At 58.9% G+C, this 56,330-nt stretch carries 57 protein-coding genes (1 of these 57 running past the window's edge); 38 read left to right on the top strand and 19 right to left on the bottom strand.

Annotation, left to right across the window (positions count from 1 at the left end):
• Positions 1–261 carry the start of a multidrug effflux MFS transporter gene (locus tag BS300_RS18610; protein ID WP_071914550.1) on the bottom strand. The gene continues 867 nt to the left of window position 1, outside the view, so 261 of the gene's 1,128 nt are visible here — the first part of the coding sequence; it begins with the start codon at positions 259–261; the stop codon falls past the left edge of the window.
• A gap of 92 nt (positions 262–353) precedes the next feature.
• Between BS300_RS18610 and BS300_RS18605 the strand changes: the two genes are divergently transcribed.
• Positions 354–1,178 (top strand): helix-turn-helix transcriptional regulator, encoded by an 825-nt coding sequence (locus BS300_RS18605; protein WP_071914548.1) that lies wholly within the window; start codon positions 354–356, stop codon positions 1,176–1,178.
• Here BS300_RS18605 and BS300_RS18600 read toward each other — a convergent pair.
• The gene (locus BS300_RS18600) at positions 1,108–1,341 is read right to left on the bottom strand and encodes a hypothetical protein (RefSeq protein ID WP_058056555.1); all 234 of its coding nucleotides are present in this window, start codon (positions 1,339–1,341) and stop codon (positions 1,108–1,110) included. The two genes, BS300_RS18605 and BS300_RS18600, sit on opposite strands and share 71 nt — an antisense overlap.
• Before the next feature lie 293 nt (positions 1,342–1,634).
• On the opposite strand from BS300_RS18600, the gene BS300_RS18595 reads away from it, so the two are divergent.
• Positions 1,635–2,885: a valine--pyruvate transaminase gene (locus tag BS300_RS18595; protein ID WP_071914546.1), complete on the top strand. Its 1,251-nt coding sequence runs from the start codon at positions 1,635–1,637 to the stop codon at positions 2,883–2,885.
• A gap of 72 nt (positions 2,886–2,957) precedes the next feature.
• On the opposite strand, the gene BS300_RS18590 is transcribed toward BS300_RS18595, so the two are convergent.
• Positions 2,958–3,398: an Hsp20 family protein gene (locus BS300_RS18590; RefSeq protein ID WP_071914544.1), complete on the bottom strand. Its 441-nt coding sequence runs from the start codon at positions 3,396–3,398 to the stop codon at positions 2,958–2,960.
• A gap of 92 nt (positions 3,399–3,490) precedes the next feature.
• Positions 3,491–3,904, bottom strand: coding sequence for an Hsp20 family protein (locus BS300_RS18585; protein ID WP_005339298.1), 414 nt, complete (start codon positions 3,902–3,904; stop codon positions 3,491–3,493).
• A 280-nt stretch (positions 3,905–4,184) separates the two neighbouring features.
• On the opposite strand from BS300_RS18585, the gene BS300_RS18580 reads away from it, so the two are divergent.
• The 5 genes from BS300_RS18580 to BS300_RS18560 all read left to right on the top strand — a co-directional run bounded on the left by BS300_RS18580 (position 4,185) and on the right by BS300_RS18560 (position 8,066).
• Positions 4,185–4,955, top strand: a complete 771-nt coding sequence (locus BS300_RS18580; protein ID WP_071914542.1) for an MBL fold metallo-hydrolase — start codon at positions 4,185–4,187, stop codon at positions 4,953–4,955.
• A 91-nt stretch (positions 4,956–5,046) separates the two neighbouring features.
• Positions 5,047–6,006, top strand: coding sequence for a helix-turn-helix domain-containing protein (locus BS300_RS18575; RefSeq protein ID WP_071914539.1), 960 nt, complete (start codon positions 5,047–5,049; stop codon positions 6,004–6,006).
• Between the two features lie 65 nt (positions 6,007–6,071).
• Positions 6,072–6,776 carry a YafY family protein gene (locus BS300_RS18570; RefSeq protein WP_071914536.1) on the top strand — a complete coding sequence of 235 codons (705 nt, stop codon included), beginning with the start codon at positions 6,072–6,074 and terminating at the stop codon, positions 6,774–6,776.
• 66 nt (positions 6,777–6,842) lie between these two features.
• Positions 6,843–7,220, top strand: coding sequence for a VOC family protein (locus tag BS300_RS18565; protein ID WP_071914534.1), 378 nt, complete (start codon positions 6,843–6,845; stop codon positions 7,218–7,220).
• 81 nt (positions 7,221–7,301) lie between these two features.
• Entirely contained in the window at positions 7,302–8,066 is a 765-nt protein-coding gene (locus BS300_RS18560; RefSeq protein WP_071914530.1) for a GNAT family N-acetyltransferase, read from the top strand.
• A 68-nt stretch (positions 8,067–8,134) separates the two neighbouring features.
• Here the strand turns inward: BS300_RS18560 and gyrB are convergent, their stop codons facing one another.
• From gyrB to dnaA, 4 genes are read right to left on the bottom strand one after another with little or no spacing between them, the layout of a single operon-like run.
• Entirely contained in the window at positions 8,135–10,546 is a 2,412-nt protein-coding gene (gene gyrB, locus BS300_RS18555) for a DNA topoisomerase (ATP-hydrolyzing) subunit B (RefSeq protein ID WP_042031093.1), read from the bottom strand.
• Positions 10,543–11,646 (bottom strand): DNA replication/repair protein RecF, encoded by a 1,104-nt coding sequence (recF, locus tag BS300_RS18550; RefSeq protein WP_033115255.1) that lies wholly within the window; start codon positions 11,644–11,646, stop codon positions 10,543–10,545. Before recF ends, gyrB begins: the two co-directional genes overlap by 4 nt.
• Before the next feature lie 2 nt (positions 11,647–11,648).
• Positions 11,649–12,752, bottom strand: coding sequence for a DNA polymerase III subunit beta (dnaN, locus tag BS300_RS18545; RefSeq protein WP_071914528.1), 1,104 nt, complete (start codon positions 12,750–12,752; stop codon positions 11,649–11,651).
• Positions 12,753–12,767: 15 nt separating this feature from the next.
• On the bottom strand, positions 12,768–14,144 hold the full coding sequence (gene dnaA / locus BS300_RS18540) for a chromosomal replication initiator protein DnaA (RefSeq protein WP_033115253.1): 1,377 nt from the start codon (positions 14,142–14,144) through the stop codon (positions 12,768–12,770).
• A gap of 311 nt (positions 14,145–14,455) precedes the next feature.
• On the opposite strand from dnaA, the gene BS300_RS18535 reads away from it, so the two are divergent.
• The 8 genes from BS300_RS18535 to mnmE all read left to right on the top strand — a co-directional run bounded on the left by BS300_RS18535 (position 14,456) and on the right by mnmE (position 20,733).
• Complete coding sequence (locus BS300_RS18535; RefSeq protein WP_071914526.1) at positions 14,456–15,214, top strand: amino acid ABC transporter substrate-binding protein; 759 nt, start codon at positions 14,456–14,458, stop codon at positions 15,212–15,214.
• Positions 15,215–15,883, top strand: coding sequence for an amino acid ABC transporter permease (locus tag BS300_RS18530; RefSeq protein ID WP_124242552.1), 669 nt, complete (start codon positions 15,215–15,217; stop codon positions 15,881–15,883).
• Positions 15,884–15,895: 12 nt separating this feature from the next.
• Positions 15,896–16,630 (top strand): amino acid ABC transporter ATP-binding protein, encoded by a 735-nt coding sequence (locus BS300_RS18525; protein WP_071914524.1) that lies wholly within the window; start codon positions 15,896–15,898, stop codon positions 16,628–16,630.
• Between the two features lie 270 nt (positions 16,631–16,900).
• The gene (gene rpmH, locus BS300_RS18520) at positions 16,901–17,035 is read left to right on the top strand and encodes a 50S ribosomal protein L34 (RefSeq protein WP_005307156.1); all 135 of its coding nucleotides are present in this window, start codon (positions 16,901–16,903) and stop codon (positions 17,033–17,035) included.
• On the top strand, positions 17,035–17,394 hold the full coding sequence (gene rnpA / locus BS300_RS18515) for a ribonuclease P protein component (RefSeq protein WP_005342318.1): 360 nt from the start codon (positions 17,035–17,037) through the stop codon (positions 17,392–17,394). Before rpmH ends, rnpA begins: the two co-directional genes overlap by 1 nt.
• Positions 17,361–17,609, top strand: coding sequence for a membrane protein insertion efficiency factor YidD (gene yidD / locus BS300_RS18510; protein WP_010672280.1), 249 nt, complete (start codon positions 17,361–17,363; stop codon positions 17,607–17,609). The genes rnpA and yidD overlap by 34 nt, the downstream gene beginning before the upstream one ends.
• Positions 17,610–17,614: 5 nt before the next feature.
• Positions 17,615–19,261, top strand: coding sequence for a membrane protein insertase YidC (gene yidC, locus BS300_RS18505; RefSeq protein WP_041210478.1), 1,647 nt, complete (start codon positions 17,615–17,617; stop codon positions 19,259–19,261).
• A gap of 110 nt (positions 19,262–19,371) precedes the next feature.
• A complete protein-coding gene (mnmE, locus tag BS300_RS18500; protein ID WP_071914522.1) occupies positions 19,372–20,733 on the top strand; it encodes a tRNA uridine-5-carboxymethylaminomethyl(34) synthesis GTPase MnmE in 1,362 nt (453 codons plus the stop codon).
• A 68-nt stretch (positions 20,734–20,801) separates the two neighbouring features.
• Here the strand turns inward: mnmE and fhuB are convergent, their stop codons facing one another.
• The 5 genes from fhuB to BS300_RS18475 form a co-directional block, all read right to left on the bottom strand.
• The gene (gene fhuB, locus BS300_RS18495; RefSeq protein ID WP_071914520.1) at positions 20,802–22,784 is read right to left on the bottom strand and encodes a Fe(3+)-hydroxamate ABC transporter permease FhuB; all 1,983 of its coding nucleotides are present in this window, start codon (positions 22,782–22,784) and stop codon (positions 20,802–20,804) included.
• Positions 22,781–23,665 carry an ABC transporter substrate-binding protein gene (locus BS300_RS18490; protein ID WP_071914603.1) on the bottom strand — a complete coding sequence of 295 codons (885 nt, stop codon included), beginning with the start codon at positions 23,663–23,665 and terminating at the stop codon, positions 22,781–22,783. Before BS300_RS18490 ends, fhuB begins: the two co-directional genes overlap by 4 nt.
• Before the next feature lie 30 nt (positions 23,666–23,695).
• The gene (locus BS300_RS18485) at positions 23,696–24,460 is read right to left on the bottom strand and encodes an ATP-binding cassette domain-containing protein (protein ID WP_071914518.1); all 765 of its coding nucleotides are present in this window, start codon (positions 24,458–24,460) and stop codon (positions 23,696–23,698) included.
• Positions 24,461–24,506: 46 nt separating this feature from the next.
• Entirely contained in the window at positions 24,507–26,153 is a 1,647-nt protein-coding gene (locus BS300_RS18480; protein ID WP_071914516.1) for a multidrug ABC transporter permease/ATP-binding protein, read from the bottom strand.
• A gap of 79 nt (positions 26,154–26,232) precedes the next feature.
• On the bottom strand, positions 26,233–28,329 hold the full coding sequence (locus BS300_RS18475; protein ID WP_071914513.1) for a TonB-dependent siderophore receptor: 2,097 nt from the start codon (positions 28,327–28,329) through the stop codon (positions 26,233–26,235).
• Positions 28,330–28,723: 394 nt separating this feature from the next.
• On the opposite strand from BS300_RS18475, the gene mioC reads away from it, so the two are divergent.
• The 15 genes from mioC to glmU all read left to right on the top strand — a co-directional run bounded on the left by mioC (position 28,724) and on the right by glmU (position 42,511).
• Positions 28,724–29,173, top strand: coding sequence for an FMN-binding protein MioC (mioC, locus tag BS300_RS18470; protein WP_071914511.1), 450 nt, complete (start codon positions 28,724–28,726; stop codon positions 29,171–29,173).
• Between the two features lie 508 nt (positions 29,174–29,681).
• Positions 29,682–31,571, top strand: coding sequence for a tRNA uridine-5-carboxymethylaminomethyl(34) synthesis enzyme MnmG (gene mnmG, locus BS300_RS18465; protein WP_071914509.1), 1,890 nt, complete (start codon positions 29,682–29,684; stop codon positions 31,569–31,571).
• Between the two features lie 21 nt (positions 31,572–31,592).
• Entirely contained in the window at positions 31,593–32,219 is a 627-nt protein-coding gene (gene rsmG, locus BS300_RS18460; protein ID WP_033115246.1) for a 16S rRNA (guanine(527)-N(7))-methyltransferase RsmG, read from the top strand.
• A 26-nt stretch (positions 32,220–32,245) separates the two neighbouring features.
• Positions 32,246–33,049: a ParA family protein gene (locus tag BS300_RS18455; protein WP_033115245.1), complete on the top strand. Its 804-nt coding sequence runs from the start codon at positions 32,246–32,248 to the stop codon at positions 33,047–33,049.
• Positions 33,046–33,954 carry a ParB/RepB/Spo0J family partition protein gene (locus tag BS300_RS18450; protein WP_042031087.1) on the top strand — a complete coding sequence of 303 codons (909 nt, stop codon included), beginning with the start codon at positions 33,046–33,048 and terminating at the stop codon, positions 33,952–33,954. Before BS300_RS18455 ends, BS300_RS18450 begins: the two co-directional genes overlap by 4 nt.
• Positions 33,955–34,144: 190 nt before the next feature.
• Positions 34,145–34,555, top strand: coding sequence for an ATP synthase subunit I (locus BS300_RS18445; RefSeq protein WP_033115243.1), 411 nt, complete (start codon positions 34,145–34,147; stop codon positions 34,553–34,555).
• Between the two features lie 8 nt (positions 34,556–34,563).
• Positions 34,564–35,343: a F0F1 ATP synthase subunit A gene (atpB, locus tag BS300_RS18440; RefSeq protein WP_033115242.1), complete on the top strand. Its 780-nt coding sequence runs from the start codon at positions 34,564–34,566 to the stop codon at positions 35,341–35,343.
• Positions 35,344–35,404: 61 nt separating this feature from the next.
• Positions 35,405–35,647 carry a F0F1 ATP synthase subunit C gene (gene atpE, locus BS300_RS18435; RefSeq protein WP_005307205.1) on the top strand — a complete coding sequence of 81 codons (243 nt, stop codon included), beginning with the start codon at positions 35,405–35,407 and terminating at the stop codon, positions 35,645–35,647.
• Positions 35,648–35,702: 55 nt separating this feature from the next.
• On the top strand, positions 35,703–36,173 hold the full coding sequence (gene atpF, locus BS300_RS18430; RefSeq protein WP_005342350.1) for a F0F1 ATP synthase subunit B: 471 nt from the start codon (positions 35,703–35,705) through the stop codon (positions 36,171–36,173).
• A gap of 13 nt (positions 36,174–36,186) precedes the next feature.
• Positions 36,187–36,720 carry a F0F1 ATP synthase subunit delta gene (gene atpH / locus BS300_RS21220; protein ID WP_124242563.1) on the top strand — a complete coding sequence of 178 codons (534 nt, stop codon included), beginning with the start codon at positions 36,187–36,189 and terminating at the stop codon, positions 36,718–36,720.
• Between the two features lie 15 nt (positions 36,721–36,735).
• On the top strand, positions 36,736–38,277 hold the full coding sequence (gene atpA, locus BS300_RS18425) for a F0F1 ATP synthase subunit alpha (protein WP_042031086.1): 1,542 nt from the start codon (positions 36,736–36,738) through the stop codon (positions 38,275–38,277).
• 42 nt (positions 38,278–38,319) lie between these two features.
• Entirely contained in the window at positions 38,320–39,186 is an 867-nt protein-coding gene (gene atpG, locus BS300_RS18420) for a F0F1 ATP synthase subunit gamma (RefSeq protein ID WP_041210471.1), read from the top strand.
• 33 nt (positions 39,187–39,219) lie between these two features.
• On the top strand, positions 39,220–40,608 hold the full coding sequence (atpD, locus tag BS300_RS18415) for a F0F1 ATP synthase subunit beta (protein ID WP_026455856.1): 1,389 nt from the start codon (positions 39,220–39,222) through the stop codon (positions 40,606–40,608).
• Between the two features lie 18 nt (positions 40,609–40,626).
• Positions 40,627–41,055, top strand: a complete 429-nt coding sequence (locus tag BS300_RS18410) for a F0F1 ATP synthase subunit epsilon (protein ID WP_033115239.1) — start codon at positions 40,627–40,629, stop codon at positions 41,053–41,055.
• 94 nt (positions 41,056–41,149) lie between these two features.
• Positions 41,150–42,511, top strand: a complete 1,362-nt coding sequence (gene glmU, locus BS300_RS18405) for a bifunctional UDP-N-acetylglucosamine diphosphorylase/glucosamine-1-phosphate N-acetyltransferase GlmU (protein ID WP_071914507.1) — start codon at positions 41,150–41,152, stop codon at positions 42,509–42,511.
• 50 nt (positions 42,512–42,561) lie between these two features.
• Here the strand turns inward: glmU and creD are convergent, their stop codons facing one another.
• The 5 genes from creD to blrA form a co-directional block, all read right to left on the bottom strand.
• Complete coding sequence (creD, locus tag BS300_RS18400; RefSeq protein WP_071914504.1) at positions 42,562–43,902, bottom strand: cell envelope integrity protein CreD; 1,341 nt, start codon at positions 43,900–43,902, stop codon at positions 42,562–42,564.
• A 116-nt stretch (positions 43,903–44,018) separates the two neighbouring features.
• Positions 44,019–44,492, bottom strand: a complete 474-nt coding sequence (locus tag BS300_RS18395) for a DUF1566 domain-containing protein (RefSeq protein ID WP_071914502.1) — start codon at positions 44,490–44,492, stop codon at positions 44,019–44,021.
• 111 nt (positions 44,493–44,603) lie between these two features.
• Positions 44,604–45,398 carry an OXA-12 family class D beta-lactamase gene (blaOXA, locus tag BS300_RS18390; protein ID WP_043851663.1) on the bottom strand — a complete coding sequence of 265 codons (795 nt, stop codon included), beginning with the start codon at positions 45,396–45,398 and terminating at the stop codon, positions 44,604–44,606.
• Positions 45,399–45,476: 78 nt separating this feature from the next.
• Positions 45,477–46,898 (bottom strand): beta-lactam sensor histidine kinase BlrB, encoded by a 1,422-nt coding sequence (blrB, locus tag BS300_RS18385; protein WP_071914500.1) that lies wholly within the window; start codon positions 46,896–46,898, stop codon positions 45,477–45,479.
• Positions 46,895–47,566: a beta-lactam response regulator transcription factor BlrA gene (blrA, locus tag BS300_RS18380; protein WP_071914498.1), complete on the bottom strand. Its 672-nt coding sequence runs from the start codon at positions 47,564–47,566 to the stop codon at positions 46,895–46,897. Before blrA ends, blrB begins: the two co-directional genes overlap by 4 nt.
• 122 nt (positions 47,567–47,688) lie before the next feature.
• On the opposite strand from blrA, the gene BS300_RS18375 reads away from it, so the two are divergent.
• A complete protein-coding gene (locus tag BS300_RS18375) occupies positions 47,689–48,462 on the top strand; it encodes a DeoR/GlpR family DNA-binding transcription regulator (protein WP_071914496.1) in 774 nt (257 codons plus the stop codon).
• Between the two features lie 56 nt (positions 48,463–48,518).
• A complete protein-coding gene (glmS, locus tag BS300_RS18370; protein WP_071914494.1) occupies positions 48,519–50,351 on the top strand; it encodes a glutamine--fructose-6-phosphate transaminase (isomerizing) in 1,833 nt (610 codons plus the stop codon).
• 60 nt (positions 50,352–50,411) lie between these two features.
• Here glmS and BS300_RS18365 read toward each other — a convergent pair whose 3' ends face one another.
• Positions 50,412–51,188: a LuxR family transcriptional regulator gene (locus tag BS300_RS18365; RefSeq protein WP_033115220.1), complete on the bottom strand. Its 777-nt coding sequence runs from the start codon at positions 51,186–51,188 to the stop codon at positions 50,412–50,414.
• Positions 51,189–51,398: 210 nt separating this feature from the next.
• On the opposite strand from BS300_RS18365, the gene BS300_RS18360 reads away from it, so the two are divergent.
• The 6 genes from BS300_RS18360 to BS300_RS18335 are packed head-to-tail and all read left to right on the top strand — an operon-like array spanning position 51,399 to position 56,226.
• Positions 51,399–52,160, top strand: coding sequence for a DUF3450 domain-containing protein (locus tag BS300_RS18360; RefSeq protein ID WP_041210458.1), 762 nt, complete (start codon positions 51,399–51,401; stop codon positions 52,158–52,160).
• On the top strand, positions 52,157–53,461 hold the full coding sequence (locus BS300_RS18355) for a MotA/TolQ/ExbB proton channel family protein (RefSeq protein ID WP_071914493.1): 1,305 nt from the start codon (positions 52,157–52,159) through the stop codon (positions 53,459–53,461). The genes BS300_RS18360 and BS300_RS18355 overlap by 4 nt, the downstream gene beginning before the upstream one ends.
• On the top strand, positions 53,458–53,988 hold the full coding sequence (locus BS300_RS18350; protein ID WP_042037184.1) for a MotA/TolQ/ExbB proton channel family protein: 531 nt from the start codon (positions 53,458–53,460) through the stop codon (positions 53,986–53,988). Before BS300_RS18355 ends, BS300_RS18350 begins: the two co-directional genes overlap by 4 nt.
• Entirely contained in the window at positions 53,985–54,386 is a 402-nt protein-coding gene (locus BS300_RS18345; protein WP_005339369.1) for a biopolymer transporter ExbD, read from the top strand. The genes BS300_RS18350 and BS300_RS18345 overlap by 4 nt, the downstream gene beginning before the upstream one ends.
• Positions 54,383–55,045 carry an energy transducer TonB gene (locus BS300_RS18340; protein ID WP_071914492.1) on the top strand — a complete coding sequence of 221 codons (663 nt, stop codon included), beginning with the start codon at positions 54,383–54,385 and terminating at the stop codon, positions 55,043–55,045. The genes BS300_RS18345 and BS300_RS18340 overlap by 4 nt, the downstream gene beginning before the upstream one ends.
• A gap of 2 nt (positions 55,046–55,047) precedes the next feature.
• Positions 55,048–56,226, top strand: a complete 1,179-nt coding sequence (locus BS300_RS18335; protein ID WP_071914491.1) for a hypothetical protein — start codon at positions 55,048–55,050, stop codon at positions 56,224–56,226.
• The last annotated feature ends 104 nt before the right edge of the window (positions 56,227–56,330 follow it).

Raw genomic sequence — 56,330 nt, 5'->3', positions numbered from 1 at the left:
CAGCAGGGTGCCGACGCCATAGGTGAGCAGACCCGCCAGCATGGCGGGACGCCGCCCAATCAGATCGCAGAGCCGTCCCCAGCAGACCACGCCCACCGCAAACGCCAGAAAATAGACCGACAGGGTCTGGGATGCCTGCCCTTCGCTCACCTGAAACTGGCTGGCGATGTGGGTCAGGACCGGGCTGTAGATGGTCTCCACAATTTGGGGAAACATCATCAATCCGACCACCAGCCAGAGCGGTGGCAACTTGTTGTTCATGACAAACCTCCTTCACAAGAGGTCGCCATTCTAGAGAGATGCCAATTGTCTAATTACAATAAGCAGGACTATAAACATCAAAAATCGGACATATGGCCTTTATTCTTCCCGATCACCCTTTTGACCCTGACCAGCTGACCGGCAGTGTGATCGGCATTGCCTCCGCCCTCGGCTGGCACGACTCGGGTCTGCATCAACATCAACGCCATCAACTGCTGTTCGCCCAATCCGGCTGCATGACCATGGAGCTGGAAGGTCGGGTCTGCCTGCTGCCACCTACCCGCGCAGCCTGGCTGCCAGCAGGCACCGCACACAGGATCTTGATGCGCGGTGTCGTTGCCTACCGCTCCCTCTACTTCCAGCCGCACCCCGAGTTGCCCGGCACGGTGGAGGTACTGGCAGTCAATCCGCTGCTGCACGAACTGATCGAACGGATGGCGCTCTGGCCGTGGAACAAACCGCAAGAGCAGCAACAACGGACGGTGGCACTGTTTATGGAGGAGTTGGGGCAGGCGCCACGGGAGTCGTGGCAGTTGCCGCTGCCGACGGATCCCAGACTGGGCGACTGGCTACAGCAGTTGAAACGGGGGAATGCCCTGCCCGATCGGCTCAACCGGCTGGCCGAACGGGTGGGTGCCAGTGACAAGACCATTGGCCGCATCTTTATGCGAGAGACCGGCATGAGCTATCAGGCGTGGCGTCAGCAGTGGCGGCTGTTGCGTGCCATGGAGCTGCTGGCAGAAAGCGAGTCCATCAGCCGGATTGCCGCTGCGCTGGAGTTCTCCAGCGACAGCGCCTTTATCAGCTTCTTCAAACAACATACGGGACAGACCCCCCTGCGCTACCTCAGCTCTCGGGGTGAGTCGCCACAGCCTGGCTCGCCTCCACCACCAGGGTATCCAGCGCCAGCGGTTTGAGGTTGTGCAGCGCATCCTGCACCACGGCATGGGATGCCTGTTGCAACTCGCTCTGCACATCCAGCTCCAGCTGGGCACTCTCCAGCTCGGGCCGCGGGTTTTCGTTGGCCATCACGTTCAGGCTCAGGGCACTCACAATCAGGGTAGCGATCAGGCTTTTCATCTGGTTTTCTCCGGTATGGTTGAGATGACCAGATAGCTATTCCAATAGTTGTGCCAATCCTCATACAATTCATAACATGATGATTTTGTTTAAATTAACTATCTTGCGATACCAAATTGAGTCGCAAAATGCATCCCGCCCAGTCATTTTTAAACCAACAGTTGGTGATTTTAACCACGCTTGATTTTTGCACCATGTTCCACGTGGAACGTCCCATCATTTTGATCGACACCCGCTTTTAAACTGAGCTATGGTGCTACATCCCCGTAACTCAAATCTGGATCTGTCACTGAATGGAATTTTCCTTGTTCGGCGAGAAGTTCACTCGCCACGCCGGCATTACCCAACTCATGGATGACCTCAATCAGGGGCTGACCAATCCGGACGCCATCATGCTGGGTGGCGGCAATCCGGCCCCCATCCCCGCCATGCTGGAGCGCTTTCAGGCCGAGGCCAAAACCCTGCTCGACAACGGCGAGCTGGTCAAAGCGATGGCCAACTACGATGGCCCGCAAGGCAAAGACAGGTTCACCAGGGCGCTGGCAGCCCTGCTCAGCAAGGAGCTGGGCTGGGATATCTCGGCCCGCAATATCGCCCTGACCAACGGCAGCCAGAATGCCTTCTTCTACCTGTTCAACCTGCTGGCTGGTGAATTTGCCGATGGCAGCAAGAAGAAGGTGCTGTTCCCGCTCGCCCCCGAATACATCGGCTATGCCGACTCGGCGCTGGCCGACGACTACTTCGTGGCTTACAAGCCCACCATCGAGAAGCTGCCCGATGGCCAGTTCAAGTACCACGTGGATTTCGAGAGCCTGCAGGTGGGTGACGATATCGGGGTGATCTGCGTCTCTCGCCCCACCAACCCCACCGGCAATGTACTGACCGACGAAGAGATCGAACACCTCGATCAGATCGCCCGCGACAAGGGGATCCCGCTGCTGATCGACAACGCCTACGGCGTCCCCTTCCCGGGCATCATCTTCAGCGAAGCCAAGCCATTCTGGAACACCAACACCATCCTCTGCATGAGCCTCTCCAAGCTGGGCTTGCCGGGCACCCGCTGCGGCATCGTCATCGCCGACGAGAAGATCATCCAGGCCATCACCAACCTGAGCGGCATCATCAATCTGGCGCCGGGCAGTCTGGGACCCGCCATCACCATCCCGATGATCGAGAGCGGCGAGATCATCGCCCTCAGCGAACAGGTGGTGAAGCCCTTCTATCAGCAGAAGGCGGAGCTGGCGGTGCAGCTGCTGCGCGAAGCGATCCCCGACCCGCGCTTCCACATCCACAAGCCGGAAGGCGCCCTCTTCCTCTGGCTCTGGTTCGAGGGTTTACCGATCCACTGTCAGGAGCTGTACGAGCGATTGAAGGCGAAGAACCTGCTGATCGTGCCGGGGCACTACTTCTTCCCCGGCATTGATGACCCCGAGTGGCGCCACAGCCAGGAGTGCATCCGCCTCAACTACTCCCAAAGCGAGGAGCTGGTTCGCCGCGGCATCGCCATTCTGGCCGATGAAATAAACGCCCTCTACGCCGGCTAAGTCAGTCCGGCCAGCCAAAAACAGAAAGGCCTGCAGATGCAGGCCTTTGTTGTCTGTCGCGATCCGGTTTACTTAGCCGGGCAGCGCCAGCTGCTCGGGTTTGCCGATCGGGATGGCGCGGGGCTTGAGCGCCTCCGGCAGTTCGCGTGCCAGATCGATGGTCAGCAGACCATGCTCCAGCTTGGCGCCCTGCACTTCCACGTGCTGGCTCAGCTTGAAGGCGAGCTCGAAGTCACGCTCGGCAATCCCCTGATGGAGGAACTGACGCTCACCGGCCGCAGCCCCTTTGCGCCCCTTCACCTTGAGGGTGCCGTTTTCGGTCTCCAGCTCCAGCTCTTCGCGCTCGAAGCCAGCCACGGCGACCGTGATGCGATAGCCATCCTGATCGCGCTTCTCAATGTTGTACGGGGGGTAAGCGGCGGTCTTCTGCTCAAACAGACCTTCCAGCTCACGGGCCATCCGCTCGAAGCCGATGGCGTTGGAATAGAGATGAGAAAAATCGAGGTTACGCATAATCCTATCCTTCTAATAAGCAACAGGTTCAACTCTCCACAGGCCCGTCATCGGCACCCGGGAAATTTTAAAATTTCAGTGAATTCAGGCTATCAGCCGTTGATCTCGATCTTGCGCGGCTTCATCGCCTCAGGCACTTCACGTACCAGCTCGATGTGCAGCAAGCCGTTTTTCAGGTCGGCCCCTTTCACCCGCACATAGTCGGCCAGCTGGAAGCGGCGCTCGAAACCACGTTCGGCAATTCCCTGATAGAGATAGTTGCGCCCGGTGTCGGCCTGCTTGTTGCCCTTCACCGTCAGCAGATTTTCCTGGAAGCTCAGCTCCAGCTCTTCCTGGGTAAAGCCCGCCACCGCCATGCTGATGCGGTAGTCGTTGTCACCCAACTGCTCGATGTTGTAGGGGGGATAACCGGCATTGCCATTGCTGGCCGCAGATTCGATGAGATTGGCCAGACGATCGAAACCGATGGCAGAACGATAGAGCGGAGAAAAGTCGATAGAACGCATAGTATTACCCTCTTGTGAGCGATAACGGATTTTTTGCCCTCCTTATGGACGGGCGCCTGGTCGAAACCTCTGTCGAGCGTTCCGGCCTTGTTACCTATATAGGGGCTCACTTTTTCCTTTCAAGGGGATTTTTTCAAATTTTTTAAATGGCCGCGCCGACCTGTAGAACATCAACCTGTTGGCCCGATAGTGATGATAATCGACCCGTGGGCCACTGATGGCAACTCGCTCCGTCTCCCATAATTGGTTGCATATCCACCAGCCAACATGGAGCCATCCCATGAAGATTACCCAGGTTCGCAACGCTACCTTGCTGCTCGACTATGGCGGCACCCGCTTTCTGATCGACCCCATGCTCTCGGCCAAAGGGGTCTTCCCCGGCTTTGAGGGCACCGCCAACAGCCAGCTGCGCAATCCGCTGGTCGAGCTGCCGCTACCGATAGATGAGCTGGTCGATGTGGATGCCGTTATCATCACCCACAACCATCCCGACCACTGGGATGACGCCGCCAGAGCCCTGATCCCCAAGCATCTGCCGCTCTTGGTGCAACATCAGAAAGATGCCGATGCCATTCGTGCCAGTGGCTTTGAGGATGTACGCCTGCTGAGCGACCAGCCCGAGTTTGCCGGCATTCGCCTGCAGCAGACCGGTGGCCAGCACGGCAGCGACCAGTTGATGGCGGTACTGGGCGAGCGCATGGGAGAAGTGTGCGGTGTGGTCTTCTCCCACCCCGATGAACAGTGCCTCTATCTGGCCGGTGATACCATCTGGCATCCCCGGGTCGAGCAAGCCCTGCAACAGCATCAACCCGAGGTCATCATCCTCAACTGTGGCGATGCACAGGTGCCCGGGCTCGGTTCCATCATCATGGGCAAGGAAGATGTCGCCGCCGTTTATCAGGCCGCACCGCAGGCCACGCTGATCGCCAGCCATATGGAGGCGGTCAACCACGCCGTGCTGTCGCGCCAGGAGCTGCGCGACTATCTGGCGGAACGGGGCATGATGGATCGGGTACGGGTGCCGCAAGATGGCGAGGCGATATCGCTGTGACCCGCAGGAGGGCCATGCCAGAGATGGCCCTTCGGCTTTCACTACCGAACGCTTATGATGAGTGGTCTGCGCGCAGAGAGGAGCCAACACCATGACCACCCCGATCGTTGCCGTGGTGACCTTCGATCACTTCAGCCCTTTTCACTGCGCCGTCCCCTGCCTCATCTTCGGCGATATTCTGCCGGGCCAACCGCTGTTCGAGCTCAAGATCTGCTGCGGCGATGGCAACCCTCATTCACGCTCGGCGCAAGGCTTCACTATTCAGGCTCCCCATGGGCTGGAGGTGCTGGCCGAGGTGGAGATCATCGTTATTCCCTTCTGGCACGACCCGGCTGCACGGCCACCCGCAGCGCTGCTCGATGCCCTGATTGCCGCCAGAGCCAGAGGTGCCCGACTGGTCGGGCTCTGTCTCGGCACCTATGTGCTCGCCTACGCCGGGCTGCTCAATGGTCGCAAGGCATCGACCCACTGGGAGTACGAACAGGATTTCTGCCACCGCTTTCCCTGCGTGCAGCTCGATACCAACGCCCTCTATGTGGATGACGAGGGGCTGGTCACCTCGGCTGGCACTGCCGCCGGGTTGGACTGCTGCCTCTATCTGGTACGCCAGTACCACGGCTCGGCCATCGCCAACAAGGTGGCGCGGCGGCTGGTGATCCCGCCTCACCGAGAAGGGGGCCAAGCCCAGTTTATCGAGCAGCCGGTGCCCGCCTCCACCCGCGATGTCCGGATGAACCAGTTGCTCGATCACCTGCGTGCCCATCTGGCCGAGCCTCACACCCTGGACTCTCTGGCAGATCTCACCCTGATGAGTCGACGCACCTTTACCCGCCGTTTTCATCAGGCAACCGGCCTCTCGGTGGGTGAATGGCTGCTGGCGGAGCGGCTCAGGCGCAGTCAGGAGCTGCTGGAGGTAAGCGGCCATTCCATTGATCGCATTGCCGAGATTGTCGGCTTCAAAAGTGCCACCTCCCTGCGTAATCACTTCCGCGCCCGCTTTGCCATCTCTCCAAGCGAGTGGCGACGATCTTTTCGCGGCAACAATGTCTGATGACATCCTCTATACCCGTTCACTCCGCTATGGCAGGCTAACCAGAGATCCCGAGGAGTCATCCCATGTCCCGTTCCGAACGCCTGCTGGCCCTGCTCCAGCTGCTGCGCGGCCACCGTTACGCCATCACAGGCGCGGAACTGGCCAGCAAGCTTGGCATCAGCCTGCGCACCCTCTATCGGGATATCGCCACCCTGCAGGCGCAAGGTGCCCATATCGAGGGTGAACCAGGGATCGGCTATGTGCTGCGTCCCGGCTTCATACTGCCGCCATTGATGTTCAATGAAGAGGAGCTGGATGCACTGGTGCTGGGGTCACGTTGGGTCGTCGCCCACGGTGACGGATCCTTGAGTGCATCGGCCAGCAGTGCGCTGGCCAAGATAGAAGCCGTGCTGCCCGCCGACTATCGCCAGCAGCTCCAGAGCAATGCCCTGCTGATCGGCACCTCCCGCAGCAACAGCCTCACCGATGAAGCCCCGCTGCGCAGTGCCATCCGCCAGCAACGCAAGGTGATCCTGGGCTATCGCGACCTCAAGGATGAGGCCTCTGAGCGCACCGTCTGGCCCTTTGCCCTCGGCTACTTCGAACAGGTACGGGTACTGGTGGCCTGGTGCGAACTGCGTCAGGGCTTTCGCCACTTTCGGGTTGATCGCATCACCCGGATGCAACCGCAAGATTGCCGCTATCCCAAAAGCAGAGAGAGCCTGCTGAAGGAGTGGCGCGCCACCCAGCAGATCCCGCAGCCGAAATTCATTGCTGACAGAAACTGACAGCAGGTAGCGCCATGCTGACGGGGTCGGCGCCGATGTGCCATCTCATCAGCAAGGAGCATCACCATGTTAGTCCCCCAGTTCACCATCCTCTACGTTGCCAATCCGACCCGCAGCGCGCTCTTCTACCGCGAGTTGTTCGGTCGCCAGCCGGTGGAGGAGTCACCTACCTTTGCCATGTTCGTGTTCGAATCGGGCGCCAGACTGGCACTCTGGTCCAGCGCCACAGTCGAGCCCGCAGTAACCCAAACGGCCGGAGCGATGGAGCTGGCCTTCACCCTCCCCGATGATGATGCCGTCGATCGCCTGTCTGCCGAGTGGCTGGCGCGCGGGCTCACCCTGATCCAGGCGCCGACCAAGATGGAGTTTGGCTACACCTGCATGGCCCTCGATCCGGATGGCCATCGTCTGCGCCTCTACTGCCCGGCACCTGAGCTGGGGTAAATCCGGTTCAATGTTCCACGTGGAACGTGCCCATCCCATTGGCTGTGTTATCATCTGCGCGCATCATTTTATGGATAAACAATGACCACTCGACATAATCCACTCAAACTGTATCAGCCAGAGAACTGCACAGCCGATGAACTGAGCGAGAAGCAGTTGGCACTTTTTGCCCTGCTGCAACTGCGTGAGCAGGAGTTTGGCTTCAACCCCAACGTCATCGTCCACTACCCGGAAGCCAGCTTTCTCGGTACTCCGCTCGATTATCTGGATCAGCTGATCGATGAACAACGGCAGCAGGGCCACCTCATCAATGAGGTGGTGATACTCACCACGTATCAGGAGCTCTATTCCCCTCTCACTCAAAGCGGTTATCAGACCGAAGCCGTTCATATGCCCGCAGGCCCGGATCACACTGCAATCTTCAGAGCGCATTGCGGTTCTCAGCCAGCAGGCAAAACCCTCTACATCGAAGCCGTCAATGAGCAGGATCCCAAAATCCGGCCGACCTTTGTTTTGATGCTGCATGATGAGAATGGTGAACTGCAGGGAGGCATGTCCGGGTCTATCTACTCCACAGACAATCGGCGATTCGCCTATATCGGCACTGTGGTGGTGCAACCGGGGCAACCCGCAGGAACCGGCACCCTGCTCGCCAATACCGTGCTGGAGTACCTGACGCAGCAAGGGGTTTACGAGGTCAATCTCGGTACCCAGACCGCCGAGCCTTTCTATACCAAGCTGGGGTTCAGGGTCATCCACCACATAGTGCCAGCGTTGCGTCACCGCACGGCTAGCGATGGTGCCGAGCTCCCACACAATCTGGTCATCATGAGCAAAATGCTCTGATAAAGCAGACTGCAGATGTAAAAAAGCCGCTCTTGTGAGCGGCTTTTTACTGCAACCAGCGAGTCTGATTAGACGTCGAGGTTGGCTACGCGCAGGGCGTTGGTCTCGATAAAGTCGCGACGCGGCTCTACTGCATCACCCATCAGGGTGGAGAAGAGCTGGTCGGCACCGACGGCATCATCGATGGTGACGCGCAGCATGCGACGGGCTTCCGGATCCATGGTGGTTTCCCACAACTGGTCCGGGTTCATCTCGCCCAGCCCTTTATAGCGCTGGATGTAGATGCCACGTTTGCCTTCGCCCATCAGCCACTCGACCGCTTCGACGAAGCTGGAGACCGGCTTCACCTTCTCGCCACGCTTGATGTAACCGCCTTCCTCGATCAGGTTGGCGATCTCCTTGCCCAGCGAGACCAACTGACGGTACTCGGAGGATTGCAGGAAGTCGTAGCTGATCGGATATTCGCGGTCGACACCGTGCTGACGTACCACGGCATGCGGCACGAAGAGGCGGCGCTCTTCATCGCGGCGAACCTGCATCTGGTACTGGATGCCCTGGTTGCTCTCGTTGAGCACGGCTTCCATACCCTGACACCAGGCCAGCAGATCGCTCTCGCTGTTCAGCAGCGCTTCGTTCAGCTCCGGCTGATAGATCAGCTGGGTCAGAACCGCTTCCGGTGCACGGCGAGACATGCGGGTGATCAGGTGAGTCACCGAGCGGTGCTGGTTGACCAGACGCTCCAGAGCCTCGCCACCAATGGCCGGGGCAGACTCATTGACGTGCAGGGTCGCACCATCCAGCGCCATGGCGGTCTGGTACTGCAGCAGCGCATCTTCGTCTTTCAGATACTGTTCCTGCTTGCCCTTCTTCACCTTGTAGAGCGGCGGCTGGGCAATATAGACGTAGCCACGCTCGATGATTTCCGGCATCTGACGATAGAAGAAGGTCAGCAGCAGGGTTCGGATGTGCGCACCATCGACGTCCGCATCGGTCATGATGATGATGTTGTGATAACGCAGCTTGTCCGGGTTGTACTCGTCGCGACCGATACCGCAACCCAGTGCGGTGATCAGGGTGCCTACCTCTTGTGAGGAGATCATCTTGTCGAAACGGGCCTTCTCTACGTTCAGGATCTTGCCCTTGAGCGGCAGGATGGCCTGGTTCTTCCGGTTGCGACCCTGCTTGGCGGAACCGCCAGCAGAGTCCCCTTCCACTATGTAGAGTTCGGAGAGTGCCGGGTCTTTTTCCTGACAGTCAGCCAGCTTGCCGGGCAGACCGGCGATATCCAGCGCGCCTTTGCGGCGGGTCAGCTCGCGGGCCTTGCGGGCCGCTTCACGGGCACGGGCCGCATCGATGATCTTGTTGACCACGATCTTGGCATCGCCCGGGTTTTCCAGCAGGAAGTCGGCCAGCTTCTCACCCATCGCCTGCTCGACAGCAGTCTTCACTTCGGAAGAGACCAGCTTGTCCTTGGTCTGGGAGGAGAACTTGGGATCCGGCACCTTGACGGAGATAACGGCAATCAGACCTTCACGCACGTCATCACCGCTGGCGGCAGATTTGGCCTTCTTGCTGTAGTCCTCTTTCTCCATGTAGGAGTTGAGGGTACGGGTCAGCGCGGTACGGAAACCAACGAGGTGAGTACCACCATCGCGCTGCGGAATGTTGTTGGTGAAGCAGTAGACCCCTTCCTGATAGGCGTCGTTCCACTGCATGGCGACTTCCACACCGATGCCATCCTGTTCGGTGGTGAAGTGGAACACCTTCGGATGGATCGGGGTTTTGTTCTGGTTCAGGTACTCAACGAACGCCTTGATACCGCCTTCGTAGCAGAAGTGCGCCTCGCGGCCATCACGCTCATCCATCAGACGGATGGAAACACCGGAGTTGAGGAAGGAGAGTTCGCGCAGACGCTTGGCCAGGATCTCGTAGTGAAACAGGGTGTCGCTGAAGATGGTCGGGCTCGGCCAGAAGCGAACTTCGGTCCCGGTGCCAGTGCTGTCACCGATCTGCTTGAGCGGAGCCTGCGGCTCACCCAGATGATAGGTCTGTTCGTAGACGTGGCCGTTACGACGAATGGTCAGCAGCAGCTTGTCAGAGAGCGCGTTAACAACGGAGACGCCGACGCCGTGCAGACCACCGGAAACCTTGTAGGAGTTGTCATCGAACTTACCGCCAGCGTGCAGTACGGTCATGATGACTTCGGCAGCGGAGCGGCCCTCTTCCGGGTGAATATCGACCGGAATACCACGGCCGTTATCGCGCACGGAGACGGAGCCATCGGAATGGATCTTGACCTGAATATCGGAGCAGTAGCCAGCGAGCGCCTCGTCAATGGAGTTATCGACGACTTCGAACACCATGTGGTGCAGACCCGAGCCATCATCCGTATCGCCGATATACATCCCCGGGCGCTTGCGGACCGCATCCAGGCCCTTCAGCACCTTGATATTCGAGGAGTCGTAAGTATTTTCACTCATAGCTTACTCTCTGCCTTCTCTAACGTTTCGGAGATCTTGCCTTGTTCCACGTGGAACAACTTGCAGTCATTCGCATCCATCATGTCTGCGAGCTGACCGGTATCGATGGCGGTGATAAACACCTGGGACGCGCACTGCTTCAGCCTTGCGGCCAGGAGGCGACGCTTCTCGACATCCAGTTCAGAGGCAAAATCGTCAATTAAAAAAATACAGCCACGGCTGCTATGTTGATTCAAATAGAGCCCTTGGGCCAAGCGCATGGCACAAACCAGCAGCTTGAGCTGACCCCGGGACAAAATATCCTGAGCAGGCACCCCGTTCGCCTTGAGGCGCACATCGGCTTTCTGCGGACCGACACCGGTGTAGCCCAGCGCCCGATCCCGCTCAAACCCCGCCTCCAGCAGTTCGTTGAGGGGGGTATCTTTCTCCCAGCCCCGGTAAAAACCAAGACTGATATCGAATTCCGGCAGAAAATCCGCCGTCATCTCCTTGATCAGGGGCGTAATGGCCTGACAATAACTGGCGCGAAAGCCTGCCAGTTCACCACCCAGCCGCACCAACTCCTGATCCCAGAACGCCAGCTGACGATATTGGGTGCTCTGGCGCAGCAGAGCATTGCGCTGTTTCAGCAGCCGCCGCACCCGCCCCCACAGGGCAAAGAAGGTGGGCTCCTGATGAAATACCCCCCAATCGAGCCAGGCCCGACGAGCCTGCGGCCCCCCGGTCAACAGATTGAAGCCATCCGGATGGATGAGTTGCACCGGCAGCAGTTCGGCCAGATCGGCCAATCGCTGCGCCTGTGCTCCGGCAATCTTGAGCTGGGTCTCGCCACTCTTGTCCTTGGCAAGACCGATAGGCACCTGACGCCCATCCAGTTCGCACTGGGCAAACAGGGTAAACGCCCTCTCCCCCTGACGGATAACCCGCCCGGTCAGATGAGTGCGAAAGGAGCGCCCCAGACCAAGGTAGTGAATGGCTTCCAGCACGCTGGTCTTGCCGCTGCCATTGCACCCGACCAGAATATTGAGGCCGGGTGACAACGCGAGACTGGCTTGCTGGATATTGCGAAAGTCGCTGAGCTGGAGTTTGACCAGAGACACGACTAGATCCGCATCGGCATTACCACGTACTGAGCATCCTGATTTTCAAAATCCTCAATAATGGCGCTGCTGACGGAATCGCTCAGGCTAACCCGGATTTGCTCACATTTTAACGTATTCAGCACGTCCAGCACATAAGAGACGTTGAATCCGATCTCCATCTCGCCAGCAGCGTATTGTACGTCAAGCAGCTCTTCCGCTTCTTCCTGTTCCGGGTTGTTGGCGGTGATGCGCAGCAGGTTTTCCTGCAGATTGAGACGCACCCCACGGAATTTTTCGTTGGAGAGGATCGCTGCGCGGGCAAACGCCTGACGCAGATCCTCGCGACCAGCGATCAGGGCCTTGTCGCTGTTGCGCGGAATGACCCGGCGCCAGTCCGGGAAACGGCCATCCACCAGCTTGGAGGTAAAGATGAAGCCGTCGAGAGCGGCGCGCAGGTTGCTGCGACCGATCTGCAGCCGTACCGGCTTGTCTTCCGCTTCCAGCAGACGCACCAGCTCCAGCACCCCTTTGCGCGGCAGGATAACCTGATGATCGGGCAGCGATTCCCCCACAACCTCGCGGCGGCAGGTGGCCAGACGGTGACCGTCGGTCGCCACGGTACGCAGACCGTGACCTTCGCTTTCGAACAGCATGCCGTTCAGGTAGTAACGCACATCCTGGCTGGCCATGGAGAACTGGGTCGCATCGATCAGCTTCTTCAGCTCCAGCTGGCTGATATCGAACTCGAGCACGGATTCCCAATCCTCGATGTTCGGATACTCGGTCGCCGGCAGGGTCGACAGATTGAAACGGGAACGGCCGGAACGGATGATCAGGCGATCGCCTTCGGTATTGAGGCGGATTTCAGCGCTTTCCGGCAGACCACGGCAGATATCCAGCAACTTGCGCGCCGGCACAGTGGTGCGGCCATCTTCACTGGTACCATTCAGATAGACCTGACCGATCATCTCTACTTCGAGATCGGTGCCGGTCAGCGACAGCAGACCGTTGCTGACATCAAGCAGCACGTTGCCGAGGATCGGCAGGGTCGGTCGGCCACCCAGGGCACCGGACACCAGTTGCAGAGGACGTAACAGGGCCTCACGGCTAATTTCGAGCTGCATCTGTGCTCTCCGTTATCAGGAAGAAAGGGTACGGATCAGGTTGGAGTAGTCCTCCTTGATGTCGTGACTCTCCTCCTTCAGCTGCTCGATCTTGCGGCAGGCATGAAGAACGGTGGTATGGTCACGGCCACCAAAGGCATCACCTATCTCCGGCAAACTGTGATTGGTCAGCTCCTTGGCCAGAGCCATCGCCAGCTGGCGCGGGCGGGCCACGGAGCGGGAACGACGCTTGGAGAGCAGATCCGCAAGCTTGATCTTGTAGTACTCCGCCACCGTCTTCTGGATATTGTCGATGGTGACCAGCTTCTCCTGCAACGCCAGCAGATCGCGCAGCGCTTCGCGTACGAAGTCGATGTTGATGGCGCGACCGGTAAAGTTGGCGTTGGCGATCACCCGGTTGAGGGCCCCTTCCAGTTCACGGACGTTGGAACGCAGCCGTTTGGCAATGAAGAAGGCCACTTCGTCCGGCAGGTGGATCTGGTTCTCGTCCGCCTTGCGCATCAGGATGGCGACGCGGGTCTCCAGCTCAGGCGGCTCGATCGCCACGGTCAGGCCCCAGCCAAAGCGGGACTTGAGGCGATCCTCGACACCGTTGATCTCTTTCGGATAGCGATCCGAGGTGAGGATGATCTGCTGGTTGCCTTCGAGCAAAGCGTTGAAGGTATGGAAGAACTCCTCCTGGGAGCGCTCCTTGTTGGCGAAGAACTGAATGTCATCGATGAGCAGGGCATCGACGCTGCGGTAGTAACGCTTGAACTCTTCAATAGCGTTGTTTTGCAGCGCTTTCACCATGTCCTGCACGAACCGCTCGGAGTGCATATAGATGACTTTCGCATCTTTTTTGCTCTCCTTGATGGCATTGCCAACGGCGTGCAGCAGGTGGGTTTTACCCAAACCGGTACCGCCATAGAGGAACAGCGGGTTGTAAGCGCCACCCGGATTGTCCGCCACCTGACGGGCCGCAGCACGAGCCAACTGGTTGGACTTACCCTCGACGAAATTCTCGAAGGTATAGTTCACGTTGGTGTTGCTCTTGTGGTTCGGCTCGGGTTTGGTTTCGGGCTTGCTTTCCCAGCTCTTCTGCAAGTTATTCACAGGAGCAGCACCCTGCGCCGGCGCTCTGCTTGCAGCGACGGTGACGGGGTGGGGGCGATTGCCAATATCAAAACGCAGGGCGGGGCCATCGACCCCGCAAAGTTCGTTAATGATGCCGTTCACCCGGATGAGGTACTTGTCTCGTACCCAGTCCAGAACGAAGCGATTCGGTGCATACAGGGTCAGAGTATTGTCACTCAACTCCGCTTGAAGCGGCCGGATCCACATGCTGAATTCTGCCGAGGGCAACTCATCTTGCAGCCGGTTAAGGCACTGCTGCCATAGCGAAGCAGTCACTCTAAACTCCTGTCGATTGATTAACTAAAGACCGGCTATTCTACGTTTTTAGCCGCCGGATCTCCAGCCGTGACCCCGCGGATCCAGCAAATAAGATCCTTGACTTTCAAGGATCCAGCGCCTCCGGATCATCTTTCATCCCCAAAGTTACCCACAGCTTGATCCACTGCTGCAACTGGCGGATCTCATGCTGCACTCCTGTTATTTCATATAACCAAATGTCATTTATTTTTTAAATTTTATTCCAATAACATCAGCGCCAAAGCAGTTATTACAACTACAAATACAAGACATTTAGAGAGAGAAACCCCATGAAAACTTCCATCAAGCTTATTTCCGGCGCAGCCATCCTGTTGGCTACCCTGTCTGGTCAGGCCATCGCCCAGGAGACCATCAAGGTCGGTATGTCCGGAAAGTACTTCCCGTTCACTTTCGTCAAGCAGGACAAGCTGCAGGGCTTTGAAGTGGATATGTGGAACCAGATCGGCGAGCGCACCGGCTACAAGGTCGAGTTCGTGACCGCCAGCTTCTCCGGCCTGTTCGGCATGCTGGAAACCGGCCGTGTCGATACCATCTCCAACCAGATCACCATCACTGACGAGCGCAAGGCGAAGTACGACTTCTCCCAGCCCTACGTCTATGACGGCGCCCAGATCGTGGTCCGTCAGGGCAACAACACCATCCACGGCATCAAGGATCTGGAAGGCAAGAAGGTCGCGGTCAATCTGGGCTCCAACTTTGAAGAGCTGCTGCGCAAGAACGATCCGAACCACAAGATCGATATCCGCACCTATGACTCCGCCTTCGAGCAGGATGTCGCGCTGGGCCGCATCGACGCCTTCGTGATGGACCGCGTCTCCACCGCCCAGCTGATCAAGGAGTCCAAGCTGCCGCTGCAACAGGCTGGCGCACCGTTCGAAACCATCGAGAACGCCCTGCCCTTCCTGAAGACCCCGGAGAAGCAGGCGCTGCTGAAGAAGGTCGATGAGGCTCTGGCCGCCATGCGCAAGGATGGCTCCCTGCGTCAAATCTCCGAGAAATGGTTCGCGTCCGACATCACCGACAAATAAATGATGCACTTCGATATCGAGTACACCCTGGGGCTGTTTCCCATCCTGCTCAAATATCTGGGCACCACGATGGAGATGGCCCTGTGGGGATTCGCGTTGGCACTCGTACTGTCGCTGGCCCTGGCGATAGTACGGGTCTTTCGCATCCCCGTGATCCACTGGTTGGCGATGCTATATATCTCGTTCTTTCGGGGTACACCGCTGCTCGTCCAGCTGTTTCTGCTCTATTACGGGCTGCCACAACTGTTCCACGTATTTTCCGGGATGGATGCCTTTACCGCCGCCATCATAGGTCTGACCCTCCACTTTGCCGCCTACATGGCCGAGTCGATCAGAGCGTCGATCCTGGGTATCCACAAAAGCCAGATGGAGGCGGCGCTCAGCATCGGCATGAGCCGGCTGCAGGCGATGCAGCGGATCATTCTGCCGCAGGCAGCACGCATCGCCACTCCGTCGCTGATGAACTACTTCATCGACATGATCAAGAGCACCTCGCTGGCCTTTACCCTCGGTGTGGCCGAGATCATGGGCAAGGCGCAGATGGAAGCCTCCTCCTCCTTCAAGTTCTTCGAGAGCTTTATGGCGGTGGCGCTTATCTACTGGGTGGTGGTCATCTTCTTCACCCGCTTGCAGCATCTGCTGGAAGTACACCTCAACCGTGCCTATTAAAGGAGGGCTCTCATGATCAAGCTAACCGGCCTCTCCAAGGCATATCACGGCAATCAGGTGCTCAACGGCATCGATCTGGAGGTAAAGAAGGGGGAGATAGTGGTCATTATCGGCCCCTCCGGCACCGGCAAGTCGACTCTGCTGCGCTGCCTGAACCTGCTGGAGACCCCGGATGCGGGTTCGCTTGCCATCGACGATCTGCAGCTCAATCTGGCAAATGCCAGCGAGCAGCAGGCCATCGAGCTGCGCAAGCGCGCCTCCTTCGTGTTCCAGAACTACGCCCTGTTTGCCAACAAGACGGCACAAGACAACATCGCCGAAGGGCTGATCACCGTCTGGAAACAACCAAAGGCGGAAGCCCGTGCTACCGCCCTCGGCATCCTTGAGGATATAGGTCTTGCCGACAAGAAGGACGCCTATCCGGCCTCCCTCTCCGGCGGCCAGCAGCAGCGGGTCGGCATCGGTCGGGCTATGGCGGCCCACTCCAAGGTGATCCTGTTTGACGAACCCACCTCGGCGCTCGATCCGGAGTGGGTCGATGAAGTGCTCGGGCTGATGAAAAAGCTGGCTAGCCAGCACCAGACCATGGTGGTGGTGACCCACGAGATTGAATTCGCAAGGGATGTGGCCGATCGGGTGATCTTCATGGAAGGTGGCCGGATCGTGGAGCAGGGCCCGCCGGATCAGATATTGGTCGATCCCAAGGATCCCCGTACCCGGGAGTTCTTGCGGAAAGTGCTGAAATAGCTCTCTCTTTGGCGGCCTGGCCGCCTTTTTTATTGAGGGATCCCTTGTTTAACACCGGGTTGCCAGTATAATCCGGAGCCCTCGATCCTCTGGATCCTCACGCTCGGCAGTGGCCTTTTCAAGACCACCGTTGGATGAGAGGGAACGGCGGATTGACTAAAAGCCGAACTCTGTTTAGAATTCGGCCTCTTTTGCTAGTCGTCACACGCTATAGCTGGCGCGTCGGCTAAGTGTGACAATCAAAACTGTACAGTAATACGGAATCGAATCATGAAACGTACTTTTCAACCGTCCAACCTGAAGCGCAAGCGCTCTCACGGTTTCCGCGCCCGCATGGCAACTGCCAACGGTCGTAAAGTTCTGGCCGCTCGTCGTGCCAAGGGTCGTGCCCGCCTGGTAGTCTAATGCCTACCCAGCACACCTTCTCTCGGGAGTTACGTCTGTTAACTCCCGAACACTTCAAACGCGTTTTCGCCGAGCCTGTCCGGGCTGCCTCTCCGCAGATTACTCTTCTCGCCTCTCCCAATTCGCTCGAACACCCTCGTCTTGGTCTCGCTGTGCCCAAAAAAGCACTCAAGCGTGCCGTTTGGCGTAACCGTGTCAAACGGGTGGTTCGGGAAAGTTTCCGCCTCAAACAACATCAGCTGCCCGCTATCGACATCGTGGTGATCGCCAAGGCCGGTGTGAAAGAGATGGATAACGAGGAACTGTTCAAGTTACTGGAAAAGCTATGGCGCACTCTGTCACGCCGTTGCAATGGGTAGCTATCAAACTGATACGTCTGTATCAGCTAATCATTAGTCCCCTGCTGGGGCCGCGCTGCCGTTTTACCCCGACTTGTTCCCAATTTGCGATAGAAGCAATCCGACTTCACGGTTTCATAAAAGGCGTTTGGTTAGCCAGCAAACGTCTATTAAAATGCCATCCCTTATCCGAGGGTGGTTATGACCCGGTTCCGCAACCAAAGCGAAGAAACTGAAGACTATGGAATCACAACGCAATCTACTCCTGATCGGTTTGCTGTTCGTGAGCTTTTTGCTCTGGCAACAGTGGGAGTCCGACAAGGCTCCCAAGCCGGCCCCGACTACCGTGGCCCAAACCGAACATTTCGTACCTGAAGCCGGTCAATCCGGTGATATTCCTCAGGTTTCCGAGCAAGCCAATGCGACTGCCGCACGCAAGCTGATCACCGTCTCCTCCGACGTGCTCAAGCTGACTCTGGATACCCAGGGTGGCGACATCGTCTCTGCTGAACTGCTGGCCCACAAGCTGGAAGAAGGCAAGGATCAACCGTTCGTACTGCTGACCAGCCAGCCTGAGCATCTTTATGTTGCCCAGAGCGGTCTGGTTGGTCGCGATGGTCCTGACAGCCAGGCCCAGGGTCGTCCCACCTATGAAGCCGCCCAGACAAGCTACCAGCTGGCTGATGGTCAGGATCAAGTCGTCGTACCGATGACCTGGACCGACAGCAAGGGCGTTGTCTTCACCAAGGAGTTCATCCTCAAGCGTGGTGACTATGCCGTTGGCGTCGACTACAAGATCGACAACAAATCCGCCGAGCCGGTACAGGTGCAGTTCTACGGTCAGCTGAAGCAGACCGTGGCGACTCCGAAAGACCAGCAAGGCCATGCCATGGTAGCCAGTGCTTACCGCGGCGGTGCCTTCTCCACTGAAGATACCCGCTACAAGAAGTACACCTTCGACGAGATGAAGGATGCCGACCTGAGCAAGACCACCAAGGGTGGTTGGGTCGCCATGCTGCAACACTACTTCGTCTCTGCTTGGGCTCCGAACGCAAACGATACCAACAGCTTCTACAGCCGTGTGATCCCGGGCAAAGGCCAGGCAATCATCGGTTACAAGGCGCCGATGGTTGACGTGGCTGCCGGTCAACAGGCCGAAGTGACCAGCAAACTGTGGGTTGGCCCCAAGCTGCAAGACCAGATGGCCAAGGTGGCAAACCACCTCGACCTGACCGTCGATTACGGCTGGCTGTGGTTCATCGCCCAACCGCTGCACTGGCTGCTGACCGTGTTCCACGGCTTCGTCCAGAACTGGGGTGTGGCCATCATCATGCTGACCCTGCTGGTGCGCGGCATCATGTTCCCGCTGACCAAGGCCCAGTACACCTCCATGGCCAAGATGCGCATGCTGCAACCCAAGATTGCGGCCCTGCGCGAGCGCTTCGGCGACGATCGCCAGAAGATGTCTCAGGGCATGATGGAGCTGTACAAGAAGGAGAAGGTCAACCCGCTGGGTGGCTGTCTGCCGATCCTGGTTCAGATGCCCATCTTCATTGCTCTCTACTGGGCACTGATGGAGTCTGTTGAGCTGCGCCACGCGCCGTTCGCCCTGTGGATCACCGACCTGTCAGTGAAGGACCCCTTCTTCGTGCTGCCAATCCTCATGGGTGCCTCCATGTGGTATCTGCAGAAGATGAGCCCGACCACCGTGACCGACCCGATGCAGCAGAAAGTGATGCAGTTCATGCCGATCATCTTCACTTTCATGTTCCTCTGGTTCCCGGCTGGTCTGACTCTCTACTGGCTGGTAAGCAACGTTATCTCCATCACCCAGCAGACCATCATCTATCGTCAGCTGGAGAAGAAAGGCCTGCACACTCGTAACTGATGCGCAGCTAATCTTCCCGTGATGACAAAAGAGGCGGCCTTCGGGCCGCCTTTTTTATTACAATGTCTCCCACTACGTTTTCCTATCAGCGAACAAACGAGCCAAGCAAGATGACTACAGATACGATCGTGGCCCAGGCCACCGCCCCCGGCCGTGGTGGCGTCGGCATAGTCCGGGTATCCGGCCCCGCCGCCGAACAGGTTGCCGAGATAGTGCTCGGTAAGTGCCCGCGGGTACGCTACGCCGAATATCTGCCGTTCAGGGATGAGCAAGGCGAAGTACTGGATCAGGGCATAGCCCTGCTGTTCAAGGCCCCCAACAGCTTCACCGGCGAAGATGTGCTGGAGCTGCAGGGCCACGGTGGCCCCGTCATCATGGACATGCTGATCCGCCGGATTCTGCAAATTGAAGGGATCCGCCCTGCTCGCCCCGGCGAGTTCAGCGAGCGCGCCTTCATCAACGACAAGCTGGATCTGGCCCAAGCCGAGGCGATAGCCGACCTTATTGAAGCCTCCAGCGAACAGGCTGCCCGCAGCGCCATGCACTCCCTGCAGGGGCAGTTCTCCAGCAAGATCCAGCAGCTGGTGGAAAACCTGACCCGGCTGCGTATCTATGTGGAAGCGGCCATCGACTTCCCAGACGAGGAGATCGATTTCCTCTCCGATGGCAAGGTGGCGGGCGACCTCTACGCCATCATGTCCGAGCTGGACGACGTGCGTGGTGAAGCCAAGCAGGGCGCCCTGCTGCGGGAAGGGATGAAGGTGGTGATCGCCGGTCGTCCCAACGCCGGCAAATCGAGTCTGCTCAACGCTCTGGCAGGCCGTGAGTCTGCCATCGTTACCGAGATTGCCGGTACCACCCGCGACGTGTTGCGCGAGCACATCCATCTCGATGGCATGCCGTTGCATATCATCGACACCGCCGGCCTGCGCGATACCCAGGACAAGGTGGAGCAGATCGGTATCGAGCGCGCCTGGGCCGAGATCGAGCAGGCCGATCGGGTGCTGTTTATGGTAGATGGCACCACCACAGACGCAGTCGACCCGCGCGAAATCTGGCCGGAATTTGTTGATCGGTTGCCAAAAAACATCGGTCTCACCGTCATTCGCAACAAAGCTGACCTGACTGGCGAAGATCTGGCACCGAGTCAGGAGCAGGGCCACGCAGTCTACCGCATCTCCGCCAAGACCGAGCTGGGGCTGCCCGCCCTGCGCGAGCACCTGAAGGCTTGCATGGGCTTCCAGGGCAACACCGAAGGGGGCTTTATGGCCCGCCGCCGCCATCTGGATGCACTGGAGCGCGCCGCTGAGCGCCTGCTGGTGGCCAAGGAGCAGCTGGAAGTGTTCGTGGCTGGCGAGCTGGTGGCCGAAGAGTTGCGCCTGGCGCAGGAGTCCCTCTCCGAGATCACCGGTGAATTCAGCTCCGACGATCTGCTGGGCCGCATCTTCTCCAGCTTCTGCATCGGCAAATAAGCTTGTACCGCAGACAAAAAAAGCCCGGGTTCGTCCCGGGCTTTTTTGTCTGTTTTTTGTCCACAAACCTAGAGGCGGCGAAGACACCACATGAAGTAAGCGCCCCCCAATAGGGTGGAGACCAGCCCGACCGACACCTCCTGCGGGAAGAGGATCTGCTGACCGACCCAGTCCGCCGATACCATCAACAAGGCGCCGGAAGCGGCGGCCCCAAGCAGGTGCCAGCGAGCCCGCACCAACCCCATCAACTTGGCCATATGTGGCGCCAGAAGACCAACGAACGAGAGCGGCCCGACCACCAGGGTGGCACTGGCGGTGAGCACGCCCACCAGCAGCAGGATGGCAAGCTGGGCACGGTTGAGGCGAATGCCAAGCGCGGTCGCTACAGCACTCCCCATCGGCAGCAGATCGAGCCAGCGGCTGACAAGCAGGCAGGCGGCCAGCATCAACAGCGCCAGCCCCACCAGCCCATAGGCCACCGACAGGGTGACGTAATAGGTGGAACCAGACATCCAGGCGAGCAGTTGCTGCACCCGCATGTCGCCGTTGGCCAGCGCGATAGCCTGCAGCGGCTCAAACAGTGCCGTGATGGCGATCCCTGAGAGCAGGATCCGCTCCGGCTGGAAGCCGTGCTTGCGATTGACCAGCACCAGCAGCAAGAGACAAGCGAAGGCACCGAGCAGGCCACCGGCCAGCATCAACGGCAGGGGCAATGCAGGCAGCAACAGCATCGTGGCTATCACCCCCATAAAGGTGCCGCCGCTCACCCCCAGCAGCTCCGGGCTCGCCATCGAGTTGTTGCTGACCCGCTGCAACAGAGTGCCCGCCAGCGCCAGCAGTACGCCAGCCGCCCCCGCAGCCAGAGTGCGCGGCAGTCGCCACTCCAGCTGGGCCTGCCAGCGCAGCCAACTTGGCCAACTCCAGCCCGTCATTCCCTGCCCAGCCAGCAGGGAGGCGACCACGGCCAGCAGCAGCCCGACCAGCAACAGGCCGATAAGGCGAGCCGGTGCCGAATGGCGAGCCACCAGCAGGCCGGCGTTAGCCTTCGGCGTACCCGACTTGATACCTAGGCGCGGGATCAGCCAGAGCAGCAGCGGCGCCCCCAGCAGGGCGGTCATGGCGCCGGTGGGGATCAAGACTGGCCAGAAGCGGCTCAGGCTCTGCAGCAGCAGATCGGTCGCCGCCAGCAGCAGGGCACCGAGGATCGGAGCCCACAGCAGCCGCTGGCCGAGCTGGCGGATCCCGAGCAGCCGCACCATGGCGGGCGCTGCCAACCCGATAAAGCCGATCAGCCCCACCACGCTCACCACGCAAGCGGTGACAAACACCGCCAGCCCCAGTCCGGCAAAACGCAGATGCTGCAGGGAGACCCCCAGACTGCGGGCGCTGGCATCATCCAGCTCCAGCACCGCCAGCGGGCGCACCAGTACTGCGGCCAGCAAAGCGGCTGCCAGCAGGCGGGGCAACAGGTAACTCACCCCGCTCCAGCTGTTCTGCACTAGCGAGCCACTACCCCACACCAGCAAGCCTTTCAGCTCCTCCTGAAAGAACAGCAAGAGCCCCATGCTGATGGCCGCCAGATAGAGGTTGATCACCAGCCCGGCAAAGACGATGACCACCGGATTGAGCTGGCGACGCCAGGCCAGGGCAAACACCAGTGCCATCGCAAGGCTGCCGCCGGCCATGGCGATCCACTCCCGCCCCAGCAGCAACCAGGAGGGGGCAAACAGGGTCACCATCATCAACGCCAATTGGGCACCGGAGGCCACCCCCAAGGTGGTCGGTGACGCGAGCGGGTTGCGCAGCACCTGCTGCATCAGGGTGCCCGCCAGCCCGAGCGCCGCCCCGGCCAACAGGGTGACAGCCAAGCGAGGTAGCCAGCTGAAATGCACCACCGCTTGGCTGACATCATCCAGATTGGGGGCTAAGAGGCTCTGCCACCAGAGCGCACCGGGCAGCTGGCGAGCCAGCTCCCAATACGCGAGCGAGATGGTCAACCCCAGCAGGATCGAGACTGGCCGCAGCAGCGGCGATGTGAGCAGTCGCTTCATCGGCTAGCCTCCATACGCTCGACATCTTGCAGCAATGCATCGCTGAGCAGACCGGCGAAACGGCGGGCGGCCAATACGCCGCCAAAACTCCAGACCGCAGGCAGATGCAGCACGGGCGCCTGCCGTACCAGCGGCAGATGCTGCCACAGCCCAGGCTCCTGCAGCCGTTCGCTCACCCCTACCGGGATGGGATCGACCACCACCAGCCGCGCGGTTGGCAAGGTCATAAACTGCTCGATGCTGACCACCGAGAAACCCCAGTTATTGGTCTGATTCTGCCAGCCATTGCGCAGCCCAAGCCGCGTCATCACCGCATCGAACAGGCTATGACGACCAAACACCCGCACATGGCGCTCATCGATAAACTGCACCACCAGCAGGGGCGGCAGATCCGCAGGCAATCCGGCCTGCATACTGGCGAGATCCCGATCCAGCCCGGCCAGCAGCCGTTCGCCCTCGGCGGTTTTGCCCACCATACGGGCGAGAGTCAGGGTCACCTCGTGCAGCCGCTGCCATAGATCGGTTTGCCCATCATAGAGGGCGATGGTACTCACCGGTGCAATGCGGGAAAGAGTTGGCGCCAGCGGGGCCGCCAGCGGCGAGATGAGGATGCGATCGGGTTTGAGCTCTGCCAGCAGCTCACGGTTGGGCTGGGTGCGCAGGCCGATATCCACCACTCCGGCAGGTAGCCGTGGCTCGCCGACCCATGCCTGATAGGGGCCTGCATCCCCAACGGCCAGCGGCGTCACCCCGAGTGCCAGCAGGGTCTCGGCGATGGTCCAGTCGACGGTGGCGATACGGGGTAGCGGCGCAGAGGCGCTCGGAGATGTTTCGGCCTGCGCCGCAAGTGGCAGCAGCAGGCTGACGAGACAAGGAGCCATCTTCAATAAAAGGTTCAAGGATGCCCCCGGTCAGACGATGGCGATGGGATGAGCATGAGCCGGGTGGCGCATGACCTCCATCGGAATGCCATAGATGGCGTGCAGAGTCTCGCTAGTCATGATCCCCTCAGGTTCGCCGTGGGTGAGCAGGCGGCCGGAGTGGAGCGCCACCAGCCGATCGCAGAAGCGGGAGGCCATATTGATGTCGTGAATGACGATGATGACCCCGAGGTTTAGCTGACGGCTCAACTGCTTGACGAGCGTCAGCACCTCCACCTGATGGGCCACGTCCAGCGCGGCCAGCGGCTCGTCCAGCAGGATGAAGCGGCTCTCCTGGGCCAGCAGCATCGCCAGCCAGACCCGCCCCCGCTCGCCGCCGGAGAGGGTATCCACCAGCCGATCGGCAAAGCGTTCGGTATGGGTAAGGGCGATGGCCCGATCGACCTGACGGTGATCCTCCGCCCCCATCCGGCCCAGCAGGCCACGCCAGGGGTAGCGGCCCATCTCCACCAGCTCCCGCCCGAGCAGATTCTCGGCGCTCGGCAGATGCTGGGGCAGATAGGCCACCTGACGGGCAAACTCCCGGTTGCCCCAGTCGGGCAGCGGCTTGCCATCGAACAGGATCTCGCCGTCGCTGAGGGGTTGCTGGCGAGCCAGCAGCTTGAGCAGGGTCGATTTGCCCGAACCATTGTGGCCGATGAGGCCATAGACCTGCCCCTGCTCGAAACGCAGGTCGGTGGAGTGCAGCAGCGTGCGGTCATTGACCGTGAAGCTGGCTGATTTCATCTCAAACATAAGCAATTCCTGTGCTGGCTTGCCGCCAATCTCATCGGTGCCGGTATCAAGCCGGCACCTCGCAATCCAGATGGGCGATCGCATCGCGGCTCACTTCGGCGCGGCGCGCCCCGGTCAGCTCAGTGAGCTGGCCCTGGCGCATCTCCAGCAGGCGATCGGCCAGCGGGAAGTAGTGATCGTCGTGACTGATGGCAATCACCGTCTTGCCCATCTCCTTGAGGCGCGGCAACAGCACCTGATAGAAGATGCGGCGGAACTGGGGATCCTGATCCGCAGCCCACTCGTCGAACAGCATCACCTCGCGCTGCTCGGCCAGCGCCAGCAGCAGGGCGACCCGCTTGCGCTGCCCTTGGGAGAGATCGATATCGGCGATAAAGCCATGCTCAATGGTGAGCTTGCTGCCCATCTGCAACAGCTCCAGCCACTCGGCCACCAGCTCATCCTTGGGTTCCGGCCCCAGCAGGTGCTGGAACAGGTGATAGTCGGTGAAGATGGCGGAGAAGAGCGCCAGATAGCCGTTGCGATCGGTGATCGGCTCACCATCCAGCAGGATCCTGCCCGATACCGGCTGGTAAAGGCCGGTCAGCAGCATGGCCAGCGTCGACTTGCCGGATCCGTTGCCACCGATGATGAAGATCTGCTCCCCCTTTTCGATGACCAGATCGATGGGACCGACCGCAAAACCGCCCTCCCCCTGATAGTGAAAGCTCACCTGCTCCAGCTCGATACGCTGCCAGGGGCGGATGGCGGGCGGCAGCGGGAAGTCCGCATCCGGCTCGGCCAGATTGAGGGCGGCGATCTTGTCGAACGCCACCTGAGCGGCAAGCAGGGTCGGCAGGGCGCCAATCCCCTGCAACAGCGGGGTGCGCAGGAACAGCAGGGTCAGCGCAAAGGTGGCGGCCACATTGGTGTTGGCCCAGCCAAGGCCGTTAGCCAGAAAGAAGACCAGACCGATGGCCCCCAGCATCATGATATTCGACCAGTTCACCGCGCTAAGGTGATAGGTGTCGGCGCGAATGATCTGCTGGCGGTAGTCACGGGCATTTTGCTCATAGAGCTGGTGGTAAACGAAGTGAGCCCGCTCGCGGTTGAGCGCCAGCTCCTTGCTGCCAGCGATGATGGCCTGATAGTTCTGATAGAGCCGATCTTCGGCCTGACGCATGTGGGAGAGATGGCGATAAACACGGTTCACCAGCAGCCAGCCCACCACCATGGTGACGGTGACCCAGAGCGCGGTCACCCCGAGCAGAGCGGGAGAGAGCCAGCCGAGGTAAAGGGCAGAACCCAGCGTGAGCACCAGCCCCTGCACCAGCTCAGGCAGGCGCACGAAGGCAATGGTGATCTGGCCGATATCGCTGGAGAGGGAGGCCTGCAGCGGCCCCTGACCAATCTGGCGGATGCGGGCGACATCGGTATCCAGCAGTTGCTTGAGCAGACGGCCTCGCAACCGGTAGACAAAATGGTGACCGAGAGTGGTCAGGGCCAGCTGAGATCCGAGTGTGATCACCAGCAGCAGCACTATCAGGCCGACCAGCTGACCGAGGATCGGCAGCGGATCACCTATAGATTCGATAAGAGACTGATTGATAAAAGCAATGACACCAATCCCGCTGACGGCACTGAGCAGACTGAGCAGGGTGATGGCGATAAAGGGCCAACGATATTGGCGATAAACCAGAGACAAGAGTTCCATAACGGACCGGTATTCCAGAGAGATCAGAACAACTGCGGGTGAAAAGAAGGGCGGGAATCCGGTTCCCGCCCGACTTCGATTACCAGCGGTAGTTGATGCTGCCCACTACGCTGCGCGGCTCGCCGTAGTAGCAGTAATAGTCACAACTGGCCACGTAGGTTTCACCCAGCAGGTTGTTGACGTTGAGCTGGGCACGCCAGTTCTTGGCAAAGTCATACCCGATCATCGCATCCCAGACGGTATGGGCCGGCACCTCGGCAGAGCCGTAGATGGGGGTGTAGTCCGCATTCGCGGCGCCAATACCCACGCTGGAACCGATATAACGTACACCGGTACCCAGCTCCAGACCCGAAGCCACCCCTTGCTGCACCTTGTAGTTGCCCCAGAAGGAGGCCTGGTGGCGAGGGATCAGGCTGGCACGGCGATCGCCACTGCCGGTGTCGTTGGTTTTGGCATCGGTGTAGGTATAAGCAGCGGTCAGACGCAGCGCATCGGTCACCTGCACGCTCCCTTCCAGCTCAACCCCCTGAGAGGTCACTTCACCCGCCTGGGTCTGCTGGCCGGAACCGGTAGAGACCAGCGAGTTGGTCTGGGCCAGATCGAACAGCGCCAGATTGATGTAACCGTCGAGGAAGGCAGGCGCATACTTCACGCCTGTCTCGTAGAGCTTGCCCTTGAGCGGCTTGTAGGAACTCTTGGTGTTGGGATCTATCCCCGGCAGCACCTCGAACGACTCGGCATAGGCAAAGTAGGGAGAGAGGCCGTTGTCAGCCAGATACATCAGGCTGCCCGAGAGGGATAGCTCGTGATCGTACTGGCGCTCGTCCTTGCTGGTATTGGTGTTGTGGGTCTCCACATAGTCAAAACGGCCACCACCAGTCAGCAACCAGCGATCGTCCCAGCGGATCTGGTGCTGGGCATAGAGACCGCTCTGGCCCTTGCTGCTCTTCTGGTGAGTAGCAGTCGACTCGTCAAAACTGGGGAAGCCGCTGTAATCCGGGTTCATGGTATTGATTGAGCCCATACCGTAGTTGTCGGCCTCGACCCCTTCATTGACGTGACGCTGCAGATCTACCCCCAGCAGCAAGGTCTGCTCGGTGCTGTCGGTGTTCCAGTAGCCCACCATCTGGTTGTCCATAGTGGCACTCTTGGTATTGCCATCGCGGTAAACCAGGCCACGACTGGCGGTTGTGCCTTCATAGGTCGGGAAGATATAGGTCTGGCGCAGCAGCAGATCGTTGTAGTTGAAGCGGACGTTCTGCTTGAACTCCCAGCTCTGGTTGAGCTGGTGGGCCAGCTCATAACCGGTGGAGATCTGGGTATTGCGGTTGCGATCGTAATCCGGCTGGCTCAGGTTGGTTGAGGGATCAGTCTGGCCACCTGACGTATTCAGGGTGCCATAGACCGGGAAAAAGCCGTTGGTCGGGACCCCTTCGTCGTGCAGGAAGCTGGCCAGCAGGGTCAGGCGGGTACGATCCGAAAGATCGAAGGTGACGCTCGGCGCCAGATAAACCCGATCGTTGTAAGTACCGGTAAGCACCCCATCACGCTCTTTATAAAGAGCAACCATGCGGTAACGGCTGTTGTCGGAGAGCGCGTCAGATACGTCCACCCCGACTTGACGATGATCCCGGCTGCCAAGCTGCAGATCCACCTGCCCTTGCGGCGTGGCGGTCGGCCGCTTGCTGATGGCATTGATCACCCCGCCCGGAGGCGCCTCACCGTAAAGGATCGAGGCAGGCCCCTTTAGCACTTCCACACTCTCCAGACCGAACGGTTCCGGCGTCCAGACGTAGTAGCCGGTGCCAAACAAGCGGTTGCCATCCAGATAAGAGGCGGCATCGAAGCCACGCACCTTGAACCAGTCGGTGTTGTTGTCTGAGCCATAGAGGCCGGTCAATACGCCGGAACGGTAGCGAATCGCTTCATCCAGCTGCAACACGGCGTGCTGATCCAGTTCCTCGCGATTAACCACGGAGACGGCGCGAGGGGTCTCGGCCATCGGCACTTCCACCTTCATGGCCGTACCTGTCACCACCATGGTTTCGCTGGCTTTGGGCAGCTCAGCGGTGGTTTGTTCGGCCATCAGCGGCAGGGAGACGAGCAAACCGGAGAGCGAAAGCACGCCGAAGGCGCCCTTCTTGCCAGGTCCTATAGTGTATTTTTGCGCAATCATATTAAAGTCTCGTTTATCAATGAGTTATGTTGTTTTAATTGTTATTTGTGGTCGTTTGTCACGACATCACCCTGTTCCATGGGCGAATAAAGCAGCGCAATCCTACTACAGGAGCCGTGATCGAATCGATTCAATAATTGCTAATCATTTGCATCTACATTGTTATCTAGCTGCATCGTTGGCAGGATTTCGCGGGAGATGGGAGCCATCAGGAGAGCTATGAGCGGAGAAGAAAATGGAGAGGAATATAAAGAAGCAGAAAAAAGATCGGCAGGATGGATCCGGTGGCATTATCTGACTGGATCCATTATCCCCAAGCTTTATCCATATTTATCCACATCCTTTGGAGTTAGAATCCGGCTTCGCCTCTTTTCTCTGAATCAGGATCCATTCCATGGCAAAACTCAATATCGTCGTCGGTTCCATGCTGGGGGCCGCCGAATATGTCGCCGATCATGTGGCCAATCTGCTGGAACAGGCGGGTCACCAGACCCGGATCCACAACCCCGCATCGCTGACCGAGGTACTGGATGAGCCCGGATCCATCCTGCTGGTGGTCACTTCCACCCATGGTGCCGGGGATGTGCCCGACAACCTGCAGCCCTTCGCCAAGGATCTTGCCGAGCAGCATCCGGATCTTAACTCACTGAAATATGGAGTGATCGCTCTTGGTGACAGCAGTTATGACACCTTCTGTCAGGGCGGCAAGACAGTGGATCGGCTGCTGGCCGAGTGTGGTGCCAGCCGGATCGGCGAACGGCTCGACATCGATGTAACCCGTTACGAGATACCGGAAGATGCGGCAGAAGCCTGGATCCATAACTGGATGACCATGATCGCCTGATCACTCACGGGAGATCCGCAATAAAAGTGCGATCTCCCGACTTATCCCCAGATCGGCTATCCACCAGGTTATTAACAGCTGGATCTTGCCAAGTTGTTCTACACGGTTACCCACAGCAATCCATATAAATGTGCATAACTACAGGTTTAACCTCTGTAAAACCTATAGTTATCCTATGAATGAGATCTTGTTCAGGTTTGCACTGTGCATAAAAGTCAGGGTTGTCCCACGGTTCAAGGAGCCAGGATCCAAGCTTTTCCACAAGCTGGGATCGCCTTTAACTGAATGATCTTTATGATCAAAAAGTGCTTATCAACAGATCTGGCTGATCCTAATAAAAGATCCAGTAAAAGATCGATCTAAAGATCCTTAAGATCTATTTAGTGGATCCTCTCTTCATACTGAACGTTAAGTAGACGTTCCCCTCAGGGCGTGAAACAGATAGAATGTTCCGCCTTTTAGCCCAGGCAAATACAGATCTTCAGGCGTGCAGATCAAGGTGATCCCAATGCAATACCATGAACAATTTGATGTGATCGTCGTCGGTGGCGGTCATGCCGGAACCGAAGCAGCAACAGCGGCAGCCCGTATGGGCATGAATACCCTGTTGCTGACCCACAATATCGATACGCTGGGGCATATGTCCTGCAACCCGGCGATCGGCGGGATCGGCAAGGGACACCTGGTCAAGGAAGTTGACGCTCTCGGCGGGATCATGGCGCGTGCCATCGATCTTGGCGGGATCCAGTTCCGCACTCTCAACTCATCCAAAGGGCCGGCTGTACGTGCTACCCGCGCTCAGGCTGATCGCCTGCTTTACAAGGCTGTCGTGCGCCAGATGCTGGAGAACTACCCCAACCTGAAGATCTTCCAGCAAGCCTGTGACGATCTCATCATGGACGGGGATCGTGTTGCCGGTGTGGTGACCCAGAGCGGGATCCGCATTAGCGGCAAGACTGTGGTGTTGACCGTAGGCACCTTCCTGAATGGTTTGATCCATATCGGGATGGAGAACTACAAGGGCGGCCGTGCCGGGGATCCTCCCTCGATCGCCCTCGCTCAGCGCCTGCGCGAACTGCCGCTGCGCATCGATCGCCTCAAGACCGGCACACCGCCCCGCATCGATGCCCGCAGCGTCGATTTCTCCGTAATGCAGGAGCAGCACGGTGACGATCCGCGTCCGGTATTCTCTTTCATCGGTGATGCCAGCCAGCATCCCCGTCAGGTGCCTTGCTACGTAACTCATACCAACGAGCGCACCCACGATGTGATCCGCAATAACCTGGATCGCAGCCCCATGTACGCCGGGGTGATCGAAGGGATTGGCCCGCGCTACTGCCCGTCGATCGAGGACAAGATCACCCGCTTTGCCGACAAGACTGCGCACCAGATCTTTGTCGAGCCGGAAGGCCTGACCACCCACGAGCTTTACCCGAACGGGATCTCCACCAGCTTGCCGTTTGACGTGCAGGTGCAGATCGTTCGCTCCGTGCGTGGCTTCGAGAATGCCCACATCACCCGCCCGGGTTATGCCATCGAGTACGATTTCTTCGATCCGCGGGATCTCAAGGCCAACATGGAGAGCAAGTGCATTCCAAACCTGTTCTTCGCTGGCCAGATCAACGGGACGACCGGTTACGAAGAGGCTGCGGCACAAGGCCTGATGGCTGGTCTGAACGCGGCCCTGCGTGCGCAGGACAAGGATCCATGGAATCCGCGTCGGGATCAGGCCTACATGGGGGTGATGATGGACGATCTCTCTACCCTGGGTACCCGCGAGCCCTATCGCATGTTCACCAGTCGTGCCGAATATCGCCTGCTGCTGCGTGAAGACAACGCCGATATCCGCCTGACCACCATCGGTCGCGAACTGGGTCTGGTGGATGACGAGCGCTGGAGCAAGTTCAACGCCAAGATGGAACAGGTCGAGCTGGAGCGTCAGCGTATGCGCTCGACCTGGATCCACCCGCAGCATCCGTCACTGGAGGCGGTCAACGCCCTGGTCAACACCCCGCTGACGCGCGAACAGAGCCTGGAAGAGCTGCTGCGCCGTCCGGAAGTGACCTACGATGCCCTGATGACCATCGAAGGGATCGGCCCTGCTGTGGCGGATCCTGCCGCTGCCGAGCAGGTGGAAATCCAGATCAAGTACGCCGGTTACATCGATCGTCAGCAGGACGAAGTGGAGAAGCAGCTGCGCAACGAGAACACCCTGTTGCCGCTGGATCTCGACTATCGCGATGTGAATGGCCTCTCCAACGAGGTGAAAGCCAAGCTCAACGATGCCAAGCCGCAGACCATCGGTCAGGCTTCCCGTATCTCCGGCATCACCCCGGCGGCCATCTCCATTCTGCTGGTGCACCTGAAAAAACACGGCCTGCTGCGTAAAACCGCCTGAGGATTCTTACCGTTGGAAAATATGCTGGAAAGATTGAACGGCCTGCTCATGCAGGCCGGAATTGTTATCACCGATACCCAAAAGAGCCAACTGGTGCAGCTGGTCGAGTTGCTGCACAAGTGGAACAAGGCTTACAATCTCACCTCGGTTCGTGATCCGGACGCCATGCTGGTCAAGCATATCCTCGACAGTCTGGTGGTAAGCCCCCACTTGCACGGGGAGCGCTTCATCGATGTGGGGACCGGTCCCGGCTTGCCTGGACTGCCGCTGGCCATCATCAACCCGGACAAGCAGTTCGTTCTGCTGGACAGTCTGGGCAAACGGATCAACTTCATCCGCCAGGTCATTCTGGAGCTGGGGTTGACCAATGTGACGCCGATCAAATCCCGGGTGGAAGAGTATCAACCCGAAGTCGGGTTTGATGGTGTACTCAGCAGAGCGTTCGCTTCGCTGGAGGACATGCTGAGCTGGTGTCACCACCTGCCGTCAGAACAGGGCAGCTTCCTCGCGCTCAAGGGACAATATCCCGCAGAGGAGCTGGCCCAGTTGCCTGCCAATATCCGTCTGGTAGCCTGTCATGAGTTGCGGGTGCCGGAGCTGGAAGGCGAACGTCATCTGCTGGAATTCAAACATATCCAGCCCGAATAGGGTCGCAGTTTCATTTAGGGGATAGTGTGGGAAAAGTCATTGCCATAGCCAACCAGAAGGGTGGAGTGGGTAAAACCACCACCTGTGTGAACCTGGCCGCCTCCATGGCCGCCACCCGGCGCAAGGTGCTGGTGATCGATCTGGATCCGCAGGGCAATGCCACCATGGGCAGCGGCGTCGACAAGTACGAAGTCGAGCGCACCGCCTATGAGCTGCTGATCGAAGATGCCCCCATCAGCGAGGTGATCATCCCCGAAACTTCCGGTGGCTATCACCTGATCGCCGCCAATGCCGACGTGACCGCAGCCGAAATCCGCCTGATGGAGTTTTTCGCCCGCGAGATCCGCCTGCGCAATGCGCTGGCCTCGGTGCGGGACAAGTACGACTACGTCTTTATCGACTGTCCCCCTTCCCTCAACATGCTGACCGTGAATGCCATGGCCGCTGCCGACTCCGTGCTGGTGCCCATGCAGTGCGAATACTATGCGCTGGAAGGGCTCACCGCCCTGGTCGACACCATCAGCAAGCTGGCCGCCGTGGTCAATCCTGATCTCAAGATCGAAGGGGTGCTGCGTACCATGTACGATCACCGCAACCGGCTGGCCAATGATGTGTCCGATCAGCTAAAACAGCACTTCGGCGACAAGGTCTACCGCACCATCATTCCCCGCAACGTCAGACTGGCGGAGGCGCCGAGCTTCGGTGCGCCGGCCATGCACTATGACAAATCATCGGTGGGCGCCAAGGCCTACCTGGCTCTGGCTGGCGAGATCCTGCGCCGCCAGGAGCAGGAACGTCAGGCGACCATCGCAGACCGAGAGAGCGTATGACTCCGAAAAAACGTGGACTGGGCAAGGGGCTGGATGCTCTGCTCAGTACCAGCACGGCTGCCCGCCAGAAACAGGTGATGAGCGATCAACGTACCGAGCAGGCCATGGCACCCACCAATCAGGGTGAGCTGCGCAAGCTGCCGGTCGAGTGGCTGCACTCGGGCAAGTATCAGCCACGCAAGGACATGTCGCAGGATGCGCTGGAAGAGCTGGCCAACTCCATCCGCGCCCAGGGGGTGATCCAGCCCATCGTGGTGCGCCCGGTCGCCGAACACTCTTTTGAAATCATCGCTGGCGAGAGGCGCTGGCGCGCGTCCCAGCTGGCCCGACTTGAAGTGGTACCCTGTATCGTCAAGGATGTACCTGACGAAGCTGCGGTGGCCATCGCGCTGATTGAGAACATCCAGCGCGAAGATCTCAACGCCATCGAAGAGGCGGTCGCCCTGCAGCGACTGCTGACCGAATTTGAACTCACCCACCAGCAGGTGGCCGAGGCGGTGGGCAAGTCCCGCACCACGGTGACCAACCTGTTGCGTCTCAACCAGCTCAACGATGACGTGAAGCGTTTCGTCGAGCATGGCGATCTCGACATGGGCCATGCCCGTGCCCTGCTGGCCCTGAGTGGCCAGGCCCAGTCCGAACTGGCCAAGCTGGTTGCCCAGAAAGGGCTGACTGTGCGTGATACCGAAAAGCTGGTGCAAAAGGCGCTGGAGCCGGCAAAAGCCAGGGTCGAACCGGTCCGCGATCCCCAGTTCGGTTACCTGGAGCGTCAGCTGGCTGAAAAAATTGGCAATCAGGTACAACTTCAGCCTGGCAAGCGGGATAGCGGAAAGTTAGTAATTAGTTACGAGAACTTGTCCGATTTGGACCGCATATTGGGCTATTTTGGCGTGTCGGAATCGTGATTTTTACGCTTTTTGTAGTAATAAAACATCCATTCCTTTTGATATGGGCATAACCCTGATTTTGCGCTGAAAGCCGCAAAAATTAAGGATTTTTGTCATATTGCAATAGTGGCCCTCAAGGGTATAATTTGACCGGCTTTTAGAGCTGTTAACATGGGGTCTTCGGATCCCGATTTTTTACAGTTCTGTAATGTTCAGGGGTAGGTTGGTGAAGCAGAAAATAGCCTTGGAAGGTTTGACACTGGCCTTGGTTATGCTCGTTTGTCAGCTGGTCCTGATCCTGGCGATGAGTGCCGTCTGGTATTACCTGACTGGTGCCAGCGCCGGTTATTCCGCCCTTTACGGAGGGGGGATGTACTGGGTTCCTCAGGCCTTGTTCACTCTCTGGGTACTGCGCCGCAAGGTAACGGCCGAGAGTGTGGGTCTGGTTCTGCGGGACTTTTATGGTGGGGCAGGGATTAAGCTCATTACTACAACAGGTCTATTCGCCCTGATGTTTGGTGCGGGAGTCGAGGTCGTTACCGTCTCGTTTTTCGCCACTTATATCCTCGCCCTCGTTGTACAGTGGATAGTCTCATTCACGCTTAACAACCACTATTAGGAAAACTCATGTCTGCAACCGGAGAAGTCCTGACTCCTCAGGGATATATCTCCCACCACCTGACCCACCTGCAAGTCGGGTCCGGGTTCTGGACGGTGAATATCGACTCAATGGTATTTTCCGTCGTGCTAGGCGCCCTGTTTATCCTGTTGTTCCGCAAAGTAGCCGTCAACGCTACCAGCGGGGTGCCGGGTAAGCTGCAGTGCTTTGTGGAGATGCTGGTCGAGTTTGTGAATGGTAACGTCAAAGACATCTTTCACGGTCGCAACAAGGTCATCGCACCTTTGGGGCTGACGGTGTTTGTCTGGATCTTCCTGATGAACCTGATGGATCTGATCCCTGTTGACTTTATCCCTCACGCTGCACAATTGATGGGTATTCCCTATCTGCGTGTGGTTCCCTCCGCTGACGTTAACATCACCATGTCCATGGCTTTGGGCGTGTTCTTCTTGATTCTGTACTACAGCATCAAGGTCAAGGGTATCGGCGGGTTTGTGAAGGAGCTGACTCTTCAGCCTTTCAATCACCCGGCTGCCATCCCGGTTAACCTCATCCTGGAAACTGTTACGCTGGTATCCAAACCGGTCTCTCTGGGTCTTCGACTGTTCGGCAACATGTATGCTGGCGAACTGATCTTTATCCTGATTGCGGGTTTGCTACCCTGGTGGTCACAGTGGATTCTGTCCGTGCCTTGGGCAATTTTCCACATCCTGATCATCACTTTGCAGGCATTCATCTTCATGGTTCTGACCATCGTCTATCTGTCGATGGCGCAGGAAGACCATTGATGATGCGACTCAAATAATCCTTTTTATACAATCAATTACATCTAAATAAATGGAGATCCTCATGGAAAACTTGAACATGGACCTGCTGTACATCGCTGCTGCAATGATGATGGGTCTGGCTGCTATCGGCGCTTCCATCGGTATCGGTATTCTGGGTGGTAAATTCCTGGAAGGTGCTGCTCGTCAACCTGACCTGATCCCTGTTCTGCGTACCCAGTTCTTCATCGTAATGGGTCTGGTCGATGCGATCCCGATGATCGCCGTTGGTCTGGGTCTGTACGTGATGTTTGCGGTTGCTGGCTAAGTCGTTACGACATCTCCAGGCATAACCCATTAACTAACTAAAGAGGACATCGGCTGTGAATATCAACGCCACCCTCCTCGGCCAAGCAATTGCTTTTTTCTTCTTCGTAGTGTTTTGCATGAAGTACGTATGGCCGCCGTTGATTGCTGCCATCGAAGCCCGTCAGAAAGCTATTGCTGATGGTCTCTCTTCTGCAGAGCGTGCCAAGAAAGATCTGGATTTGGCCAAGGCCAACGCCGTCGATCAGCTGAAAGAAGCCAAGCTCCAGGCTGCTGAAATCATTGAACAGGCCAACAAACGCAAGGCCCAGATCATTGATGAGGCAACTGTCGGAGCCCAGTCTGAGCGGGAAAAAATACTGGCTCAAGGCCGTGCCGAGATTGAAGCTGAACGTCATCGTGCCAAAGAAGAACTGCGCAAGCAGGTTGCTGCTCTTGCCATTGCTGGTGCAGAGAAGATCCTGGCGCGCCAAATCGACCAGGCTGCCAACAGCGACATCGTCGACAAACTGGTAGCAGAACTGTAACGGGAACGGGGCTATGTCTGAACTGACTACAATCGCTCGCCCCTACGCCAAGGCTGCTTTCGAGTTTGCCGTTGAGCACAAGGCGGTTGATCAGTGGCTGGGGATGCTCAGCTTCGCTGCACAAGTAGCGGAGAACGAGACCATCCACTCCCTGGTAAACGGCTCTGTGGCTGCCGAAGAGCTGGCAAAACTGTTTGTCAGCATCTGCGGTGAGCAACTCGACGAGCATGGCCAGAACCTGATCCGGGTAATGGCTGAGAATGGTCGCTTGGGTGTGCTGCCGGCGGTCGTTGCCGAATTTGTGGTGTTCAAGGCTGAACTGGATAAAGAAGTTCAGGCTGACGTGACATCGGCGATTGCACTGACCGACCAGCAGAAAGCCAATATTCAGGCTTCTCTGGAACAACGTCTCGCGCGCAAAGTGAAGCTGAATTGCAGCATCGATGCGTCCTTGATGGCCGGGGTGCTCATCAAGGCCGGTGATCTGGTTATCGACGGAACTGTCCGCGGTAAGCTGGATCGCATGGCTGACGCGCTGCAATCTTGATTGGGGTATTAGAGCATGCAACTGAATTCCACTGAAATCGCCGAGCTGATCAAGCAGCGCATTGCGCAGTTTGATGTAAAGAGCGAAGCGCGTAACGAAGGTACCATCGTCTCTGTAAGCGACGGTATCATTCGTGTCCACGGCCTGGCCGATGCCATGCAGGGTGAGATGATCGAGCTGCCGGGCAACCGCTACGCTCTGGCATTGAACCTGGAGCGTGACTCCGTTGGTGCCGTAGTAATGGGTCCCTATGCCGATCTGGCCGAAGGGATGAAAGTAAAAGGTACTGGCCGCATTCTGGAAGTGCCGGTTGGTCGTGGTCTGTTGGGCCGGGTGGTCAACACCCTGGGTCAGCCTATCGACGGTAAAGGTCCGGTCGAGCACGATGGCTTCTCTCCGGTAGAAGTGATTGCCCCGGGCGTTATCGAGCGTAAGTCTGTTGACCAGCCTGTCCAGACCGGTCTGAAAGCCATCGACGCCATGATCCCTATCGGTCGTGGCCAGCGTGAGCTGATCATCGGTGACCGCCAGGTAGGTAAAACTGCCATCGCGATCGACACCATCATCAACCAGAAAGACTCCGGCATTAAGTGTGTCTACGTTGCGATTGGCCAGAAGGCCTCCACCATCGCCAACGTGGTGCGCAAGCTGGAAGAGCACGGTGCTCTGGCCAACACCATCGTGGTGGTTGCCTCTGCTTCCGAAGCTGCTGCCCTGCAGTATCTGGCTCCGTACTCCGGTTGCTCCATGGGTGAGTACTTCCGTGACCGCGGTGAAGATGCCCTGATCATTTATGATGACCTGTCCAAGCAGGCCGTTGCATATCGTCAGATCTCCCTGCTGCTGCGCCGTCCGCCAGGACGTGAAGCATTCCCGGGCGACGTATTCTATCTGCACTCCCGTCTGCTGGAGCGTGCTGCTCGCGTCAACGACGAGTACGTAGAGAAGTTCACCAAGGGTGAAGTGAAGGGCAAAACCGGTTCTCTGACCGCGCTGCCGATCATCGAAACCCAGGCTGGTGACGTATCCGCGTTCGTTCCGACCAACGTGATCTCCATCACCGATGGTCAGATCTTCCTGACTTCCCAGTCTTTCAACGCCGGTATTCGTCCTGCGGTTGATCCGGGTATCTCCGTATCCCGTGTGGGTGGTGCCGCCCAGACCAAGATCGTCAAGAAGCTGTCCGGTGGTATCCGTACCGCGCTGGCTCAGTACCGCGAACTTGCTGCGTTTGCCCAGTTCTCTTCCGACCTGGACGATGCGACTCGCAAGCAGCTGGACCACGGTCAGAAAGTGACCGAGCTGATGAAGCAGAAGCAGTACTCTCCGATGAGCGTTGCTCACCAGTCGCTGGTGCTGTTCGCCGCGGAAAAAGGCTATCTCTCCGATGTCGAGCTGAACAAGATCCTCGATTTCGAAGCCGCTCTGCTCTCTTTCGCCGATACCCAGCATGCCGAGCTGATGGCTGAAATCAATGCCAAGGCTGACTACAACGACGCGATCGTTGGCAAGCTGACTGCGTTGCTGGACAACTTCAAGGCAACCCAGACCTGGTAAGCGTGTGTGGCAGCGCAAGCTGCCACCTGATGGAGAGAAGAGATGGCCGGCGCAAAAGAGATACGTAACAAGATCGGGAGTGTGAAAAACACTCAGAAGATCACCAGCGCTATGGAAATGGTGGCAGCAAGCAAGATGCGCCGTGCGCAGGATCGCATGTCTGCCAGCCGTCCGTACGCTGAAACCATGCGCAAGGTGATCGGCCATATCGCTCAGGGGAACCTGGAATACAAGCACCCCTACCTCATCGAACGTGAGGTCAAGCGAGTGGGTTACATCGTCGTCTCCACCGACCGTGGCCTGTGTGGTGGTCTGAACATCAACCTGTTCAAGGCTGCCCTCAATGATATGAAGCAATGGAGCGCGAAAGGTGCCAAGGTTGACCTGGCTCTGATCGGCAACAAAGCCTCCAACTTCTTTGAACGGCACGGCGCCAAGGTGAAAGCTCACGTCGCAGGACTGGGCGATAACCCGAGCGTCAATGACCTGATTGGTTCAGTCAAGGTCATGCTGAAGGCTTACGACAACGGTGAGATTGACAAGCTGTATCTGGTGTACAACAAGTTCGTCAACACCATGGTGCAGCAACCACGGGTCGATCAACTGCTGCCTTTGCCCGTAACTGAAGACAGCAAGCTCGCCAAGAAACACCACTGGGATTACCTCTATGAGCCGGATCCCAAGAAGCTGCTGGATACCCTGCTGGTTCGCTATGTCGAATCTCAGGTTTACCAGGGTGTAGTGGAAAACTTGGCCAGTGAACAGGCAGCCCGAATGGTTGCCATGCAAGCCGCGACTGACAACGCCGGTAACCTGATTAACGATCTGCAACTGGTATACAACAAGGCCCGTCAGGCCAGTATTACCCAGGAGCTGACAGAGATCGTATCCGGTGCTGCTGCGGTGTAAGGCAAGGGTTATCAAAGGTTTAGAGGATTTGACATGAGTAACGGTTTCATCGTCCAAATCATCGGCGCTGTAGTGGACATCGAGTTCCCGCAGAATGCCGTGCCCCAGGTGTACGATGCACTGAAGGTCGTTAGCGAAGGTCAAGGCCAGGGTCTGGTGCTGGAAGTTCAGCAACAGATCGGTGGCGGCGTCGTTCGTTGCATCACCATGGGTTCCTCCGACGGTCTGCGTCGTGGGTTGGAAGTAATGAATAGCGGTAAATCCATCCAGGTTCCGGTCGGTACTGCGACTCTGGGTCGGATCATGAACGTACTGGGCGAGCCAATCGACGAGAAAGGCCCAATCGGTGAAGAAGAGAGCTGGTCAATCCACCGTGAAGCCCCCAGCTACGAAGATCAGTCCAACAGCACCGAGCTGCTGGAGACCGGCATCAAGGTTATCGACCTGGTATGTCCGTTCGCCAAGGGTGGTAAAGTGGGTCTGTTCGGTGGTGCCGGTGTAGGCAAAACCGTAAACATGATGGAGCTGATCCGTAACATCGCGATCGAGCACAGCGGTTACTCCGTGTTCGCCGGTGTAGGTGAGCGTACCCGTGAGGGTAACGACTTCTACCACGAGATGATGGAGTCCAACGTACTGGACAAAGTATCTCTGGTTTACGGTCAGATGAACGAGCCGCCCGGAAACCGTCTGCGCGTAGCGCTGACCGGCCTGACCATGGCCGAGAAGTTCCGTGACGAAGGTCGTGACGTGCTGTTCTTCGTGGACAACATCTATCGTTACACCCTGGCCGGTACGGAAGTATCCGCACTGCTGGGCCGTATGCCTTCCGCAGTAGGTTACCAGCCGACTCTGGCCGAGGAGATGGGTGTTCTGCAAGAACGTATCACCTCCACCAAGACCGGTTCCATCACCTCCGTACAGGCCGTTTACGTTCCTGCGGATGACTTGACTGACCCGTCTCCGGCGACCACCTTCGCCCACCTGGATGCGACCGTCGTACTGTCCCGTCAGATCGCGGCACTGGGTATCTACCCGGCCGTTGACCCGCTGGACTCTACCTCTCGTCAGCTGGATCCGCTGGTAGTTGGCAAAGAGCACTACGAGACTGCTCGTGGCGTTCAGACCGTACTGCAGCGCTACAAAGAGCTGAAGGACATCATCGCCATCCTGGGTATGGATGAACTGTCAGAAGAAGACAAACTGACCGTAGCCCGTGCCCGTAAGATCGAGCGTTTCCTGTCCCAGCCGTTCTTCGTAGCAGAAGTGTTTACCGGTTCTCCGGGTAAATACGTGCCGCTGAAAGAGACCATCCGTGGTTTCCAGGGCATCCTGAAAGGCGAGTATGACGATCTGCCCGAGCAGGCGTTCTACATGGTTGGCGGTATCGACGAAGTCGTCGAGAAATCCAAGAAACTGTAAGCCTCTACTGGAGGGCCCATGGCTGAGATGATCTCCTTTCACCTGGATGTGGTGAGCGCCGAAGGAAAACTGTTTTCCGGTCGCGTGCAATCCGCTCAGGTATCAGGCTCCGAAGGTGAGTTGGGTCTCCGCCACGGTCATGCTCCGTTGCTGACTGCCATCAAGCCGGGCCTGGTCCGCTTGGTGAAGCAGAATGGAACTGAAGAGGTGCTGTACATCTCCGGCGGTATGCTGGAAGTACAACCCGAAGCCGTGACCGTGCTGGCGGACACCGCGATTCGTGCCGACGACTTGGATGAGGCGAAAGCCCAGGAAGCCAAGCGCGCAGCCGAAGAGCGGATCCACAGCTCCCATGGCGATATGGACTACGCCCAGGCCGCTACCGAGCTGGCCAAGGCGATGGCTCAACTGCGAGTCATCGATATCGTCAAAAAGAATTACCGCTAATAACGGTGATGTAAAAAGCGACCTTCGGGTCGCTTTTTTTTTGCCCGTTGGATAGACTCCGCCGAGTATTTCCTCATGTTCCAAAGGTCAATTTATGTCCCTCAACGTCGTGATCCTGGCTGCGGGTAAAGGCACCCGCATGCGCTCTTCCCTGCCCAAGGTACTGCACCCGGTTGCCAACAAACCCATGGTCTCCCATGTGATCGATACCGCCCGTCAGGTCGGTGCCGAGCAGCTGCATCTAGTTTATGGCCATGGTGCCGAGCTGCTGAAAGAGCGGATCGTGGCGGCTGATGTCAACTGGGTGTTGCAAGCCCAGCAGCTGGGAACCGGTCACGCCGTTGCCCAAGCCATCCCGTTCTGGAAGGATGAGGACGACGTGCTGGTGCTCTACGGCGATACTCCGCTGATCCAGCCCGAGACCCTGCAGCGCTTGCTCGCCGCCAAAGCGGAAAACGGGATGGCACTGCTGACCGTGGTGCTGGACAACCCTACCGGCTATGGCCGCATCGTCCGGGAAAATGGTCAGGTAGTCGGCATCGTCGAGCAGAAGGATGCCAACGCTGAACAGCTGGCGATCCGTGAGGTAAACACCGGCGTGCTGGTGGCCAATGGGGGCCAGCTGCGTCAATGGTTGTCTCGTCTCGACAACAAAAACGCTCAGGGCGAGTTCTATCTGACCGATGTGATCGCGATGGCTCACGGCGATAATTGCCCGATTGCCGCCGTTCATCCGGAGCGCGCCGCCGAGGTGGAAGGGGCCAATAATAGGATCCAACTGGCTCAGCTTGAGCGCGGCTATCAGCAGATGCAGGCCGAGAAGTTGATGATTGCAGGTGCAACCATGATCGACCCTGCACGCTTTGATTTGCGTGGGGTTTTGGAAATTGGTGAAGAGGTCGTTATTGATGTAAACGTCATCATTGAGGGCAAGGTGACTCTTGGCAACCACGTCCGTATCGGTGCCGGTGCCGTGCTGAAGGATTGCGTCATTGGCGATCACACCGAAGTGAAGCCCTACACCATCGTTGAAGGGGCTCAGGTGGCAGACCTGTGTTCGGTCGGCCCGTTTGCCCGTCTGCGTCCGGGTGCCGTGCTGGAGCAGGATGCCCACGTCGGCAACTTCGTCGAGATGAAGAAGGCTCGTCTGGGGGTTGGTTCCAAGTGTGGTCACCTCACCTATCTGGGGGATGCCGAGGTGGGTGCCAAGGTGAATATCGGTGCCGGTACCATCACCTGCAACTACGACGGTGTGAACAAATTCCAGACCATCATCGAGGATGATGTGTTTGTCGGTTCCGATACCCAGCTGGTGGCGCCGGTGCGCATTGGCAAGGGGGCGACTCTGGGGGCGGGTTCTACCATCACCAAGGATGTGGCCGCACACGAACTGGTGATCACCCGGGTGCCCCAGCGTCACATCAAAAACTGGGCTCGCCCGGTCAAGAAGAAGTGATGCCCGATCAATGAAATGCAAACCGGCGCCTGATGGCGCCGGTTTTGTTTTCATTTCTCCTGCCCGCTGGCGGGGGGCGTCGGGACATTCCCCATCACCTTATACCAGTCGAGCTTGCGGGTCAGCAGCATGATCAGCGCCAGGGTTGCGAACAGCAGCAGGGCGCCGAGCAGCAGAGCTATCTCTTCGGCCTGCAGCAGGCTGTAGAGAATGGCATAGACCAGCCCGAGCAGCGCAGCAAAGCCGATCCCCTGCTTCGGGCCACCCAGCACATGGCTGAGGTAGAAGCCGTTGAGCAGCACGCTGGCCAGCGCGGCCACCAGATAGGCCCAGCCAAAGCCGAGGTGTTCGGTCAGGGCCAGTAGCACCAGATAGAAGATGGCCAGCCCCATGCCTACCAGCGCGTACTGGATCGGGTGAACCCGCAGCCCCTTGAGCAGCTCGAACATGAAGAAGCTGATAAAGGTGAGACCGATGAAGAGCAGGGCATACTTGGCCGCCCGTTCGTTGAGCTGATAGTGATCCACCGGTTGCACCAGACTGACGCTGAAGGTGGGCAGTTCTCCCTCCCCGCCGTTCATCGCCCGGTTGAAGCGGCTCTCCATGTCGGTGGCGAACCAGCTGGTCTGCCAGCTGGCGCTGAACCCCTCCTGATTGAGGCTGCGACTGGCCGGCAGGAAGTCGCCGATAAAGTTGGGGTGGGGCCAGTTGCCGGCCAGTTGCAGCTTGCTCTCCCGGCCGAGCGGCACCACTTCCAGCTCGTTCATCCCCTGCAGATTGAGCTCCAGATGGAAGGTACCATCCTGCTGAGGCAGGCTGTCGAGAGGAGCATGGATCCCGGCCAGGGTGCTGCCGAGGCGGGCACCCGGAGCAAAGGGGGTGCGAAGCTTGCCGAGCTGCAACTCGGGCACGCTGTTGATGCCGCGGGCATCGGAGAGCACCAGACTCAGGTAGGGTTTGCCTGCCACCAGCTCATCATCCCCGGCGAGCGGCGTGCTCTCTTGTAGTTGAGCCGCTGTTGGCAAACGGCCGGAGAGGGAGAGCCGGGTCTGATAGACCTGCGCCTGATAGATGCCGAGCTTGCGCGGGGTCACCTCCATGGTGGCCTGCACGTCCAGCTGTTCCGGCAGCAGGTAGCGATAGGTCTGCTCCTGACGGACGAAGCGCTTGCCATCCTGCTCGACCGTCACCGAACGGGTATAGGGCTGCACGATAACCGGCCCCATCAGCCGTTGCGGGCCACTGCTGCTGGCCATGATGCTCTGAATCGCCTGATTGCGGTAAATCTGCCGCTCCCGGTTCAGCTCCATGATGGATTGCACCGGTACCATCAGCAGCAGGCTGAGCAACAGCAGCAGAAAGATCTTGTGGGTGAATATCTGTTTGACCATGACACGTCTCCTTGTTCTGTGGAGCGAGTCTGTCAGTCTGGCGTGAAGTGGTGATGGGCTTGTGTGAAGTGGCTGTGAACTGAGCAAAACGGCGCCATCAGGCGCCGTGGAATTGTTCAGGGGCGGGAGCGCACCAGCCGGGCGGCTTGCGCGAAGCGATCGGTATGGCCATCGATCACTCCGTGTATAAAGTCGATGTAGTAGACCAGTTCCGGCATCTCCTCGATGGTGCTGGATGTCCAGTAGGGAGCGGCATTTTCCCCGTTGTCATGGATGTCCGGAAAGAAGTTGGGGTCTGTCATCGGCGCCCGGCAATTTTCGTCGAGCAGGGTGAAGAGCTCCTCGATGGTGGGGAGACGCCACCCCTCGCCAAGGCGGGCCGCTTCATCCTTGGCTTCAAGCAGCGTCAGCAGGGCCGGTGTGCCCACGCACCCCTCCCGCCACTCGCTGCCCAGGCTGCACGCCTGCCATTCGAGCTGGTTGAGCCGATCATGGATGACTCCCCCTTGCCGACTCAGGCGATCGGAGAGGTCGCAGGCGGCCAGCGCCATGCTGGCCGGAAGCCAGAGCAGCCACAGGAATAATTTCATTTTTGTCTCTTGTGCGGATGGCGGTCAGCCCGGTGTCGGCGGGCTGACCCTGATGATCGGAGCGGGTTGCGAAGCTTTGGCCTCCAGCCCTGTCGTCAGGTTATGTGGGGATCAGAGCTTCTTGAGTTGCGCGGGCAGGGCGGCCAGCACCTCTTCTTTCGCCTTGATCGAGGCGAATTGCTTGCCCGGTTTCTGCACCACGGTATGAACGAAAATGAGCTGCTTGCCCGGTTTGCTGGCCCAGCCGACGAACCAGCCGATCTGCTGATCGCGGTTGAGGCTGCCATCCAGCTTCTTCGGGTAGCCCATGCCGGTCTTGCCGTGGATCTGCCAGCCGTCGATCTCGCTCACCTTGAGGATATTGGCGGTGTATTGCAGGGTCTGCGCCGAGACCGGCAGCTTGCCGCTCACCATCTTCCCGAGGAAGCGAGCCTGCTCCTCCGGGCTGATGGCGAGGCTGGAGCTGAGCCAGGCCTGGGTCAGGCCGTCATGCTTACCCGGATTGCCGGAGAGATCCCGGTTGCCATAGTCGAAGCGGTCGACGTATTGCTGGAAGCGCTCCATCCCCAGCCACTCGGTGATCTGCTGGGAGAACCAGACCACCGAGTAGGTTTCCCAGCGGCGCGGGGTAGTGGTTTCGCGCCAGGCGGGCAGCCAGCCGTCATAGCTCGGCTTGTAGGGCAGCGCCGGATGCTCTTCATCTACCAGAAAGCCACTGTCATAACCCATCAGTGCCAGCGGGATCTTGAAGGTAGATGCGGGCGGCAGCTGGCTGGAGCAGTCCCCTTCGCTGGAGAGGGTCTGACCGTTGCCGTCGGCATAGAGAAAACAGCCGCTGGCGGCGGAGGCCGGCACGGCGCAGAGCAGACCGGTAGCCAGCAGGCCGGAAAGAAGCAGGCGAGACATGGGGCGATTCCTTGGGTTGATAAGTGAAAGAGCGGCAGGATAGCGCCGCTCTGTGTGGTGAATGTGAAGTGGCAGTTGCTAGATGAGCGGCAGCCAGAGTTCGGCGATGGCGCCACCTTCCGGTCGGTTGGCGAGGGTCAGACGGCCGCCATGCTGGTGGGCCACCTCATGGGCGAAACTGAGCCCGAGACCGCTACTCTTGCCTTTGTCCGGGCGCGGCAGGGAGTAGAAGCGCTCGAAGATCCGTGGCAATGCGTAGTCGGGAATGCCGGGGCCGCTGTCGGTGACCCGGAAACAGTAGCCATCCTCCTGCTGGGTGCCGCTGAGAGTGACGCTGGCGCCTGCCGGTGAAAAGTCGATGGCGTTGTCCAGCAGGTTGCCGATGGCCTGCTCCACCAGCAGCGGATCCCACTTCTGCTTGGGGGCACCGGCCAGCTCGGCGACCAGCGTTACCTGCCGGCGCTGGGAGATAATCTGGCGGGCATCGAGCGCCCGCTTGCCGAGCCCGGCTGGTTCTACCGCTTGCCGATCCAGCCCCTGCCCCGACTCCAGCCGCGCCAGCTGCAGCATCCGTTCGATCAGCTGCTGCATGCGGGCACTCTCCTGATTGATGTTGCCGATAAAGCGCCTGGCCACCTCGGGTGGCGGCGTTTCGGCCAGGATCTCCCCTGCCCCGCGAATGGCGGCCAACGGGCTCTTCAGCTCGTGGGTCAGGCTGTGGACATAGCCCTCGATATAGCTCTTGCCATCGAGCTGGTGGCGCATGGTTTCGAGGGCGTGGCCGAGCCGATCCAGCTCGACGGTGTGCAGTTGCGGCAGCGGTGCCGCCTCCCCCTTGCTGACAGATTCGGCGTAGTGCACCAGTTTGCCGATGGAGCGGTTGAGCCACCAAACCAGCAGACTGCCGATCAATAGCGAGATGAACAGCATCTGGCCGGCGGCCTGCAGCAGTTCCCGTTCACCCCGCTCGATGGCGGGCATCAGGGTGCGATTCGGTTTGGCGACGGTGAGGGAGCCGATGATCTCTGTCCCCTCCCGCAGCGGTGCCGCCACATACATGGTCGAGCTGGCGGCATCGTCGGGATCGGTGCGGGTGCTGCGGGCGCCATACTGACCGCGCAGGGTGCGGTAGACATCGTTCCAGCGGGAATAATCCTTGCCCAGATCCGTGCCGTCGGAGTCGTAAATCACCATCCCCTGCCGATCCGTCACATAGATGCGGTACTCCGCCTGCTGTTTGAGGTGGCCGTCGATCATCGCATTGATGGGATTCTGGTTGAGACGGGCGAAGGCGCTGGCCAGCCGCCCGTTCATCATATTGCCCTCTTGCAGATCATCGAGCGCCAGCGGCGCCAGCAGTTGGGTCATGTCGACCAGGGTATCCTCGGTGGCGCTGCGCACTCCGGGTTTGATCTCCTCGACGAAGATCTCCAGCACGAACCAGGCGGCCAGCGCGAAGATCAGCAGCAGGCCGCACAGCAGTTGCAGTCCGAGTCTCATGCCAGCTCCAGGCTATAGCCCAGCCCGCGATGGGTGAGGATCAGGTTGGCTTCGGGATCATGCTCGCGCAGCTTGGCGCGGATGGTCTTGATATGGGTATCGACGGTGCGGTCCAGACTCTCTTCGGCATCCTGCCACACCAGATCCATCAGCTGCTGGCGGGAGTAGACCCGGCCCGGCGCCTGCATCAGGGTCTTGAGCAGCAGATATTCGTAACGGGTGAGGGCCAGCGGTTGACCGCGAAAGTGAATACGGGCTCGCTCCTCATCCAGTGCCAGTAGCGGGGCTGGCTGGGTCGAGGGCTGGCTGCGGCGCAGGATGACCCGCACCCGGGCACACACCTCCCGCGGCGAGAAGGGTTTGGCCACATAGTCGTCGGCGCCGATCTCCAGCCCGATCAGCCGATCAATCTCCTCGCTGCGGGCGGTGAGGAACATCAGGGGAGTGTCGGTCAGCGTTCTGACCTGCTTGCAGAGCTCGAAGCCGCTGATGTCGGGCAGCCCCACATCGAGGATCAGAAAGTCGGGCCGGCTCTGGGCCAACCGGCTCAGCAGCTGCTGGCCCAGAGTGAACCACTCCACCTCGAAGCCATCGGTCTGCAGGGCATAAATCAGGGTATCGGCGATGCTGGCCTCATCTTCCACCAGCCAGATAACTCTCTTTTGCATGGCATCCTCGTCGCAAATCGGCTTCTCATTCTGGCATTGAAGCAAAGCGGATCCTATTTGCTGTTTTATTTTTCCAAAAAAGGCGCTAACATTTCGATGCTCTTTCGAATCGAAACTTAAAAATGACCAAACGTAATACTCAGCAGCGCCGTCACATCATAGTCACCCTGGTACAAGAGCAGGGGGAAGTGAGCGTCGATGCGCTCGCCAAACACTTTTCTACCTCTGAAGTGACCATCCGTAAAGATCTGGCCGTGCTGGAGACCGGTGGTCTGCTGCTGCGTCGCTACGGTGGCGCCGTCCCCCTCCCCTCCGAGATGGTGGTGGAGTCGAACCCAGAACAAGTTTCGAATCGAAAGTTAGCGATTGCCCGTGCGGCAGCCGAACGGCTGCGTGATCACAACCGCGTCATCATCGACAGCGGCAGCACCACCAGCGCCATGATCCCGCTGCTTGGCAACAAGCGCGGCCTCATCGTGATGACCAACTCCCTCAACGTGGCGGGTGCCCTGCGCGAGCTGGAGAACGAACCCACCCTGCTGATGACCGGCGGTACCTGGGATCCCCACTCCGAATCCTTTCAGGGTCAGGTGGCGGAGCAGGTGCTGCGCTCCTACGATTTCGACCAGCTCTTTATCGGGGCTGACGGCATCGACCCGGATCGCGGTACCACTACCTTCAACGAGCTGGTGGGCTTGTCGCGGGTAATGGCCGAGGTGTCGCGGGAGGTCATCGTCATGGTCGAGTCGGAGAAGATCGGCCGCAAGATCCCCAATCTCGAACTGCCTTGGTCGAGCATCCACACCCTGGTGACTGACGAGGGGCTGGCCAGCGAGGCCAGAGAACAGATTCAAGCCCAAGGGGTGACGCTTATCTGCGCCCCGGTCACTTGCTGACATCGAGCTCTGAACCATCCAACCGAATTTACGATTTGCATCTCAAGGAGAAGTGTATGTGTGGCATCGTCGGGGCTGTCGCCCAACGTGATGTGGCTGAAATTCTGGTAGAGGGGCTGCGTCGCCTCGAGTACCGCGGTTACGACTCGGCCGGTGTGGCGGTGTTCAGCGCCAGCCAGCCGCTGCAGCGAGTACGCCGTCTGGGCAAGGTGGCCGAGCTGGCCAAGGCGCTCGACGAGCAGTCCGTCCACGGTGGTACCGGCATCGCCCACACCCGCTGGGCAACCCATGGCGAGCCCTCCGAGCGCAATGCTCACCCCCATGTCTCCGACCATATCGTGGTGGTACACAACGGCATCATTGAGAACCACGAAGAGCTGCGTGAAACCCTCAAGGGGCTGGGCTACGAGTTCAACTCGGATACCGATACCGAGGTGATCGCTCATCTGGTGCACCACGAGCTGAAAGCCGCCGACTCCCTGCTGGCTGCCATGCAAAAGGCGGTGAAGCAGCTGCGCGGTGCTTACGGCACTGTGGTGATGGACAGCCGCGACGACAGCCGCGTGGTCGTTGCCCGCTCCGGCTCACCGCTGGTGATTGGCCGCGGTATCGGCGAGAACTTCATCGCTTCCGACCAGCTTGCCCTGCTGCCGGTAACCCGTCGCTTCATCTTCCTGGAAGAGGGTGATGTGGCCGAAGTGACTCGCCGCGACGTGCGCATTTTCGACGTAAGCGGCAATCCTGTTGAGCGTGAGGAGAAAGAGTCCGATATTTCCCACGATGCCGGTGACAAGGGTGAATATCGCCACTACATGCTCAAGGAGATCCACGAGCAGCCCAAAGCGATCACCAACACTCTGGAAGGGCGTCTGGGCAGCGATCACGTGGTGGTCGAATCGTTCGGCAACGGCGCGCGCGCCATCTTCGAAAAGGTGGAGCACGTACAGATCGTCGCTTGCGGTACCTCCTACCACTCCGGCATGGTCGCCCGTTACTGGTTTGAAGAGATCGCCGGCGTCTCCTGCGATGTGGAGATCGCCTCCGAATTCCGCTACCGCAAATCCGTGGTGCGCCCCAACAGCCTGCTGATCACCCTCTCCCAGAGCGGTGAGACCGCCGATACCCTGGCCGCTCTGCGTCTGGCCAAGGAGTCCGGCTATATGAGCTCGCTGGCTATCTGCAACGTACCGGGCTCCTCGCTGGTGCGTGAATCGGCGCTGGCCTTTATGACCCGTGCCGGTGCCGAGATCGGTGTGGCCTCCACCAAGGCATTCACCACCCAGCTGGCTGGCCTGCTGATGCTGGTGGCATCTGTCGGTCACTGCCGCGGCAACCTGAGTGCGGCCGCCGAGGCCGAGCTGGTCAAGGCGCTCCACGCCCTGCCTCAGCGCATTAAAGAGAGCCTGGCGCTGGCCAAGCAGATCGAGACGCTGGCCGAAGAGTTTGCCGACAAGCAGCACAGCCTGTTCCTCGGCCGCGGCAGCCAGTACCCCATCGCCATGGAAGGTGCGCTCAAGCTTAAAGAGATCTCCTATATTCACGCCGAAGCCTATGCCGCTGGCGAGTTGAAGCATGGCCCGCTGGCGCTGATCGATGCCGAGATGCCCATCATTGTGGTGGCGCCGAACAACGATCTGCTGGAGAAGCTGAAGTCCAACGTGGAAGAGGTGCGTGCCCGTGGCGGTATCCTCTACGTATTCGCCGATGCCGATACCGGCTTCAAGAGCGACGAGACGATGCGGGTCATGAACCTCAACCATGTGGAAGAGGTGATCGCCCCCATCGTCTATACCGTGCCGCTGCAGCTGCTCTCCTACCACGTTGCCCTGATCAAGGGCACTGACGTGGACCAGCCGCGCAACCTGGCAAAATCGGTGACTGTCGAGTAAGTCGCTGTCAGAGATAAAAAAAGAGCCGCAATTGCGGCTCTTTTTGTTTCGGCTGAGGGGTTACGACAGCCGCAGGTTGGTGATGGTCACCTCGTCGAGGGAGGGAACAATGATGCCGCTGGTGATCCCCTTGGCGATGGCCTGACTGCGGTTCTTCGAGTCGGTCTTGTTGGTCACCTGATTGAGATGGAAGTTCACCGTCCGTTCGCTGATGCCGAGGATGGTGGCGATCTCCCAGGAGGTTTTGCCCTCGCTGGCCCAGAACAGGCACTCCTTCTCCCGATCCGACAGCTCGGTCAGGTATCTCATCAAATCGGGGCGGCTTTTGATCAGCTGCAGCGCCGAGTTGAAGATGTAGCTGGCGCAAAACGACAGCAGGGGAACGTTTTCAAACATCAGATCGGTGTTGGATTTGTCCTTGGTGATGAATGAGAGGATTCCGTGCTCCCCCTGCGGGGTGTGGAGCGGGAAGGATACGCCGTTGCGCACCCCGAAATCGGCAGCCAGATTCATCACGTCGCGGCTGGCGCTGGGCAGCCAGGGCGAGTCGCAGTCGAGTTTGTTCCAGAAGATCGGCTGGGTCTGTTTCAGCCCCAGATAGACCACCGGATCCTGGGTCAGATACTGGTTTTCGCTGTAGGCATCGAACCAGCTGGTCGGACAGTTGTTGAACAGTGCCACGTGGGATTTTTGCATGCTGATGGGGAAAATAATCAGCAGCCGGAAGTAATCAAAGCCCATTTGATGACTAAAGCGCTCCAGCAGTTGCTGGATATCGCTGGTTTTTGTTGCCTTGGTGAACTTGTCGATGTGTTCCCAGATAGCATCGTTGAGCATGACTTTCTCCTTTTTCGATCTCTATCACACTGATCGAAAAGATTTTTCTCGTTATTTATGTTTTTTTGAGATGGCACTCGATGCCATTTATCCGTGCGTGTCTAAAAATTATCCTGTTTTTGTGCATAAAGGCCAAGAAAATCCTCTCGTTGCCAGCCCGCACGCCATTTGAGATAATGATAATAGTTATCATTAATAAGACGTGATTCCATGAACAAGTTATGGGGTGTGGCACTGTTGCCACTGTCAGTCCACTTTGCTGCGGTCGGTGACGAGCTGGTTGCTCCCGCCCTCAAGAACAGCATAGCCGCCGGGAAAGCTTCCCAGCAGCGGGTGGAAAAAGCCGCCGATGCCGCCGTTGCCGCACGACTGGAGCTGCAAAATGCCCAGCTGCAACTGCGTGACCTCGAAGCCTACAACCGCTACATGCAATCTCTGGTGGCCGATCAGCAAAATGAGTTGGGCAAATTGAGCCAGCAGCTGGAAGCGGTGCAAGAGACCCGTCAGGGATTGATCCCGCTGATGCTGCAGATGCAGGCCGACCTTGAACAGCTGGTGCAAAACGATATCCCGCTGCGCAAGGAAGATCGTCTGGCGCGGGTTGAACAGTTGAAAGCGACCTTGGCCCGTGCGGACGTAAGCGAGGCGGAGAAATTCCGCCAGTTGCTGCAGGCCTATCAGATCGAAGCCGAATATGGCAGTCGGATGGATAGCTATTCCGCCGAGCTGGAGCTGGATGGTGCCCCGCGTCGGGTTGATGTGCTGGCGCTGGGTCGGGTCTCCCTGCTGGCAATGACGGCCGATCGCAGTCAGGCATGGCGCTGGTCTGCCGAGGCGAAGCAGTGGCAAGCCCTCGACAGCAAGTGGCTCTCCCCTATCGCCGAGGCGATGGATGTGGCCGCCGACAAGAAAGTTCCCCAGTTGCTCAATGTCCCCCTCTCTGTCAGCCGCAGTCAGGAGGCCCAATCATGAGAGTCACCATGAAGTGGTTCCCCCTCCTTATTGCCCTCTCCTGCGGTACCAACGCCGCTGTTGCCGATGAGTGGCTGCAGCAGGAACAGGCTCGTGAACAGCAGGCTCAGCAAGATCTGGCGACCGTTGCCAAGGAGCTCGGCACTGCCCGCGCCAGACTGGCCGAGGCCCAGCGCCTGAGCAAGGAGCTGGCTGGCAAGTTCGCCAGCAACGAGAAGCAGCTGGTCGAGCTTAACGCCCAGTGGGAGCAAGCCTCCGGCGATATGAACGAGATCTTCGCGGTCACCCGTCAGGGCGCCAGCGATGCGGTCAAGCTGCTGAGCGAATCCGCCGTCGAGGGCCAGTACCCGGAGCGTCTCGCCCCGCTGAAAACCATGGCACAGGATAAACAGGTGCCGGATCGCGCCGCTCTCGCTCTGCTGCCCGCCACGCTGCTGCAGGAGATCCGTGAATCTGGCCGGATTGCCCGGTTCAACGGCAAGGTGCTCGATGCCCAGGGGGCTGCCAGCGAGCAGTTGCTGACCCGGGTTGGCAGTTTTGCCCTGCTGGGGAGCGAAGGCTTCCTGCAACCGACCGCCGAAGGCTTGAGCCCGGTACTGGGTCTGCCCGGTAGCGTGCTCTCTGCCGTTGCGGCTTATCAGGGTCAGGAAGGGGAAGCGCTGCCGCTGGATCCTTCGCATGGCACTCTGCTGGCGATGCTGGCACAGGCACCTACCTTCTGGCAGCAGGTACAGCAAGGTGGTCAGGTCGGCGCCATTATCGTGCTGCTGGCCGCTATCGGTTTGGGAATTGCTGCAGTACGGCTGTGGAGCCTCTCTCGCGAGCTGGGTCGGGTTCGTCGCCAGCTCAAGAGCGGCGAGTATCACGCTGATAACGCCCTCGGCCGGGTGCTGACGGTGGCAGACAAACACCCCGAGCTGAGCATGGAGACCCTCGAGCTGCGTCTTGATGAGGCGATCCTGCAGGAGACTCCTCGCATGGAGCGCGGCATCGGCATGGTCAAGGTGATCGCGGCCATCGCCCCCATGCTGGGTCTGCTCGGTACCGTAACCGGGATGATCGGCACCTTCCAGGCCATCACCCAGTTTGGCACCGGCGATCCCAAGATCATGGCGGGCGGCATCTCCATGGCGCTGGTTACCACGGTACAGGGTCTGGTTGCGGCCATTCCGCTGATCCTGGCCCACAGCCTGCTGCAATCGCGCTTCACCGAGCTTTCCAATGTACTGGAGCAGCAGGTAGCCGGCATTCTGGCCGAGCGCGCCGAGAGCAATAACGGCGGGATGGAGCGAGCAGCATGATGCTCGACATCTGGCAACAGCTGCAGAGCTTCATGGGCCGTGGCGGCCCTGTGCTCTGGGTCATTCTGGCCCTGCTGGTGCTGATGTGGATTTTGATGATCGAGCGGCTGCTCTACCTCAATCTGGGGTTCGGCCCCTTGCAGCAACAGCTGCTCGGCCGCTGGCAGGCTCGCCGCGAGCGCCACAGCTGGCACGCCCGGGCGATCCGCAGTCGCTGGCTGGCACAGGCGGAGCTGGAATTGAACCGTCATCTGATCTTCATCCGCACCCTGGTGGTGCTCTGCCCCATGCTGGGGTTGCTGGGCACTGTGACCGGCATGATCGGCGTATTCGATGCGTTGGCTGCGGCCAACCGCTTTAACCCGGAGAGCATGGCGGGCGGGATCTCCCGCGCCACTATCCCCACCATGGCAGGCATGGTGGTGGCGCTCTCCGGCGTGTTGTTACTCAGTCGGCTCGAGAGTCAGGCCAAGCGTGCGTTGGCCAAGACCCGGGACGGCCTGCGAGAAGAGAAGGTAATGCAATGAGACGGCAATCCAAACGCCAGCGTGACGAAGTGCAGATCGACATGACCCCCATGCTGGATATCGTGTTCATCATGCTGATCTTCTTTATTGTCACCACCTCCTTCGTGCGCGAAGCCGGGCTCGAGGTACACAGACCCCAGGCCAGTCAGGCCAAGGCGCAGAAATCCTCCAGCATCATGCTGGCTATCGGGGCTCAGGGTCAGATCTTCCTCGACCGCAAGCAGATCGATGTGGAGCGGGTACAGGCCACCATCGCCCGCCTGCTGGCGGAGCAACCCGATGCCAGTCTGGTGATCCAGGCCGATGAGCGGGTGCCCCACGGCAAGGTGGTGCGGGTGATGGATGAGGCCAAGGCGGCGGGTATCGCCAATATCGCCGTGGCGGTGGCGCCGAAATGAAATACAAGCTGATGAGCCTGGGGCTGGGGATTGCCCTCAGTCTGGGCATCCTGCTGTTTATGGCCACACTGGTTGAACCGCCCCGGGGCGAGAAGGTGGCGAGCGAACAGAAGCCCATCGTCATCAATATGCAGAACGAGGTGACCGAGGTGCAGGTACGCGAGCGTCCGGTGCCGCAGGAGCCCGAGCCTCTGCCAGAGCCTCCTGCCGCATTGGCCTCGACACCGCTGCCGATGCCCGCAGCGGCCCCTTTGGCGGCCGTTGAGCCGAGTCTGGATCTGGTTTCCAGCCTCAGCGCGGTGCAGGTCTATGCCCCCGGCGTGGCGACCAGTACCGCACCGGTATTGAGTGGCAACTACCACGGCCAGCAGCAAGGGGCGGGTATCGGCGCCGGTGGCATGCTGATGCCGCTGCAACGGATCGAGCCGGTCTACCCCTATCGTGCCCAGCAGTCAGGGATCGAAGGTTTCGTCACCCTGCGCTTTAGCGTGAATGCCGAAGGTGGTGTGCAGGATGTGGAAGTGGTCGAGGCCAAACCCAAGCGTCAGTTCGAGCGGGCGGCCATTCAGGCGATCAACAAGTGGCGCTATCAGCCGAGACCGGGCGCCACCGACAAGCTGGTGCAAGTCATCACGCTCAAATTCAAACTGGAGTCATAACTATGTTGCGGATCTGGATCTGTCTACTGGTCCTGGCCGGCCAAGCCTGTCTGGCGATGGAGGTCAGCCCTCACTTCTCCCGTCAGCTTGAACCCGTGATGAAGCTCTATCAGTCTGGTCAGTGGCAACAGGCCCAGAGCAAGGCATCCGGCCTCAAGCCAAATAGCGATGCCGAACGTGCCTGGCTGGCGCAGTTGCAAGCCTCGCTGGCGGCCAACCTGCAACAGACCGCCCAGGCGAGCCGCTACGTCGAACAGGCCCTTGCCTATAAAGAGTGGCCCGAGCAGCAACAGCTCCAGTTGCTGCGACTGCGCGGCGATATTCAGGCCCAGCAATCCAACTGGTCTGGTGCCATTTCCAGCTACAAGGCGGCGCTGGCGCTCAAGCAAGACGATGCACTGCGCCTGCGTCTGGCTGGCCTCTATTACCACAACAAGCAGTACGGTGACGCCGCCAGCCAGAGTGAACAGTTGTTGAAAAAGGGTTGGCAGAAGCAGGCTGCCATCATTCGTCTCTCCGCCCTCACCGCTCAGCAACGTTATGGCGTGGCGGCCGATCAGGCGGCCGAGTTGATCAGCCATGAACCCAAAGAGAGCAAATGGTGGCAGCAGGCGGTGTCGCTAGACCTCTCCGCCAAACGTGGGGATCAGGCGTTGGCATTGCTGCAGACCGCTATCGACAGAAAACTGATGGATGACGCCTCTGCCCGCAATCAGCTGATCCGTCTCTATGCCTGGCAAGGGCTGCCTTATCGTGGGGCCCGTTTGCTGGAAGCGGCCATGGCCAAGGGACAGATGAAGCAAAGTGCTGAAAATCGCCAACTGCTGGCCCAATTGTGGGAAGGTGCCCGGGAGTGGTCACAAGCGGTCGATAGCTGGCAACAGCTGGCCAACCAGCATGGTCAGCCCAAAGCGGCAATGCGCGCCGCCGAACTGCTGCTGCAACAGGGCAAGACAGATGCTGCCATGACCCAGCTCGCCGCCATCAAGTCGGTAAAAGGCGAGCAAGGCAATCGTGCCAAAGCGTTGCTGGTGCAGGCACACCTTAATAAGGAGCAGTATGCCCAGGCGCTGGAACTGGCCCGTGAGCTGCAGCAACAGGATAACTGGCAACAGAAGGCAACCAGCTGGGTCAACTATATCCGGGCACAAAGCGAAGAGTTGAGCAAAAAAGCGGCGTAAAAGAGGTGCCAAGGGGCTGTTTTGGGGCGTTCAGTTCGCTTTTTCAGCAAACGAACGCATTTTTGCAAAAAGCCCTTGTCATCGCGGCGCGGCTCCCTATAATG

Origin of the sequence: Aeromonas sp. SCS5, assembly GCF_001887375.1 — a bacterium.
Classification (GTDB): Bacteria; Pseudomonadota; Gammaproteobacteria; order Enterobacterales; family Aeromonadaceae; genus Aeromonas; species Aeromonas jandaei.
This window is presented reverse-complemented; position numbering and strand designations above follow the sequence as displayed.

Excerpts from the sequence above, each read along its gene's own strand:
- BS300_RS18605 (WP_071914548.1), top strand. The coding sequence starts at position 354 with ATGGCCTTTATTCTTCCCGATCACCCTTTTGACCCTGACCAGCTGACC.
- BS300_RS18600 (WP_058056555.1), bottom strand. The coding sequence starts at position 1,341 with ATGAAAAGCCTGATCGCTACCCTGATTGTGAGTGCCCTGAGCCTGAAC.
- BS300_RS18595 (WP_071914546.1), top strand. The coding sequence starts at position 1,635 with ATGGAATTTTCCTTGTTCGGCGAGAAGTTCACTCGCCACGCCGGCATT.
- BS300_RS18590 (WP_071914544.1), bottom strand. The coding sequence starts at position 3,398 with ATGCGTAACCTCGATTTTTCTCATCTCTATTCCAACGCCATCGGCTTC.
- BS300_RS18585 (WP_005339298.1), bottom strand. The coding sequence starts at position 3,904 with ATGCGTTCTATCGACTTTTCTCCGCTCTATCGTTCTGCCATCGGTTTC.
- BS300_RS18580 (WP_071914542.1), top strand. The coding sequence starts at position 4,185 with ATGAAGATTACCCAGGTTCGCAACGCTACCTTGCTGCTCGACTATGGC.
- BS300_RS18575 (WP_071914539.1), top strand. The coding sequence starts at position 5,047 with ATGACCACCCCGATCGTTGCCGTGGTGACCTTCGATCACTTCAGCCCT.
- BS300_RS18570 (WP_071914536.1), top strand. The coding sequence starts at position 6,072 with ATGTCCCGTTCCGAACGCCTGCTGGCCCTGCTCCAGCTGCTGCGCGGC.
- BS300_RS18565 (WP_071914534.1), top strand. The coding sequence starts at position 6,843 with ATGTTAGTCCCCCAGTTCACCATCCTCTACGTTGCCAATCCGACCCGC.
- BS300_RS18560 (WP_071914530.1), top strand. The coding sequence starts at position 7,302 with ATGACCACTCGACATAATCCACTCAAACTGTATCAGCCAGAGAACTGC.
- gyrB (WP_042031093.1), bottom strand. The coding sequence starts at position 10,546 with ATGAGTGAAAATACTTACGACTCCTCGAATATCAAGGTGCTGAAGGGC.
- dnaN (WP_071914528.1), bottom strand. The coding sequence starts at position 12,752 with ATGCAGCTCGAAATTAGCCGTGAGGCCCTGTTACGTCCTCTGCAACTG.
- BS300_RS18535 (WP_071914526.1), top strand. The coding sequence starts at position 14,456 with ATGAAAACTTCCATCAAGCTTATTTCCGGCGCAGCCATCCTGTTGGCT.
- BS300_RS18530 (WP_124242552.1), top strand. The coding sequence starts at position 15,215 with ATGATGCACTTCGATATCGAGTACACCCTGGGGCTGTTTCCCATCCTG.
- BS300_RS18525 (WP_071914524.1), top strand. The coding sequence starts at position 15,896 with ATGATCAAGCTAACCGGCCTCTCCAAGGCATATCACGGCAATCAGGTG.
- rpmH (WP_005307156.1), top strand. The coding sequence starts at position 16,901 with ATGAAACGTACTTTTCAACCGTCCAACCTGAAGCGCAAGCGCTCTCAC.
- rnpA (WP_005342318.1), top strand. The coding sequence starts at position 17,035 with ATGCCTACCCAGCACACCTTCTCTCGGGAGTTACGTCTGTTAACTCCC.
- yidD (WP_010672280.1), top strand. The coding sequence starts at position 17,361 with ATGGCGCACTCTGTCACGCCGTTGCAATGGGTAGCTATCAAACTGATA.
- yidC (WP_041210478.1), top strand. The coding sequence starts at position 17,615 with ATGGAATCACAACGCAATCTACTCCTGATCGGTTTGCTGTTCGTGAGC.
- mnmE (WP_071914522.1), top strand. The coding sequence starts at position 19,372 with ATGACTACAGATACGATCGTGGCCCAGGCCACCGCCCCCGGCCGTGGT.
- fhuB (WP_071914520.1), bottom strand. The coding sequence starts at position 22,784 with ATGAAGCGACTGCTCACATCGCCGCTGCTGCGGCCAGTCTCGATCCTG.
- BS300_RS18490 (WP_071914603.1), bottom strand. The coding sequence starts at position 23,665 with ATGGCTCCTTGTCTCGTCAGCCTGCTGCTGCCACTTGCGGCGCAGGCC.
- BS300_RS18485 (WP_071914518.1), bottom strand. The coding sequence starts at position 24,460 with ATGTTTGAGATGAAATCAGCCAGCTTCACGGTCAATGACCGCACGCTG.
- BS300_RS18480 (WP_071914516.1), bottom strand. The coding sequence starts at position 26,153 with ATGGAACTCTTGTCTCTGGTTTATCGCCAATATCGTTGGCCCTTTATC.
- BS300_RS18475 (WP_071914513.1), bottom strand. The coding sequence starts at position 28,329 with ATGATTGCGCAAAAATACACTATAGGACCTGGCAAGAAGGGCGCCTTC.
- mioC (WP_071914511.1), top strand. The coding sequence starts at position 28,724 with ATGGCAAAACTCAATATCGTCGTCGGTTCCATGCTGGGGGCCGCCGAA.
- mnmG (WP_071914509.1), top strand. The coding sequence starts at position 29,682 with ATGCAATACCATGAACAATTTGATGTGATCGTCGTCGGTGGCGGTCAT.
- rsmG (WP_033115246.1), top strand. The coding sequence starts at position 31,593 with ATGCTGGAAAGATTGAACGGCCTGCTCATGCAGGCCGGAATTGTTATC.
- BS300_RS18450 (WP_042031087.1), top strand. The coding sequence starts at position 33,046 with ATGACTCCGAAAAAACGTGGACTGGGCAAGGGGCTGGATGCTCTGCTC.
- BS300_RS18445 (WP_033115243.1), top strand. The coding sequence starts at position 34,145 with ATGTTCAGGGGTAGGTTGGTGAAGCAGAAAATAGCCTTGGAAGGTTTG.
- atpB (WP_033115242.1), top strand. The coding sequence starts at position 34,564 with ATGTCTGCAACCGGAGAAGTCCTGACTCCTCAGGGATATATCTCCCAC.
- atpE (WP_005307205.1), top strand. The coding sequence starts at position 35,405 with ATGGAAAACTTGAACATGGACCTGCTGTACATCGCTGCTGCAATGATG.
- atpH (WP_124242563.1), top strand. The coding sequence starts at position 36,187 with ATGTCTGAACTGACTACAATCGCTCGCCCCTACGCCAAGGCTGCTTTC.
- atpA (WP_042031086.1), top strand. The coding sequence starts at position 36,736 with ATGCAACTGAATTCCACTGAAATCGCCGAGCTGATCAAGCAGCGCATT.
- atpG (WP_041210471.1), top strand. The coding sequence starts at position 38,320 with ATGGCCGGCGCAAAAGAGATACGTAACAAGATCGGGAGTGTGAAAAAC.
- atpD (WP_026455856.1), top strand. The coding sequence starts at position 39,220 with ATGAGTAACGGTTTCATCGTCCAAATCATCGGCGCTGTAGTGGACATC.
- BS300_RS18410 (WP_033115239.1), top strand. The coding sequence starts at position 40,627 with ATGGCTGAGATGATCTCCTTTCACCTGGATGTGGTGAGCGCCGAAGGA.
- glmU (WP_071914507.1), top strand. The coding sequence starts at position 41,150 with ATGTCCCTCAACGTCGTGATCCTGGCTGCGGGTAAAGGCACCCGCATG.
- creD (WP_071914504.1), bottom strand. The coding sequence starts at position 43,902 with ATGGTCAAACAGATATTCACCCACAAGATCTTTCTGCTGCTGTTGCTC.
- BS300_RS18395 (WP_071914502.1), bottom strand. The coding sequence starts at position 44,492 with ATGAAATTATTCCTGTGGCTGCTCTGGCTTCCGGCCAGCATGGCGCTG.
- blaOXA (WP_043851663.1), bottom strand. The coding sequence starts at position 45,398 with ATGTCTCGCCTGCTTCTTTCCGGCCTGCTGGCTACCGGTCTGCTCTGC.
- blrB (WP_071914500.1), bottom strand. The coding sequence starts at position 46,898 with ATGAGACTCGGACTGCAACTGCTGTGCGGCCTGCTGCTGATCTTCGCG.
- blrA (WP_071914498.1), bottom strand. The coding sequence starts at position 47,566 with ATGCAAAAGAGAGTTATCTGGCTGGTGGAAGATGAGGCCAGCATCGCC.
- BS300_RS18375 (WP_071914496.1), top strand. The coding sequence starts at position 47,689 with ATGACCAAACGTAATACTCAGCAGCGCCGTCACATCATAGTCACCCTG.
- glmS (WP_071914494.1), top strand. The coding sequence starts at position 48,519 with ATGTGTGGCATCGTCGGGGCTGTCGCCCAACGTGATGTGGCTGAAATT.
- BS300_RS18365 (WP_033115220.1), bottom strand. The coding sequence starts at position 51,188 with ATGCTCAACGATGCTATCTGGGAACACATCGACAAGTTCACCAAGGCA.
- BS300_RS18360 (WP_041210458.1), top strand. The coding sequence starts at position 51,399 with ATGAACAAGTTATGGGGTGTGGCACTGTTGCCACTGTCAGTCCACTTT.
- BS300_RS18355 (WP_071914493.1), top strand. The coding sequence starts at position 52,157 with ATGAGAGTCACCATGAAGTGGTTCCCCCTCCTTATTGCCCTCTCCTGC.
- BS300_RS18350 (WP_042037184.1), top strand. The coding sequence starts at position 53,458 with ATGATGCTCGACATCTGGCAACAGCTGCAGAGCTTCATGGGCCGTGGC.
- BS300_RS18345 (WP_005339369.1), top strand. The coding sequence starts at position 53,985 with ATGAGACGGCAATCCAAACGCCAGCGTGACGAAGTGCAGATCGACATG.
- BS300_RS18340 (WP_071914492.1), top strand. The coding sequence starts at position 54,383 with ATGAAATACAAGCTGATGAGCCTGGGGCTGGGGATTGCCCTCAGTCTG.
- BS300_RS18335 (WP_071914491.1), top strand. The coding sequence starts at position 55,048 with ATGTTGCGGATCTGGATCTGTCTACTGGTCCTGGCCGGCCAAGCCTGT.